The following is a 56,929-nucleotide window of genomic DNA, read 5'->3' as shown; positions in this document are numbered from 1 at the left end:
AAGAATTACGAATTGGTTACTTCTCTCAGCATCAGCTTGAACAACTTCATATGTCCTCTACCGCAATAGAGCACATATTACGGGCTAAACCGACCATGACAGATCTAGAAGCTAGAGGCTACCTTGGCCGCTTTGGTTTCAGTGGCGACCAAGCACTTGCTGTTGTTAACACAATGTCTGGAGGTGAAAAAGCACGTCTTGTACTTGCACTTATTGTGCTTGAAAAGCCGCAATTATTGTTACTTGATGAGCCGACCAACCATTTAGACTTAGAAATGCGTCAAGCGTTGGTATTAGCATTACAAGACTTTAATGGGGCGATTATTCTTATTGCCCATGACCGTTATTTGCTTGAATCTTGTGTCGATGAATTTTATTTAGTTGCTGACGGCAAGGTTACTGAGTTTAATGGCGATATTGATGATTATCAAAAATGGCTAAATGACGAGAAAAAAACCAATACCAAAACAGTAAAAAACGAAGCTACCTTCGATAAAAAGCAACATAGACAACAACAAGCCGAGTTACGAAAAAAAGCTGCTCCACTAAAAAAGCAAGCGCAAAAGCTTGAAAATACGCTTAGTAATACACAAAACCAATTAGACGATGTGGAGGCAATTCTTGCCGAGAGCGATATTTATCAACCTGAAAACAAACAAAAACTTACAAAATTATTAAAAGAACAAAGTCAGTTAAAGGCTAATATTGAAAGCTACGAGATGGAATGGTTAGCTCTTGAAGAAGAAATTGAAAAAATAATGGCTGAACAATAAGTCATCTTAAAAATACATTGCTACACTTACTAGAGTACGTGAGCCTTGCTGTTACATTTTCGCTCATGCTAAACACGCTCTGATTAATAACAAACCAGAAAGGATGTTTTATGAAAAGATTTATGTCATTAGTTACAATTATGATAATTGCTTGTAGCACAAGCTTGAGTGCCAACTCAGCAGATTTAGATAAAGGTATTTTCGAATTGAACCGTGGCGAATTTAAACGCGCAATGGAAGAATTTAAACCATTGGTTGAAACAGGATACGCCCCCGCACAATACCAAATGGCATTAATTTATCAAAACGGTTGGGGGTTACCAAAGAACAAAGAAAAAGCACTTGAATTAATGTCGATGGCTGCAGAGCAAAATTATGCTGACGCACTGTTTTCACTATCAGTGTTGTATTCAGAAGGAGAGGTTGTTGAAAAAGATTTAGAAAAAGCATTTCAACTCATGGAAAAAGCCGCTAAAAAAGAAATCGCAAGCGCGCAATTTAATGTGGGTGTTATGTACGCTAACGGAACCGGCGTTAATAAAGATTTTTATCAAGCGGCTCAATGGTATAAAAAAGCAGCACGACAAAACTTTGTACTCGCCCAATTTAACTTAGCAGGCTTGTACTTTGACGGAAATGGCGTTGAACAAAGCTTAGAGCAATCATACCTTTGGAACTATATAGCAGCTAAAAGTGGTTATGTTCCAGCACAAAAAAGCCGAGACATGGACGAACATAAACTCAGTGTTAAACAAATTCAAGAAACCAGAGAAAAAGCAGAAGCACTATACGCGAACCTAGTAGAGCAGCAAGAACTCAAAGCAAAAGCACGTGCAGCAAGCAACCAACTATTTAACTAATTCATTCATGTTTATGTCACCTACACATTATAAAATATGTAGGTGACACTCGCCCATTTTTTGATCCACGTCATAACATGCTTCTTTCATTAATTTAAAATAGCGTTGAAATCGTTATTTCAGTTAAGGAACAAGTTATGAACTTTTTTACCATGTTATTCAATGACCCTGTTGTCTACATTTCAATTATTGGTTTAAGTGTGGTGCTAGGTATTTGTGGCTTTTATGTCTATTTTTTCATAAAAAACATTGAACAAAATAATTAGATAATTACAAAAAAATTATCACTTTCCGGCAATATTTTCTTTTTTGTGCTGTTATTCAGAATTTCGCATGCCAGTTTATTGTGCGTAAAGTAGGCAATAAAACGCTGCCTTTGCTATACTGAACCAGTATTATTGTGATGAACGAAACACATTCTAGAAAAGGTTATTGTGATGGAGCTATCAGTTAACAATACATCTAATGCGTTGAGTATTATTGAGCGCACACAACAAGATCGTGAAGAAAAAAACGAAAAATTAGCCTCTGGTAAAAGCATAAATAGTGCTGCCGACGATGCCGCTGGCTTACAAATTAGTAGTCGACTGACCTCGCAAGTAAACAACGATCAACAACTCAACGTTAATGCGCAGGATCAGGTTAACCTCAATAATGTGCAAACCGGTCAACTTTCTTCAATTACTGAGAGTTTACAACGTGCGAATGTATTATCAATTCAATCTGGTAATCCTTTATCTGATAATAACGCGATTCAAGGTGAGCTCGATCAGTTAACAGAACAAATTAATACCCTTGCTGATAAAGCATTAGGTAATGGCAATTTTGTCTCCGGTTTAGACGCGAACAACCCGCAAGCGACTCAACAATCAATAGAGTCAGCTTTGTCTACCATTTCTAACAACGCCACAACATTAGGGGCTGAAAATAGTGCGCTAGCTGGGCAAGTAAGCACGTACGAAGCAACACAAGTTAATGTAAGCGCAGCCAGATCTCGTATTGAAGATACCGACTATGGGCAAACGAGTAGTGAGCAACAGCAGGTTAATATCCAACTACAGGCCTCAGTACTCAATAAAAAAGATGAAGAGGCGCGTAAAGGGTTACTTATCAACCAATTGGTTTAAATACCATTCAAAGTGATCATTTATTTAATCACAGTGGTAATAAGACCAATTGCTATGACTATTTGGGTTAAACAGGTCAATTCAGTTACACTACTGTGCCTAGCCATTAATTAACACGTTTATGATCATTCCTTTAGATGCTATCGACTCAGACACACTTAATAATATAATTGAAGCATTCATCTTGCGTGAAGGTACCGATTATGGTGCACAAGAAGCGAGTATGCAGGAAAAAATAGCGATGGTAAAAATGCAGCTTCAACAAGGAAAAGCCGTTTTGGTCTATTCTGAGCTACACCAGAACGTTAACATTTTACCGGCAAAACAGTTTAATCAAGTACCTTCGTCATCCGATGATTATTAAATCGGTAGCAGGGATAAATTATGCACGTCAATATCATCCATAACTAATCCCCGAGTTTGACCTATCGAGTAAAGCTTAAGGTAAACACAACAGGAACCGTATGGCTTATACTTGGTAAGCCTGCTAACTCTTGCAATTTATTGATGCCTTTTACAAGTGCAAAATCTTGCGCTTTTATCAAAATAGGCGCTACGCTTGTGACCACAACTTTATTTTTCGCTAAACGGCTAACATTCACCTGTGCTGTAATTTTTTGTTTATTATCATGTAACGCCATTTCACCTGTTAAGGTTAACGGTTTGATCTCGCCCATTTTCAGCTTCGAGAGAAATTCAGGCGATATTTTGCTAGTGAACGTTGCTTTAGGAAACATTTTCGTCGCAAATAAATGCTCTCCCATACGTTGATCACGAATCGGTATATTTGTATTGACGCTCGCGAGATCGATAGTTAGCTCAACAGCTCCTGTATTTGAAATATTGGCAGTCAATGCGCCAAAATTATGATTTTCAGCAATATGTTCTTTTTTAATCGAAGTGAAAATTAACGATGATTCCTCGGTATTTAGCTGCCAATCAGCCATTGCGGGAAACATCAGTAAACTCGCTAATACGGTAATTATTTTTTTCATATGCATAAATCCTTCTTGGTAAATTATCGGCGTGCTTGATGTGGAATAATCACATCTTGCCATGGAATGTCGTTCGACCCCAATGAGATGAAGTCAGGATTTAACAAGCTATCTCGCCTGTTATAAGTCAAGGGGTTAAATTCACTATCAAGAATAGTACCACCCGCTTGCTCTAAGATACATTGGCTCGCTCCTGTATCCCATTCACCTGTTGGGCCAATTCTTAAGTAACAGTCTGCGCCACCTTCAGCTATTAAACAATTTTTTAATGAGCAACTTCCCAATGCAATATGTTGGTATGAAAAGTTATCGCGTAGGTATTGCCCCATAACATTTAATTTTTGTCGACGGCTTACCGCCACATTGATTTCTCGCTCACCATCGTATCGTGCCACATTAATTTTTTCAGTACCCTTTACCTGTTCTTTATAAGCACCTGCTCCTTTTTGTCCAAAGTAAGTCATTCGGTGATCGGGTGCGTGAATAACACCTATAACAGGTTTACCTTGTTCAATAAGAGCAACATTTACCGCAAAGTCGCCACTTCCGATAATAAACTCACCTGTACCATCAATCGGATCAAGCAACCAATAACGGCTCCAACCTTTACGTTTATCAAAGGGTAATGCGCCAACTTCTTCAGAGATAATAGGAATGTCAGGTGTTAATCTTGATAGTTCAGCCATCAGTACATCATTCGCTGCAATATCGGCACTTGTTACCGGGCTGTTATCTTTTTTCATTTCGGCAGTGAAATCACCTCGAGTATAATGTTTAAGCACTTCTACTCCAGCTTTTTTGCTACTATCAATCGCAATTGCTAATAGTGATTCTAAATTCATCCACCATTCCTTAATTTATCAACTAGTAACATGAGTGCCGCAATACTACGAGCCTCATTGAAATCTTCACGTGCGAGTAAATCAACATAATCGTCAACAGGCCAATGTATTAACTCCATCGGCTCGGGTTCATCACCAGGTAACGTTTGTGGATATAAGTCTTTAGCAATAAATATTTCCATCGTACCGCCGAAGAAAGCCGGTGCCATTGCAACGGTATGCAAAGGTATCAATTGTTTGGCGCCAAATCCCACTTCTTCTTTTAATTCACGATTCGCAGCTTCTATGGCAGTTTCCCCCGGATCAATTAACCCTTTTGGAAAACCAAGTTCATAGCTGTGAGTGCCTGCACAATACTCTTTAACCAATAATAAACCGTTATCTTTAGTCAGTGATACTATCATCACTGAGCCTCGCCCAGAACCTTCCATTCGTTCATAGACTCTTTCTGCACCATTACTAAAGGTCAGTTCTAACTGCTCTATAGAAAAGAGTAAACTTTTGGCGATTGACGTACGCTTATTAATGTTTGGCAGTTGTTTATTTTTTGACATTATCACCAGAGTTGCCGTTATTATTTGGCAATGACCCTACAAGATTCGATATACTCCTATGATAAAGTGTTTTACTAGGAAAAATCTATGATAGATTGGTCAAAAATATCTACTGTGTTGTTAGATATGGACGGGACGATATTAGATCTACACTATGACAACCATTTTTGGTTAACACATTTGCCTAAACGCATCAGTGAACAACAAAATATTAGTGTAGAAGAAGCAACAAATTCGATGCTGGCTCATTACGAAAAAGTATCAGGAACGCTTTCTTGGTATTGTATTGACTATTGGGCAGAGCAAACCAATATGCCAATCAACGAATTAAAACGCGAAGTGCAGCATTTGATTAATCTTCGTGAAGATGCACACGACTTTCTTACGGCACTTAAACAAACGGGTCGAGAAGTTATATTGGTAACGAACGCTCACCCTGATAGCCTTGCCCTTAAAATAGAGCGTACGCAACTAGACCGGTATTTTGATACGCTATATTCAACACATGAGTTTGGTGTCACTAAAGAATCACAATCTTTATGGCAAAAATTACAAGCTAAACAAGATTTTGATGTAAATACCACCTTGTTTGTTGATGACAGTTTACCGATACTCACTTCAGCACAAACATTTGGTATTAAACATATACTTGCGGTTGCAAACCCTGATAGCAAGCTACCCGTCAAAAATATTGTCGAATTTCCCGCCGTCAGTGACTATCGCACCATGCTTAGCGATATTTACGATAATCCGGTAGTTCGCTAACCTTTAAAAGCGCAGAGGAAAACGTCCTTGGCTATCTTGTTTACTGACCATAGGTAAAACTTGCATGATCGCTTTCGGCGTTTTACTCGTGGGCGCTATATACCCATTACCATAAGCATAGCCATTCGCACCAATATTTACCGTAAAGGTTAAACCTATATCGTTATCACCGTTAACATTCAAAACAGCTTCGCCCTGTTGACAACTCAGCTCACCTGTTAAATCACCTAGCGTAACTTTCTGCGCTAACACCGTTACAGCGGCATTTGGCCAAGTCACACTACCGCTTAACTGTTGGCAAACTGGTTTAGCCGCTTGAAATTTTTCTATATTCACGTTGATGTAGCGATGGGCTGACACTGCTACTGGTGTAGGAATATGTTTTGCAATTAATGCCGCAGGTAAATTCATTTCAACATTGGAAATAATCGGTTGTGAGAATAAGTGTGATACAGAAGCAAAGCCATCTATTGGGCTCAAATTAGGATCGCCAAACGTAACATCAATTGTAGGATTAAAACTAAGCAATGATAGAAATCTCACATTAAGGTTAATTTTTTCTATGCGCGTACCATTGACCGTAACACTTCCTATTTTAGGTTGCCAAATAGAGCCTTGTATATCAGTCACTGAAATATGTGGTGGTATTGTCACCCAATTAGCAACAAAAGCTGCTGGTAGTTTTATCAATAAAAAACATAAATAAAGAGCAATGACAACCGCTCCTAACGTTAACCATTTTTTCACTATCACCTTCCTAACTGTAAGCGCTTGACCGCTACACTTCCTGAAACATTATCTTGGCTAATATCTATATTAATCACTTTCACGCCATGCTCTTTCGATAATCTTGATAACCAAGTTAGCAAGTCATTAAAGTTAATGTTATCAACCCATACTAGCACTCCACCGGACTGCGGTTGTAAGCGAGCAATCACTATTTGTTGCTGTTGTGCAGTACGATTAACAATACTGGCTAAACTCGTGTTTTGCGAACTGTTTGGTTGTGCTTTCTGAAACTGTGCTATACGAGCAGTTTCTTCTTCAACCCATGATAACAGGGCTTGTTGTCGCTCAAGCTTTTGTTCAGCTTTACTCACCCCATTTGTTAAGGGTTGCCACACTAATTGATAAAAAACAAAAATACATAAAACAGAGCCTAAGGCTGCAACTAATCGTTGCTCTCTTAGTTGTAAATTCACCCACCACTCTTTCATGAGTTTCCTCCGCTTTTTGCTTTAATGCTAATAGCACCGGTCACGCTTGTTCCCTGATTATTTAATGCTCCTTGTGAAACAGTAAAATTAGGTGCTAACGCTGCATTAAACTTTTCAAAGTCTTGATAGCCTTTTGCCGTTGCTTGCATGCGCAATTCTTTGCGTTTGCCATCATACCTCAAGTTTTCAGGCTTCAAAGTCGGCACTTGTGCAAATACTGGTTGAAGTTGCATCAACAAGGCGAGAAAGTCTCCGTTGTTGTCAACGCCTTGAATAGTGGAAAGTTGTCTGCGCAATTGCGACTTCACTGTGGCAATACGTACCCGTTGTGTTTGCGGGAAAGCGTGTTTGTAACGTTCAATAACACTTGTTTCTACTGCTGCAATTTGCGAGTTTAACTGCATTAAAGTAATCGCTTTACCTGCAACATTTAGCACTAATGCCAACAATGCTATACCCGCTACTAATCCCCATGTTTTAGCCAATGAAGAACGCTCTTTCTTAGCTGCATATTCTCCTTGAAGCATGGTAAAGTTTCGGGTATCCAAATGCTGTGCCATTAATGCTAACGGCAACTCTTCGGGTAGATAATTAATGTCTATATTATCAGCTTGATGTGGTATGGGTGAAAATGCATCAATAGCAATATTCTCATCTGCATTTAACCAAATACTCAGCATGTGCGGCCATAACGGCTCATCAATGGTGCAACCTTGCCATTGCCCCTTTCTGATAATCACTTGATTACCTAATGCAATCGTTTGCCATCTATCATCAGCTGGCGGCATTGCCAAAACTTCAGGAATAACAAAGTCAGCCTGAATAGAAGCGGTAGCTAACTGCGTTAGCCAGTGGGTCATTTTGTATTTTTCAACAAACGCTAATGGACAATTCCCTTCTGCAGAAGAAAAGTTTGCATAAGCAAAAAATAATGAATCAACATCTTGCGCAACATCATCTTCTATCACGAAAGGCGCTGCAAGTTGCATAGCTTTTTTCGATTTCGCCGGCACGTTAAGTTGCTTAAGTGTTACATCGCTACTAGGCAATATCACTACGACTTCTCGATGCACTGCTTTTGTGCTTAATTCACTTAAATGAGAGATTGTTGCAAGTTCGCCGCTTGCAATAATATGTTCTTCAGACTTCGACCAAACCAACCAATGCACTTTGTCGGTATCTTGGCTCGCAAGTCGTATTATTAATTGTTCTGCCATCAATCACGTCCTATCGTGCGACTAATCACCTTAATTTGATTGTCTTCATTTACTTGCATCATTGATTGTAGATAAAAGTAACTTTGGTTAAATGTTGCTACAGTCCTTAGTGTAAAGTATTGGCTGTCAACTACAAACTGTTGTTTCTGTGCTTCGGTTATCTTTAATTTATTCACTTCAGGTAAATTAAAAAAAGCATCGATATTGTCAAAACCGTTAATATCTCTTGCCGATAAAATCTGTTGGGCTTCACTTTTCGAAATATCCAGCAAAGCTTGCAGTAGTTCGGGTTGTTCATCTGATACGGTATTAATATTAATTTGGTGTAAATCAGTATTAGGTAATACACAAACATATGGCTTTAAAGCAGTGATAACATCTTTAGTAAAGTGTTCAATAACACGTAATTCATTCACACTAGCAAGATAATAGTTGGCGGGTAAGTATGGAAATTCTTTTGCCGAATAATCGTTATCTTCTGCACCACCTGCACTAACAATACTGGTATCACTGTCTAACCAGTCTGATAACGCATCTGCCATATACTCCGCGGAAAATACATCAACGCCTTCAATATTCAATGCAATAATCAGCGCTTCAAATGCTGCACGAGCTGGAGTTTTTTCGCGTGTAATGTTTTCTGTTACTCGCAGCGCGTTTAGATTTAAACATGCCTGTAAATCTGAAATTTCTCCAGTGATTTCACCGTAATCAACTGGGTAAGTGCTTTCTTCTTGCGCCCAAATTTGAGCTAGTGTTGTTTTATCTGGTGTCTCTTCAAAGCTGGTTTTTAATACTCTTTTAGCAAAAGCTTCTGCTCCCATTGCATACCAATAAGCTTGTTGATTAAAGCTTACATTTGCCGATTTTTTCACTGCGATCTGCACTTTAGCCAGCATGTGTGTAGCGATAGTTGCAGCGAGTGCTACCACCAACATCACAGTGATAAGGGCAATACCTTTGTTTAGTTTCATTGGCTAACCCTTTGTGGTCCATCAATGATAGCTTGTTCGTTTTCTGTTCCCGTTGTTGTGTTGCTGTTATCGTTAAAAGGCGCGGAAATAATGAGAAACTTACGTGTTAATTCACCTAAATCTTCTGTGTCGATAATAATCGTAATGGCTTCGGGCCATTGATTTTCAGTTAAACTATCTTGCCATTTTTTATCGACAAAAAATTGTACTTTCAAATCCGTTACGTCATGTATTAGCGGCCTAATGATGGGCTCTTCACCAATCACAGGATCAACAAAGTTAAAATGCATACGTTCTAAGGTGTTTTCTCGAATGCGATAAGCAATAGGTTGCATATCTGAGCGGGGTAAGATTAAATTTGGATTACTCCAGCCACCTCGAACAAATGCAATTGCCTGTTCACTTAACATCAGGTCGCCATTATCGACATAAAAAAAGCCTGTTTGTGGCGCTTCACCTTCAACGCGAACTGAACGTCTGGCGACTTGCAATAAATCTCGTTCAATGATGATCCATGCGCGTTGTATTTCATTAAGCCTATTTTGTTTTTGCTCTGCACCTTCTTTTGTACGGATCACGCCATCTAAAATACTAAAACTAGCAATACTAATTACCGCAAATATTGCTGTCGCTAGTAACACTTCAATTAAGGTAAAGCCACCAAGGCCAAGTCGTTTCATTAACGATTTTCCTTAGCAACGAAGGTTGTCAGGCTTGCTAATGCCAATGAAGCTTTTTCATCACTACGTACTTCAATGGTAATGCTGCGCATTTCTTTATCAGTAGTTGCCTCAACCTTTTGTTGCCAATGCCACTGCCTACCTGCTAAATCAACGTTGCCTTTTTTGTTCTTCGGCGGCCATTGCTCATCTAACGTTGCTTCCACCAATTGGTTAGAAGCTACCCACTGAGCAACCATATTATTTTCGATATGATTTAAACTTGAAAAATGGGTATCCGACGTACTCAATAACGCAACACCTGCAAGCGCAAATACTGACAAAGCCAGTAACACTTCAATTAAGGTAAAGCCTGCTACTTTCAGCTTTCTGCGTATCGACAAACTATACGTCATTCGTTGTTTCGCACCTGCGCTTGCTGCTCAAGAGTGACAGGCGCATAAAATTTGCCAATCACATTGATACTGAATGCTTCACTACTTTGTTCTGTTGTCGCAAATGTAGCTTTAAAAGGAGTAATCTCGCCACCTGTTAATAAATACACTTGAGGAATATGAATTTTTTGTTCTTTGTCGAGTGCATCTTCCATTGCTGACAGTTGATCTTCATCAGGAATGAATAATTCACGATCAACAAGGGTGCTTTCCTCAGGCGCTAAGCCATCAAACGATAATGACATAGTAATATTGTCAGCCAAGGTGTAACGTTCGAATGTTTTTTCATTTGGTAGGCTCGTCCACCGAGAACCATCATAACCAAGAAATTGATAGCTGTTATCTTCAACATAAAGCCCTATCTCAATATTATTTAATAGACCAAAATCTGCAGCTAAATTAAAAATGCCGGCAAATCTTGTGGCTTCTTCTGTCACTTGTTGTTCAGATTTATTCGAAAAGAAATTAATTTGTACTGCGGCAACCATAAAACCGATCACCACAATCACCATTAATATTTCAATTAAGGTAAAGCCTTTAATGTGCGAAGAGCGTTGCTGAATTAACATAATATTAAAGGCTTAAATCATTACTGATAGTCAGCAAGGTTCCAATTTCCAATATCATCATCGGTAGCGGCTTCGCCGTCAGGACCCATAGAAAATACATCCATTTTTCCATGCTCACCAGGGTTTAAAAGCTGATAGTCATTGCCCCACGGATCTTGCGGTAAACGTTTAATATAACCACCCTCTTGGAAACGACGAGGAACAGGCTCAATAGTCGTTTGTTCAACCAGCGCTTCTAGGCCTTGTTCTGTTGTTGGATAGTCATAATTTTGTGAACGATAAAGCGCCAATGCTGACTCTAATGAACCAATATCGATAACCGCTTTTTGTGCTCTTGCGGTATCCTGACTTCCCATCAAGTTAGGTACCACCATGCTGGCAATAATACCGATGATCACTAATACAATCATTACTTCTAATAATGTGAAACCTGAAACTTTTTTCATGAGAATTCCTTATTAAATCTTACTAAATGCCAATTAATGTGTTCATTTTCAAAATAGGTTGTAATATTGCCATGACAATAAAAAGAACGATCCCCGCCATAGTTACCATTATTGCAGGCTCAAATGCTTTCAATGATATATTGATCAAGGCTTCAAACTCTCGATCTTGATTGTCAGCTGCGCGTCCAAGCATATGTTCAAGTTGGCCACTTTTTTCACCACTGGCGATCATATGTAGCATCATCGGTGGAAATAACTGCGTTTGTTCTAATGATAAGCGTAAACTGCTACCTTCTCTTACTTTGACTGCTGCTTGCTTCACTTTATCTTTAATATAAACATTGCCAAGCACCTCGCCTGCAATGCTCATACTTTCCAATAAAGGAACTGCACTGGCGGTTAGTATACTAAGTGTTCGTGCAAAGCGCGCGGTATTTACGCCTCGCGCCACCTTACCAATACCAGGAAGGCTGAGCAGCTTTTTATGTACTTTATATTTGATATCAGCTCGTTTCATTAATTGAATAGCGAGTAATATCAAGATAATAAACACCACCAATAAGTAGAAACCAAAGTTTTGCAAAAATTCACTTGTGGCTATTAAAAATTTTGTTGTTTGCGGTAAGTTAGCGCCAACATCGTCAAATTGGCTGACAATTTGCGGTACAACTGACGTCAATAAAACAACAATAACGCCAATAGCAACTACAGTCATTATTGCGGGATAAACCAATGCTTGGATCATTTGTGATCTTAGTTGCTGGCGTTGTTCAGTATAATCCGCTAAACGGTTGAGTACTTTATCTAAATGCCCTGACTTTTCGCCAGCCGCGACCATAGCACGAAAGAGGTAATTAAAAACCTGAGGATATTCCGCCATACTTTCAGCTAAACTATAACCTTCAGTAACTTTAGTACGTACCGCCATCACCATACTTTTAGTGACATCTTTTTCTGATTGTTCGGCGACCGCTAATAACGCTTCTTCTAACGGCAAACCAGACTCAACAAGTGTTGCAAGCTGTCGTGTTAAAATAGCTAATTCACTGGCTGATATTTTCTTACTGCGGCTAAATGAGCTTTTTGTGCTTTGCTGCTTATGTTTTTTTAAGCTTGCGGTTACTTCGGTAGGCATCAAGCCTTGATCTCTTAACAAAGACCTAACATGACGAGCGGTATCCCCCTCGATGATACCTTTTTTAAGTTTACCATTACGGTCTACTGCTTGATATTCAAATGCCGCCATATGCTATTACTAATCTTCCTTTGTCACACGTAACACTTCTTCAAGCGTTGTGATACCTTCCAGTACTTTGTCAAAGCCGTCACGGCGAATACTTGGCGTATGTTGTCGGACAGAGCGTTCAATATCTTGCTCACCTTTACCGTTATGTATGAGTTCACGCACTTTATCATCAACTAAAAGTAACTCATGTATACCTGTTCGGCCTTTATAACCTTTAAAATTACATTCGTTACAACCGGTAGCACGATAAATATGCTGTTGAGTGTTTGCTGATAACCCAAGTAAGTTTAATTCTTCTTCATCAGCTAGATGCGCTTCTTTACAATGAGGACAAAGCGTTCTAACAAGACGTTGTGCAAGTACGCCTAATAAACTAGACGATAGCAAAAATGATTCAACGCCCATATCTTCCATACGAGTGATTGCACCTGCTGCGGTGTTAGTGTGCAACGTTGAAAGCACAAGATGCCCCGTTAAACTTGCTTGTACGCCAATTTGAGCGGTTTCTAGATCTCGAATTTCACCAACCATCACGACGTCAGGATCTTGCCTTAAAATAGCACGTAACCCTCTGGCAAAGGTCATATCAACTTTAGTATTGACCTGTGTTTGACCAATACCTTCGATGGCATATTCGATGGGATCTTCTACGGTAAGTACATTTCGCTCTCTGCTATCAATTTGGCTTAAACCGGCATATAACGTGGTGGATTTACCAGAGCCTGTTGGCCCTGTGACTAAAATAATGCCATGCGGTTTATCAATTAATTGAGAAAATTTGACTCGATTGTTATCGGTCATTCCTAAATCTTGTAAATCTAATCGTGCGGCGTTTTTATCTAACAAACGTAGTACTACACGCTCCCCGTGGCCAGTAGGCATAGTAGATACACGTACGTCTACCGCTCGGCCTGCTATTCTTAGTGAAATACGGCCGTCTTGTGGCACTCGCTTTTCTGCGATATCTAATTTCGCCATCACTTTGATACGTGAAACAAGTAACGAGGCAAGCTTGCGATTAGGTCTTAATACCTCACGTAAAACACCATCAACCCGAAAACGAATTTGTAGCGATTGTTCAAACGTTTCGATATGTATATCAGAGGCACTTTCTTTGATCGCTTCGCTTAACATCGCGTTGATCATTTTGATAATCGGCGCATCATCTTCATTTTCAAGTAAGTCTTCGGTTTCTATCAGCTCATCGGTAATGGAATATAAATCAACTTCATTACCAATATCTTCCATCATTTGTTTCGCTTCAGATGAATCTCGTTGATAAGCATTTGTTAATCGAAGTTCAAATTGCTCTGGAGAGACAAAAATCAATTTAAATGCACGTTGAACCACTCTTCTTACTTCTAATAATACCTGTTCATTAATAGTGTCTAAGCAATATAAAATCACTTCATCGTCTTCTTTACCAACCAAAACGCTATGGCGTTTAGCAAAACCAAAAGGCAATTGTAAAAAACGATTACTGTGTTCTGGTGCTAACTCGAACTGTGGGTCGTTATTTTCCACTAATGATTCCAATGAAGTTTGCGACATGACGGTTATTGCCCACGCTCTTTAATAGCTTCTTTGTCTTGTGACTTTTGCTGATATTCATTAAAGGTTGGCGGTAAAGCCAATTCATCATTCCATTTAGGTAATAATGGTAATTTTTTATCTTTCATCAACGACAAACCTTCTTCACGCTTACGTAGTTCATCTGCACGGATATAATTGTACTTTTCTTTACTGATGTCATTCATCAGTTTTCCATCACGGATAACCGTAGGGCGTAGAAATACCATTAAATTACGCTTACGTTTACTATTGTTAGTTGATTTAAATAAATGGCCAATAATAGGAATATCGCCTAACAGCGGAACCTTTTGCACACTTTCTTGTACATCTTCATCTATAAGCCCGCCTAAAATTACCGTTGCACCATTATCTGCCAGCACAGTCGTTTTAATTTCACGTTTATTAATTGAAATGTCTACACCTGTTGAGCCGCTTACCGACGAGACTTCTTGTTCGATCGTTAGCTGTACACCTGAGCCTTCATTGACTTGTGGCGTCACTTTTAATTTGATACCCACTTCTTGACGATCTACGGTTTGGAAAGGGTTGCTGTTATTATTACCTGTTGTTGAGCCCGTAATAATAGGGACTTCTTGGCCCACTAAAAAGTGCGCTTCTTCGTTATCTAATGTAGTGATACTAGGCGTAGCTAAAATATTAGAGTTAGTGTCAGCACTAACTGCTTGTACAATGGCACCCCAGTCATCTTTTACTAGTCCAAACATCATGCCGTTAACCGAACCTAGTAATTTCGCAAGTAAACTATAGTCGCCATCGGTATCAGGGTTTGTGGTGGTCACTGGATTTCCGTTACCATCAATAGTGGTAACGGTGGTACCTGGTTCTCCCCTTGCCGCGACAGCCGCCGCGCCAACAGAAGTAATTGGTACCGTACCATTGGTAAATTGCGTAGCACCACCATTTTCGTGATACCATTGCACACCTAGATTAACACCATCACTTTCAAATACTTCCACAATAATTGCTTCAACGAGTACTTGCGCTCGGCGCACATCTAACTGTCTGATCACCGCTTCTAATGAGCGAAGCATGTCAGGTTGCGCGGTAATGACCAGCGTATTGGTATCTGAATGTGCTTCAATACTGATATTACGCTTTTGCTTATTACGACTGTTCGTTTGTGTAGAATTTTCTTCCGCTTCAATCGATTCACTAACACCTGTTAACACATCTACTAAATCTTCAGCTTTCGAATATTTAAGGTAGTAAACCCGAGTGTTACCGTTAGTTTCTAATTCACTATCTAATCGAGACACTAATTTTGCAACACGTTCACGCGCTTGCTTTTCACCGCTAACAATGACGCTATTAGTACGTTCATCAGCAACAATTTTAGGAATTAAAAAGCTAGGAGTTCCTGCTTTTCCTTGGCTCGATTTATTAAGTGCTTCAACAATCCGTACCATTTCGCCCGCAGAAGCATGTTCTAGACGAATTATTTGCTCGTATTGATCACCTGCTCGGTCAACACGCTTAATGATATTAGCCAAACGGTTAACGACTGCTGCAGTACCTGTCATGATAAACACATTAGCAGGGTCATAATTAACAACAGTGCCGCCACCCGCTTGATCTGACATTTGTCTTAATAATGGTGATAACTCACGTACAGTCACATTCTTAACTTCTACTACCCGTGTCACCATTTCATCACCAACACCAGGATTGTCATCATCAACCAAAGGCGTTGCTTCAGATTTTGCTTTTTTATTACGAATAATTTTTACAATATTATTGTCCATTTCAATGGCAGCAAAACCATAAACTTCAAGCACGTTTAAGAAAAATTGATAATATTGATCTTCCGTTAATAAATCGTAACTTCGAACATTTACTTTGCCGCGAACATTTGGGTCAACAATCATCGTTTTCTTAAGGTTTTTACCCACAATATTGATAAATTCTGTAAGGTCAGTGCCTTTGAAGTTAGGTGAATATTGCGCAGAGTACGCAGATTGAGCGCTAAACAGTAAGCCATTAAAAAAACAAACAGTTGCTAAGGTCATCAACCATTTTTTTGCCCACGTTTTTGCATGCGATTTGCGCATGGATAATTCCTTATTGTTCATTATTGAATACTAAATAAAATTTCAGTTAACGAGCCGTTACGGTTTACCAATAACGAGATCTCTGTTTCTTCTTTTAGTGCTTGTACCGCTTGAGCAGCTTCACTAGGTAACGTTAAATCATAACCATTCATTTGTACCGCCACATCACCTGACTTTAACCCCGAAGCTCTAAAAAATTCAGGTTCTTTACCTGGCATTAACTGATACCCGATGATGTCACCATTTTGTCGTTTGGGGCTGACTTTCAAGTAATCAAATATTTTCCCTGGGTCAGTGTTGATATCTTGTTGTAACTGCATAGCGGTTTCAGATAAAGCATCATTTTCACGTTGATCCACAGTATTGATATGATTGCTTACTACCTGAATTGGTTCCGTTCTTTTATTTACTGTCGATGTATTTACTTTACTGTATTTAAAACCATCTAACATTAATGTTTCTAATCGCCCTGATTGCTTAATAATCACCCTATCGGTTGCAACAGACTCTAACGTAGCGCGGGTTCCTGATATTTTATCGCCAATGCCATAGGTTTCTTGTTTACCGTTATTTTCGATAATTGCAGCAGCAGTGTTTTGATCGCTACTTGCAACAGTCCCCGTTAATGTAAGACGCAATTGAGTTTCTGGTGCATCTTGTACTTTTACAGGCACTTGCTCAACAGCAGCTTCTTTAGCTCCGAATAAATTCAATTGCTTCAGTGCTGATAAATCTAATAATGCTTTTTGTTGTTGAACATCATTTACATTAGTAACAGCCGTTGAGTTGATATGCTCATTAGATGGTAATAATTGCCAAGTAAACTGTGCTAAAATATAGGCGATATAACAAAGCAATATCGCGCTTATAATAAAGGCGACTTTTTTCTGAGGCACTTGGCGAATAAATTGTTGAAGCGACGATAGTTCTGTCGATATACGCATATTTGAGGTTATCAATCTTTATCTTTTTCTTCGTTGATGATACTTGAGCAATACAGCTAGAACAAGAAAACTGCTTTATTTTTAACTATTATTTACAATTATTCGCAAGATATGGCGTAACAATACAACCTATGCTAACTTGCGCGACATTCTGTTCGGCAAATATGACAAGAAAATGAAACAAAGTAAAAACACTTCTGAATCTACCAATATACGCCTCGACAAGTGGCTTTGGGCGGCACGGTTTTACAAAACAAGAGCCATCGCAAAACAGATGATTGACGGTGGTAAAGTATTTTATAATGGTCAACGTTCTAAGTCGGGCAAATTCGTGTCAACGGGAGATACAGTCAGAATTCGTCAAGGATACGAAGAGAAAGAAGTCACTATTATTGCCCTTGCTGATAAGCGAAGAGATGCGACATTCGCCCAAACACTATATAAAGAAACAGAGCAAAGCATTGAAACAAGAGAAAAAAATGCACTCGCACGTAAGCAAGGACTACTGCTCAACCCAGGGACCGAAAGCAAACCTGATAAAAAACAACGTAGACAAATTAGACAATTGAAAGAAAGGATATAACCGTGACCTTGCCTGCAGATGAATTAAATCGCTACTTATTCGATGATTTACATGTTCGTGGCGAACTTGTGCAATTAAGTACCACTTACCAAAATATTATAAACGGCCATAATTACCCTGAAGGCGTAAAAAAGCTATTAGGCGAACTAATTGCTGTCACTAGTTTACTCACGGCAACATTAAAAATTGAAGGTGAAATTGCCGTACAGTTGCAAGGTGATGGTCCCGCAGACTACTTTGCTGTTAACGCCAATCATAATCAAGAAATAAGAGCGATCGCTAAAGTTAATGAGTCGGCAACAGGCTCAGACTTAAATGATTTGGTCGGTAAAGGAAACATGATTATCACCATTCGCCCAGATGTGGGTGAAGCATACCAAGGTGTCGTTGCACTAGAGCATGATAACCTTGCTGATTGTATTGCACATTACTTTGAAGTTTCAGAGCAAATACCAACAAAAATTTGGTTATTTCACAACCAAGAGACAAACCAAATTGCTGGCTCACTCATTCAGTTATTACCAGACAGTGGTGACAAAGAAGAGCAAATGCATGATTTCGAGCACTTATGCCAAATTACAGCAACCATAAAAGATGAAGAAATTTTTACACTAGACGCAAAAACCCTTTTATATAGGCTTTATCACCAAGAGAAAGTAAGATTATTTGAACCACAAGTAGTCACTAATACTTGTGGTTGTTCAGAAGAAAAGTGCTTAACGGCTATTTCACAGCTTGGCCAACAAGAGGTTGAAAGCATTCTGGCAGAACAAGGTAGTGTTAGCATGACCTGCGATTATTGTTTAACAACCTATGCTTTTTACCACTCACATTTTGTTCAATTATTTAACCAAACAAAGCATTAATTTACCTTTTTTAAGTGCGCTTAAAAAGTATTGTTATAGATTTAATAACATAAAAAAATGCCGAACTAAAAGTTCGGCATTTTTAATATTGAACCTCTAAACTCTATTTTTAGAATCTAGCTTCAAGTCCAATACGTACATAACGTGGCATTTGGAAATTATATGCTGCACCATGCCATTGGTTAGGCACACCTTCACTTTGTTCATAATGCTCATTAAACATTAATGCATCTTGTGTATTCAATAAGTTGAATACATTGATTGAAGCTTTCATATCAATATCAGACACTGTGAAATTATATGCTGCCGATAAATCAACTTTAAACGTCCAAGGAGTACGGCCTGCAGTACCACGAGCATGTCGTGTATACGTACCTGTCAATTCACCATTTTCATCAGTGTCGGCTAGATAAAATAAATCACCCCAACCACCGTTTACATTTGGATCATCTGACGGATAACCTTGACCAAACAAACTTACTGGACGACCACTTGAAAGTGTAGCATTCCAACCAACCATTAAGTCTTCCATTGGTTCCCAACTACCGAAGAACTTAAATACATGACGACGATCGTTTGGCTGATAGCCTTGAGCACCATCCATCAATGCAGCAAAATCAAAATCTTGTGTAATACCAGCATCTGCTTGACCGATATCTGATTTAACAGCACCTTCAAAGTTACCAGTACTACGTGACCATGTATAAGTGAACGTATAACGGAAGTTATCTTGTCTATACTTCACCATACCTTCTAACGCACTATATTCATTATTAGCTTTAGGAAGACCAATAGTTTCAGGACTATAAGTTTGTAGTGAACCTTCATCTGGTACACCATCATTGTTAAATGATGAATCACCCCAACCTGAACCATCCCAATAATAACCATCAGCATACCAGCTAGATGTAGAGCCTGGGTTTATCATTACACAGTAAGGATAAGCATAACGACCACAGTAATCATCTAGTGCTGTAGCTACTTCACGGTAAGTACCTTTAACACCAACAGTGTACTCTTCATTTAAGATCCTCTCGTAACCAATGATATATTCATCTTTCGAGAATGGGTCAGCTTCTTGAGCTTGGAAGATATCTTTTTCAGGAATTGTTGGAACACCACTCACTTGTTGAGAGTCTGATAAACCACCAACACCCAAAGATTCAGCTAATGGTGTTAATCCGGTAGGCGCACCTGTTGATGCATCGATACCTGAGAACGTATAAGCAGTAGTAATATCACTTACACCAGAAGCCGCACGGAAAATCGTGTTGTTCGCAACTGGTAGGAAATAACGACCGTATGTACCATATAGTTTAGATTCACCATCTCCTTGCGGATCCCATGTAAAACCTAAGCGCGGAGCAACATCAGTTTTAAAACTAGTTAATAGTTTACCTGTTGTACCCCAGCTATCGAATTCATCACGACGTAAACCAATATCTAACACTAAATTGTCATTAACTTGCCATTTATCTTCGATATAAAAAGCTGTTAACTCAGAGTTAAACGAACCACCACCATCAAAGATACGATCTTCAACATAATCTAAAGCTGAACCGGTATCATTTTCTAAAGCACCATTATCAGCTTGAAAATCACCACCTGGAGCCAACGTTTTGTAATCAAAACTGTGACCGCCAATTGGGCGGCTAATACGTTGTGAATCACGTTCTTGATAATCCCAACCAGCTACGATTGTATGATCGCCAATAGTGTATTCAAAGTCTAAACGATATTGTTCGTTTGAATCATTGTTTGCACCAAAACTACCACCAGCACCACAACCCTTTACAGGGTTGTTTGTATTACGTGAATCAGTTACTGAAGGACATTCTAAGTTAGTTGATTGTGTTTCATATTCAGTTTCAATTTTACCAACTAAAGCAGTAACAATTAAGTCGTCTGTAATATAACCAGTATAACTTAAACTTGTTGCTTCACCGCCACGTTTCAAAATTGCAGAATCAATGAAGTCACCAACAGTTCCATTACTTCCTGTATTAGGATCGTAATCATAAACTTTACGTTCTGTATCGCTTCGGTTTGAATAACCAAATAAGCTTAAACGATGGTTTTCATTGATATCCCAATCGATTTTACCACCCCAGAACATGTTATCGCCACCTGAAGCTTTAGTAGTTCTGAATTCATCATTTGCACCGTATTCAGTACCACCCCAAGTATATTCAGACTCAACGTTTCTAGGGTTAACTAATGCATAGAAGAATAATGTATCTTCAATGATCGGACCTGACGCTGAAAAAGTAAAGTCAGTACGATCGTTACTATCTCTACGTTCATCACGGAATATCTTACCTGAGCCACCTTTTCCGCGAGAATAAGTACCTTCTTCTTGTAAAGAATCAGGTTCCATGTGAAGAACTGCAGCAAATTCCCACTCGTTTGAACCACCTTTAGTGATTGAGTTCATTGTACCACCAGTCGCTCTACCATATTTAGCAGAGTAACCACCGGTTTTAATTTGGAATTCTTTATAAAATTCAAATGGTACTTCACCACAACCTAAACCTTGGCGAGTATTGGTAACCTCAAGACCATTAATATAACAGGCATTTTCAGCTACAGATGAACCACCGAAAGATGCAGTATTTCCGAACGCAGAATCACCTTTAACTGTACCAGGAGCAAGTAAAGCAACTGATGTGATGTTACGTGCAATCGGCATTCGGTTGATTTCAACATCACCAATAACGAGGCCTGAATCTGACGAAGCTAGGTCAATGGTAGAAACAGAAGAGCCCACTACTTGAATAACTTCTGTATCACTAGTACTTGCAATCTCAAAGTTAGTCACTGTGTTACGACCCAACACAGAACGTGCTTCATCTTCTGCAACTACGGTATTGCCACGCATAACAGTAATTTTATAATTACCTGAAGGTAATTTAGGTAAACGATAGCTACCATCATCATTTAATGAAGCTGAACGTGTTGTACCCGTTGCAACATTAACTGCTTTAACAGTATATGAATCTGTTGAATCTTGGACTGTTACTTTACCAATAATATCATCAGCTGAAGCAACTCCCATTCCTAAAACAGTTGATACGGCAATCGCCGCTACAGACCGTTTGAATGTCTTGTTAAATTCTTTTTTCATGTGTGATTCTCTCTGGACTATATTTAATAGTTATTTTTTGAATTTATTTCTATATGTTACAAACCGTAACATGCCTTATCAATTCTGCATGAATATCAATTATTTTCAAGCCATTTTTAAAACTCATTGAACTTTATCTAAATTCAACAGTCTTTGTGTAACCTATTGAAATTAAGGTACTATATAATAAACCTATATCTATTGTACTGATATGTGTACATAAATTAGACAGGAAGAGCTTTATTATTTTGTTTCATTTGTTTCAATACACCTTCCGATTGTAATATTTTTGTTAATAACAGTTACAACTTTGAAACAATTGTCAGAATCAGTTCACCCTTTTATTCCCTATTACCTTTTTATACTTGATTGTATTAAGTTAAGCAGAGTAAGATGAATTTCAAATAGCATTTATTTACATCATAATGGTTACAGACACAGACGGTTACGTTCATATCATTGAATATTTAACTGAGCACTTATCACTCTTTGAAAACACAGCGAGTGACAAGGGTGGTGCGCTATCCGTTATGGAAGTCATAGAACAAGAACTAACAGAACAAATTATTTTAGTTTGTAGCCAAAACGAAAGCCTTAGCTTTAATCAACGTAATACTATTATTCGAGAGGTCGATAACATCGTTCATGATCTTCAAGAGATACTCTCTGGTGTTATTAACAACCCCGTCACAACACATCAACAAGAGTTTTTAAAAGAATTTGCCCTTCTTATTAAAAACTTATTCGATACAGAAATACATTCAGGTGTCCTTAGTTAAGGTCACTTTAATACAACTTTTTTACGGAGAATTTATGCAAGCTGAAGTTAAATGGATCGGCGAAGAAATGTTTGCTGGTATTTCAGAAAGCGGTCACACGATAGTATTAGATGCGAACAGCGGTACACTTGCACCAAGTCCTTTAGAAAATGTTTTACTTTCTTTAGGTAGTTGTTCTTCTGTCGATGTCGTGAGTATACTCAAAAAAGCCCGTCAGAATATCACTGGCTGTAAAGTACAGTTGTCTGCTACACGCGTAGATACAACCCCTAAATTATTTTCTGACATCCATCTTCATTTTATCATTTCAGGTAGAGATGTTCAGGAGAAACATGTTGAACGTGCCGTCAGCCTTTCAGCAGATAAGTATTGTTCTGTAGCACTCATGTTAAATAAATCTGTCAGCATCACGCATGACTTTTCTATTATTTCAGATTAATTTTATTATCGAGCCTACTTAACACTAGGCTCATAAATCACTCATCCAATCTAACTGCTTATTTGCTTGATGTTTTTTTGCCATAAGCTCTTTAATTAATGGCGTTAAAATAAGCTCCATCGCTAAGCCCATTTTACCCCCTGGCACAACGAGCGTATTGACTCGTGACATGAAAGCACCTTCAATCATCGACAAGTAATATGGAAACTTAACATTGTTTGCTTCTCTAAACCGAATAACTACAAAGCTTTCGTCTAAAGATGGAATAGCTTTGGCACTAAAGGGGTTAGAAGTATCTACAGTTGGAACACGTTGAAAGTTAATGTGTGTTTTTGAAAACTGGGGAGTTATGAAAGAAATATAATCTTCCATACTTCGTACTATGCTTGCTGTTACGGCTTCCCTGCTATGTCCTCTTTGGTTAGTATCACGAATAATCTTTTGGATCCATTCAAGGTTTACTATTGGCACCATGCCAATCAACAGATCAACATATTGGGCAACGTCATTAGTTTCAGTAACAACGCCACCATGAAGACCCTCATAAAACAATAAGTCTGTGCCTTCGCCGAGATCTTCCCATGGGGTAAACGTGCCAGGCATTTGATTATAAGGTACAGCTTGATCAAAGGTATGTAAGTACCTTCTCATTTTACCTTTACCTGTTTCTGAGTAATCTTTAAACAGCTTTTCTAAGGCGTCAAAGTCATTTGCTTCATCACCAAAGTAACTTATTCTCCGTCCTATCTCCTTTGCTTTTCTTTTTTCTAGATCCATTTCTTGTCGAGAATAGCGGTGAAAGCTGTCACCTTCTACTTTGGCAGAAGTTATATCTAGAGAACGAAAAATATGTTCAAAAGATTCAGATGTCGTTGAAGTTCCCGCACCTGATGAGCCTGTTACTGCAATGATCGGATTTCGTGAAGACATAGCGTAAACCGGAAAAAGAATGAGCTAAAAGTTATACGGATAAATTAAGCTAAGATCAACTTTTTAGCCAACAGAAAACAAAAAAGCGAGGCATTGCCTCGCTTTTTCATCTGAAAGCTCAACTAGTTAAGCTTCTGCACTTGCTTCTTCTGTCTCTTCAACTACTTCTTCAGTTGCTGGACGATCAACAAGTTCAACGTAAGCCATAGGAGCTTTATCACCAGTACGGTAACCGCATTTTAAAATACGAGTATATCCACCTGGACGTTCTTGGTAACGAGGACCAAGTTCGCTAAATAATAAACCTACTACTTCTTGATTACGTGTACGAGCAAACGCTAAACGACGATTTGCTACACTGTCGGTTTTGGCCAAAGTAATTAATGGCTCAACAACGCGACGTAATTCTTTAGCTTTAGCAACCGTTGTTTTAATAACACCGTGCTTTACTAAAGAACTTGCCATATTGCGGAACATCGCTTGGCGATGACTGCTATTACGGTTTAACTGGCGACCGCTTTTACGATGGCGCATAAGTTAATCCTTATCTCAAACTAATAAAAATGATGACCGACTTAGTCGTTATCAGCAATGCTTTCTGGTGGCCAGTTTTCTAGGCGCATACCTAGAGATAAGCCACGAGACGCTAACACGTCTTTGATTTCAGTCAGAGACTTCTTACCTAAATTAGGTGTTTTAAGAAGTTCGACTTCTGCACGCTGTACTAAATCACCAATATATTGAATCGCTTCTGCTTTTAAGCAGTTCGCAGAACGAACAGTAAGCTCGAGGTCATCAACTGGACGAAGTAAAATTGGATCGAAAAGAGGTTTTTCTTCTTTCGGTTCAACTTCTGTTACATCTCGTAATTCAACAAATGCATCAAGCTGTTCAGCAAGAATTGTTGAAGCACGACGGATTGCTTCTTCTGGATCTAACGTACCGTTAGTTTCCATATCTATGATTAATTTATCTAAATCTGTGCGTTGTTCAACACGCGCAGAATCGACATCATAAGCAATACGAACAACAGGGCTGAAAGAAGCGTCAACAAGTAAACGACCAATTGCACGATCTTCATCTTCGGCTTCGCGGCGAGTAGAAGCTGGAACGTAACCACGACCCATTTCTACTTTGACGCGCATACTGATAGAACCGTCACCAGTTAAGTGACAAATAACATGTTCAGGGTTTGCAATAGTTACATCACCGTCATGTTGAATATCAGCTGCCGTAACAGGGCCTTCACCTGACTTAGTTAAGGTAAGAACTGCTTCAGTTTTGCCTTCTAAACCTATCGCTAGTCCTTTAAGGTTTAACAGTATTTCGATGATATCCTCTTGAACACCTTCTTTACTACTGTATTCATGTAATACGCCGTCTATCTCAACTTCAGTAACGGCACAACCCGGCATTGAAGATAATAAAATACGACGTAAGGCATTACCTAAAGTGTGACCAAAACCACGTTCAAGTGGTTCTAAAGTAACTTTAGAACGGGTAGCACTAACAGTTTCGATGTCTACCATTCGTGGTCTTAGAAATTCGGTTACAGAACCCTGCATTATGTCCTCTCTTAAAGTTCAGCTTTACTTAGAGTAAAGTTCTACTATCAACTGTTCATTAATTTCAGCAGATAAATCTGAACGATCAGGAACACGTTTAAATACGCCTTCCATTTTCTTATTATCTACTTCAACCCAGACTGGCTTTTCACGTTGCTCAGCTAATTCTAAAGCAGCAATAATACGTGCTTGAGTCTTAGATTTTTCACGAACAGAAACCACGTCTTCAGCTTTAACAGTGAAAGATGGAATATTTACAACTTTACCGTTTACTACGATCGATTTGTGACTTACTAATTGACGCGCTTCAGCACGAGTACTAGCAAAGCCCATACGATATACAACGTTATCTAAACGCTTTTCTAAAAGTTGTAACAAGTTTTCACCTGTATTACCTTTTAAGCGTGCAGCTTCTTTGTAATAGTTACGGAATTGTTTTTCTAATACGCCATAAATACGACGTACTTTTTGCTTCTCACGAAGCTGAACACCATAGTCAGACAAACGACCGCGACGTGCGCCGTGCTGACCTGGGATCATTTCGAATTTACATTTAGTGTCAATTGCTCGAACACCGCTTTTAAGGAATAAATCGGTTCCTTCACGGCGACTAAGCTTTAACTTAGGACCTAAATATCTTGCCATTTTCTTTCTCCAACTATCCTATTAAACGCGACGTTTCTTAGGAGGACGACAACCATTATGAGGAATAGGTGTTACGTCAGTAATGTTGGTGATTTTAAAACCAGCAGCATTTAAGGCACGGATTGCAGATTCACGACCTGGACCTGGACCTTTAACGAACACTTCAATATTCTTCAACCCAAACTCTTGTGCAGCTTTACCCGCACGGTCAGCAGCTACCTGAGCAGCAAACGGAGTAGATTTACGTGAACCACGAAAACCTGAACCACCTGCAGTTGCCCAAGATAATGCATTACCTTGACGGTCTGTAAGAGTTACGATTGTGTTGTTGAAAGAAGCATGGATATGAGCCATGCCATCAGCAACTTGTTTTTTCACGCGTTTGCGTGAACGAACTGGAGTTTTAGCCATTTTCTATCCCCTCGCTACTTCTTTATAGGTTTACGAGGACCTTTACGGGTACGCGCATTTGTTTTCGTGCGCTGACCACGTAGAGGAAGACTACGACGGTGGCGAATACCACGGAAACAGCCTAGGTCCATCAAACGTTTGATGTTCATTGAAACTTCACGGCGTAAGTCACCTTCTACAGTGTACTTATCCACTTCTGCACGAAGCAAATCGATTTGTGCTTCGTCTAATTCACTGATCTTTGTAGATTCTGCGATACCAGTTGACACGCAAATTGCTTTTGCGCGTGTTGCTCCGATACCGTAAATCGCAGTAAGGGCAATTACTGCATGTTTACGATCAGGGATGTTAATGCCAGCGATACGGGCCACTAACACATCTCCTATATTTAATTAATTAATAACCACAGGTTGAAAAGCCCGTTAGGATACTCAACCCGCCCATCTTTTGCAAATTAAAGTGTCATTAATTCGCAAAATCAATGACACTTCAAAAAGATTAACCTTGGCGTTGCTTATGCTTAGGGTCGGTCTTGCAAATTACTCGAACAACACCAGCACGTTTAACAACTTTGCAGTTACGGCAAATCTTTTTTACGGATGCACGAACTTTCATTTTCTACTCCGTTAATTAACGTCAGCAAACTTATCGGCCGTAGCCTTTAAGATTTGCTTTCTTAAGTACGCTGTCATATTGATGAGACATCAAATGCGTTTGTACTTGAGCCATAAAGTCCATAATAACAACAACAATGATCAGTAACGATGTTCCACCGAAGTAAAACTGTACATCCCATGCAATCATCATAAACTCAGGAACCAAACAGATAAAGGTAATGTATAACGCACCAGTTAGGGTTAAGCGTGTCATTACTTTATCTATATACTTTGACGTTTGTTCACCAGGACGAATCCCAGGAATAAACGCTCCGGATTTTTTCAGGTTATCTGCGGTTTCACGCGGATTAAATACCAATGCCGTGTAAAAGAAACAGAAAAATATTATCGCAGCAGCAAGTAGCATAACATACAGCGGTTGACCTGGAGAGATCGCAATGGATAACTCCTGTAGTACGTCCGCTATCATACCTTCACCTTGTCCAAACCAACTCGCAATAGAGCCAGGGAATAACAAGATACTAGAAGCAAATATTGGTGGTATAACACCGGCCATATTCACTTTTAGTGGTAAATGCGTACTTTGTGCAGCAAACACTTTTCTACCTTGTTGGCGCTTAGCGTAGTTAACAACGATACGACGTTGACCACGTTCAACAAATACTACGAAAAATGTTACTGCAAAAACGATTACCGCTATCAACAATAATATTAAAGGGTTAATTTCACCTTGACGCGCCATTTCTGCCGTTTGACCAACAGCTGATGGCATACCTGCAACAATACCAGCAAAAATCAAAATTGAGATACCGTTACCAATACCTCGTTCTGTGATTTGCTCACCTAACCACATTAAGAACATGGTGCCAGTGACTAGCGATACAACAGCGGTAAAGTAAAAACCAAACCCTGCATCCATAACTAAACCAGGCATCATGCCCGGCAAGCTTTTAGCAATCGCTATTGATTGTACCGTTGCAAGTACTAAAGTACCGTAGCGCGTATATTGGCTTATTTTTCTACGCCCTGCTTCACCTTCTTTTTTAAGCTCTGCCATTGTCGGGTGAATCACCGTTAATAGCTGCATAATAATTGAAGCTGAAATGTAAGGCATAATACCTAAAGCCAATACAGAGGCACGCTCAAGTGCACCACCAGAGAACATGTTAAACATTTCTACAATGGTGCCCTTTTGTTGTTCAAACAACTGAGCTAATACAGCGGCGTCAATACCAGGGATTGGCACAAATGATCCTAGTCTAAACACGATAAGTGCTAATAGTACGAACCATAATCTTTGTTTCAATTCAGACAAACCGCCTGAACTTTTGTTATCCATTCCTGGTGTAGCCATAACCTGTATTATTCCTCGATCTTGCCACCAGCAGCTTCAATAGCTGCACGAGCACCTTTAGTAACACCTAAACCACGAATTGTCACAGGTTTTGTGATTTCGCCCGAAAGCATAACCTTAACTGTTTCAATGTTACGTGTGATTAAGTTTGCATTTTTAAGCGCGTAAATATCTACAACATCCGCATCTACATTGTTTAATTCGTGTAAACGAACTTCAGCATGTACTAATGCTTTGCGAGACGTAAAACCGAACTTCGGTAAACGTTGTTTTAATGGCATTTGACCGCCTTCAAAACCTGGACGAACACTACCACCAGAACGTGACTTCTGACCTTTGTGACCGCGACCAGCTGTTTTACCTAAGCCAGAACCAATACCACGACCTACGCGTTTCTTGGCTTTCTTAGCGCCTGGTGCAGGAGATAAAGTATTTAAATGCATTATTAATCCTCCACCTTAATCATGTAATGTACTTGATTGATCATACCACGTACAGATGGAGTATCTTCTAACTCAACTGTATGATTGATACGACGTAAACCAAGACCTTTCAATGTAGCTCTATGTTTCGGTAAACGACCGATAGAACTTTTAACTTGAGTTACTTTAACTGTTTTAGCCATGGTAATTACCCCAAGATCTCTTCAACGCTCTTGCCACGCTTAGCTGCAACAGTTGCTGGCGATTTCATATTCGCTAGCGCTGAAACAGTAGCACGTACTACGTTGATTGGGTTAGTAGAACCGTATGCTTTAGACAATACGTTCTGTACGCCTGCAACTTCTAGTACTGCACGCATCGCGCCACCGGCGATGATACCTGTACCTTCTGACGCAGGTTGCATGTAAACTTTAGAACCAGAATGACGACCCTTAATAGGGTGTTGAAGAGTTGTACCCTTCAAGTCAATTGTTACTAAGTTACGACGAGCCTTTTCCATTGCTTTTTGGATAGCAGCAGGCACTTCACGTGCTTTACCGTAACCAAAACCAACGCGGCCATTACCATCACCAACTACTGTTAGTGCTGTGAAACTGAAAATACGACCACCTTTAACCACTTTTGAAACGCGGTTTACAGCAATCAATTTTTCAGCTAAATCACTTTGTTGTGTGTTTTCTACATTAGCCATCATAAACTCCTAGAACTGAAGGCCAGCTTCACGAGCTGCTTCAGCTAACGCTTTCACGCGACCGTGGTAACGGAAACCTGAACGATCAAATGCTACAGATTCAACACCTTTAGCTTTTGCACGTTCTGCGATTGCTTTGCCAACAGCTTCAGCTGCCGCAACGTTACCTGTTTTTTCAACTTGTGCTTTCACTTCTTTATCTAAAGTTGAAGCAGATGCTAAAACTTCAGAACCAGTTGGAGCGATAAGTTGCGCGTAAATATGGCGAGGAGTACGGTGAACGACTAAACGATTCGCACCCAACTCGCTGATTTTTGCACGTGCACGCTTTGCACGGCGTAAACGAGATGTTTTCTTATCCATCGTATTACCCTACTTCTTCTTAGCTTCTTTACGGCGTACATATTCATCGCTATAACGAATACCTTTACCTTTATAAGGCTCAGGCTTACGGTATGCACGAATGTTCGCTGCAACTTGACCTATCAACTGCTTGTTAGCACTTTTCAGTACGATTTCAGTCTGACTAGGAGTCTCACATGTAACCCCTTCAGGGATTGCATGATCTACTGGATGTGAAAAGCCTAAAGAAAGGTTTAAAACCTTACCAGCAGCTTTTGCACGGTAACCAACACCGTTAAGAATCAATTTCTTTTCGAAACCTTTGCTCACGCCAACAACCATATTGTTGATGTTAGCACGTGCAGTTCCGGCTTGAGTCCATGCTTCTTTACTTTCTGCAGCTACATCAGTTTTGATAGAGTTCTCTTCTTGAGAAACTTTAACAAGACCGTGAATAGTTGTAGATAGTTCTCCAACAGGACCTTTAACTGTGATGTCTTGGCCTGATAACGTAACAGTAACGCCAGCAGGAACTTCGACAAGTGCTTTTGCAACACGAGACATAATTTAGCTCCTTACGCTACTGTACCAAGGATTTCGCCACCTAGACCCGCTTTACGAGCGTCGCGATCCGCCATCAAACCTTTAGAAGTAGAAACGATAGCGATACCCATACCAGCTAGTACTTTAGGAAGCTCAGTAGCTCCTTTATAAACACGTAGGCCAGGACGAGAAACACGTTTAATTGTTTCAATTACTTCTTTACCTTCAAAATATTTCAATTCTACAGTTAATTCTGGTTTAACATCACCAGACACTGAATAATCTGAAATAAAACCTTCTTCTTTAAGCAAGTTAGCAATAGCAACTTTAAGCTTAGAAGATGGCATTGTTACTGCAGCCTTTGCTGCAGATTGACCGTTGCGGATGCGTGTAAACATGTCCGCGATAGGATCAGTCATCATAACCATTTACTCCCGTGAATTACCAACTAGCTTTCTTAAGACCAGGAACTTCACCGCGCATCATGTGCTCACGTAATTGAATACGGCTAAGACCGAACTTACGTAAGTAACCATGTGGACGACCCGTCACGTTACAACGATTACGTTGGCGTGATGAACTTGAGTCACGTGGTAAAGTTTGAAGTTTTAAAACGGCATCCCAACGCTCTTCTTCAGAAGAGTTAACGCTTGAGATGATTTCTTTTAAAGCACGACGCTTTTCAGCGTACTTTGCAACTAGTTTAGTGCGATTTGCTTCACGAGCTTTCATTGACGATTTAGCCATAACTCTACACCTTATTTCTTGAACGGAAAGTTAAAGGCAGTCAGCAAAGCATGACCTTCTTCATTAGATTGCGCAGTAGTAGTGATAGTAATATCCATACCACGAATCTTATCGATTTTATCATAATCGATTTCTGGGAAGATGATTTGCTCTTTCACGCCCATGCTATAATTACCACGACCATCGAACGACTTAGGGTTCAAGCCGCGGAAATCACGAATACGAGGAACTGAGATAGAGATTAAACGCTCTAAAAATTCCCACATTCTTTCGCCGCGTAAAGTTACTTTTGCGCCAATAGGATAGCCTTCACGGATCTTAAAGCCAGCAACAGATTTGCGTGCTTTAGTGATCAGAGGCTTTTGACCTGAGATTGCAGTAAGATCATTTGTGGCAGCTTCTAAAACCTTTTTATCGGCAATTGCTTCACCAACACCCATGTTAAGGGTGATCTTTTCAATCCGAGGGACTTGCATGACACTTTTGTAATCAAACTTCTTTTGAAGTTCAGCTACAACTGTATCTTTGTAAAAATCATGCAGTTTCGCCATCGTTTACTCCAATTAAAATTAAACTAATTCGTTATTAGATTTGAAAAAACGAACTTTTTTGCCGTCTTCAATTCTAAAACCAACACGATCTGCCTTGCCAGTAGCAGGGTTTACGATCGCAACATTAGATACGTTTATAGGTGCTTCTTTTTCTACGATGCCACCAGCTTGCTGTAACTGAGGTACAGGCTTCTGATGTTTCTTAACTAAGTTAACACCTTCTACAAATACTTTGCTGTCTTCAACAAGAACTTTAGTAACTTTACCAGTTTTGCCCTTGTCTTTACCTGCAAGTACGATTACTTCATCATCACGACGAATCTTATTTGCCATTATCGTGACTCCTTATAGTACTTCTGGTGCAAGTGACACGATTTTCATGAACTTTTCAGTTCTTAATTCACGTGTTACCGGCCCGAAAATACGAGTACCAATTGGCTGTAAGTTTGCATTAAGCATTACAGCCGCGTTGCCGTCAAAGCGAATGGCTGAGCCATCCTGGCGACGAACGCCCTTTTTAGTGCGCACCACTACCGCATTTAGTACATCACCTTTTTTTACTTTGCCGCGAGGAATTGCTTCCTTCACTGCAACTTTGATGACGTCACCTATGCGTGCATAGCGACGGTGCGAGCCACCAAGGACCTTAATACATTGCACGCGTCGAGCGCCACTGTTATCAGCAACGTCTAGCTGTGTTTGCATTTGGATCATTTTATGTGCTCCGCTGTTATAAAATTCAAGGCCAGAAATTTGACCCGTCACTGCCTTTAAAACCCATCCGTTATTCGGAGGGCGCGAGATTATAACACCACTTATTTCAAATTGGTACTTTAAATAAACAATTTTCTTTACTGTCGCTGAGAAAATTTAAGGTGTGTTTTTTGAAAGCTATTTCTATGTCATTTATAGCGCAGGAATGACACGGTTTACTTTCCGTAAAAATAATTAAATTAACGTTTACTATATTCATCAACTGTATGAACTTGCACCAGTTTAACGCCCTCAACACTGACAGGTATTATGGTAATTTTATGAATACTCATCAAAGAGATAGTGGTGATTCATCTTAGTTTCAACCCCATAGTCATTCGTCTCGTTTTATTTTTCTTTATGAAGTGAATAATTCACTTAATAAAGATTATAGTAATTGAAGGGTCCGGTACTTTAATGGTTCAAGAAAATTAAACAAGAATAAATAGTTACGGGATAGCTTTTAATAATAATTAGTGAATAAAAAGGCAAGGTTTGCTAATTAGTAATAAAAAAGGCTCTACTATCGCTAGCAGAGCCTTTTATATTGTACTTATTGTGATGTTAAGTCAGCAATTACGCTTTTTCAACAACGTCTACTAAAGTCCAAGATTTACTCTTAGAAATAGGAGCACATTCACGAATAGTTACAACATCACCCGTATTACACACGTTTGATTCATCATGCGCTTTCAACTTAGTTGAACGCGAAATGAATTTACCGTAGATAGGATGCTTAACACGACGCTCGATCAGGACAGTGATAGACTTATCCATTTTGTCACTGATTACACGACCTTGTAGTGTACGAATTTTATCGCTCATTACTTACCAGCCTTCTCAGTTATGATAGTCTTAACACGCGCAATATTGCGACGTACCGTTTTTAGCAAGTGAGTTTGTGCTAACTGACCTGTGCTTGCTTGCATGCGATAGTTAAACTGTTCGCGCATAAGCTCAAGTAATTCAGCATTCAACTCTTCAATGCTTTTATCTTTTAATTCGCTAGCTTTCATTACATCACCGTTCTAGTTACGAAGGTTGTTTTGAACGGAAGTTTAGCTGCTGCTAAAGCAAATGCTTCACGCGCTAACTCTTCTGATACACCTTCCATTTCATAAAGAACACGACCTGGTAGAATTTGACATACCCAATATTCCACAGAACCTTTACCTTTACCCATACGAACCTCAAGAGGTTTCTTGGTAATTGGTTTGTCTGGGAATACGCGGATCCAGATTTTACCTTGACGCTTAACGTGACGTGTCATTGCACGACGTGCCGCTTCAATCTGGCGAGCAGTCATACGACCACGCTCAACAGATTTAAGGCCGTAAGTACCGAAGCTTACAGTGCTACCAGTGTTCGCAAGACCACGGTTACGCAATTTAAATTGCTTACGGAATTTAGTACGTTTTGGTTGTAACATTACTTATCCCCTACTTGCTCTTGCGGTTGTTTCTTTTCTTAGGTTTAGCTGGGGCTTCTACCTGTGCAGGCATACCACCAATTACTTCACCTTTAAAGATCCAAACTTTAATACCGATTACACCATAAGTAGTGTCAGCACGTGCAATTGAATAATCAATATCTGCACGTAAAGTGTGAAGAGGTACACGACCTTCACGATACCACTCTGAACGAGCAATATCTGCGCCGCCTAAACGACCGCTAACTTCTACTTTGATACCCTTAGCACCTAAACGCATAGCGTTTTGAACAGCACGCTTCATTGCACGACGGAACATAACACGACGCTCTAATTGGCTCGCGATGCTGTCAGCAACTAATTGTGAATCCATTTCTGGCTTACGTACTTCTGCAATATTAATTTGTGCAGGTACACCAGCGATTTTAGATACTTTTACACGTAATTTTTCTACGTCTTCGCCTTTCTTACCGATAACAACACCAGGGCGAGCCGTGTGAATTGTTACGCGGATAGATTTAGCTGGACGCTCAATCACGATTTTTGATAATGATGCACGCTTAAGTTTTTCAGATAAATATGCACGAACTAAATGATCGCCGTGTAAGTTATCTGCAAACTCTTTGCTACTTGCAAACCAAGTAGACGCGAAAGGTTTAGTGATACCTAAGCGAATACCATTTGGATGGACTTTTTGACCCATTCTAATATCTCCTAGCTATCAGCAACAATCACAGTAATGTGACTTGTACGCTTAAGGATACGATCCGCGCGACCTTTCGCACGAGGCTTAATACGCTTCATTGTAGGACCATCGTCAACCATAATGGTTTTAACGAATAAATCATCAATGTCTGCACCTTCGTTATGCTCTGCGTTAGCAATCGCTGAGTTAAGTACTTTCTTTACTAATACAGCAGCACCTTTGTTGCTGTACTCTAAGATTTCCAAAGCTTTCTCAACGTGTAAGCCGCGGATTTGATCCACAACTAAACGTGCTTTTTGAGCAGAACCACGGGCAAATTTATGTTTAGCAATAGCTTCCATTTAACTTCCCCTTACTTCTTCTTCGCTTTCTTATCAGCAGCGTGGCCGCGATAAGTACGTGTTGGTGCAAATTCACCTAATTTGTGACCGATCATTTCTTCGGTTACAAATACAGGAACGTGTTGACGACCATTATGGACAGCGATAGTCAATCCGATCATATTAGGTATGATCATTGAGCGACGGGACCAAGTTTTGATTGGCTTTTTATTCCCGCTTTCCACCGCTTTCTCTACCTTCGTCAACAAGTGTAGGTCAATAAAAGGACCTTTCTTGAGAGAACGTGGCATGGTGATTCCTCTTTAATTAATTAAGCACTAATTACTTAGTACGACGACGTACGATAAATTTATCTGTACGCTTGTTCTTACGAGTCTTATAACCCTTAGTTGGTACACCCCAAGGAGATACCGGATGACGACCGCCTGAAGTTTTACCTTCACCACCACCGTGAGGGTGATCAACTGGGTTCATGGCTACACCACGAACAGTTGGGCGAACACCACGCCAACGATTAGCACCTGCTTTACCCAAAGAGCGAAGCATGTGTTCAGCATTGCCGATTTCACCTAGAGTTGCACGACAATCTGCTTCTACTTTGCGCATTTCGCCAGAGCGAAGGCGTAAAGTTACATAAGCACCGTCTTTTGCAACTAACTGAGCGTAAGTACCCGCCGCACGAGCGATTTGAGCACCTTTGCCAGGCTTAAGTTCAATTGCGTGTACAACACTACCTAATGGTGCGTTGCGCAATGGTAATGTATTACCTGCTTTAATCGGTGCATCTGCACCAGACTGTACTGCATCACCAGCTTTTAGGCCTTTTGGCGCTAAAATGTAACGACGCTCACCGTCTGCATATAATACTAATGCAATATTAGCTGAACGGTTTGGATCATATTCCACACGTTCTACTTTTGCAGGGATACCATCTTTAGTACGCTTAAAGTCGATTACGCGATAGTGATGCTTATGACCACCACCAACGTGACGAACAGTAATACGGCCCGTGTTATTACGACCACCAGACTTAGAGTTTTTCTCTAAAAGAGGTGCGTAAGGCTTACCTTTATATAGGTCCGGGTTAGTCACTTTTATTACGTGGCGACGACCCGGAGAAGTTGGTTTACATTTAACAACTGCCATTTTGCTTCTCCTATGCTTCTGCGCCAACGAAGTCGATGTCACTACCTTCAGCAAGAGTTACATAAGCTTTCTTCCAGTCACTACGACGGCCCATACGAGCTCCCGTGCGCTTAGCTTTACCCTTAACATTTAAAGTACGAACACCGTCAACTTTTACGTCGAAAAGTTTCTCTACTGCCGCTTTGATTTCAGCTTTCTTAGCATCAGTGGCTACTTTGAAAACAATCGTGTTGTTTGCTTCTGCAGTCAATGTTGCTTTTTCAGAAATGTTTGGTGCTAAAAGCACTTTTAACAAACGTTCTTCGCTTATCATGCTAACATCTCCTCGATTTGCTTAACCGCGTCAGCAGTCATTAATACTTTTTCGAAACCAACTAAAGAAACAGGGTCAATCGCTTGTACGTCAACAACGTCAACTTTGTATAAGTTACGAGCAGAAAGGAATAAATTCTCATCTACTTCTGGTGTAACAATTAATACATCTTTAAGCTCTAAACCTTTTAACTTAGACACTAAGTCTTTCGTTTTAGGTGTATCTACTGAGAAGTCATTTACAATCACTAAACGTTCTTGACGAACTAACTCAGATAAGATGCTTTTGATCGCACCACGATACATTTTACGGTTTACTTTTTGGCTGTGATCTTGAGGACGAGCAGCAAATGTAACGCCACCTGTTCTCCAAATTGGACCACGAGTTGTACCAGCACGCGCTCGACCAGTACCCTTTTGACGCCATGGCTTCTTGCCACCACCGCTAACTTCAGAACGGTTCTTCTGCTTAACAGTACCTTGACGAGCACCTGCTGCATATGCAACAACTACTTGGTGTACTAAAGCTTCGTTGAACTCACGTCCAAAAGTTGCTTCTGAAACTTCAAGAGCGCCTGACGCGTCTTTTAATGCTAATTCCATCAAAATTCTCCTCAGACGTTAGGCTTTTACAGCTGGCTTGATGATTATGTCAGCGTTAACGTGACCCGGAACTGCACCTTTAATAAGAAGCAAGTTACGTTCAGCATCTACGCGAACTAATTCAAGGTTCTGAGTAGTAACTTTCTCAGCACCCATGTGACCAGACATTTTTTTGCCTTTAAATACGCGACCTGGTGTTTGACATTGACCGATTGAACCGTTTGAACGGTGAGACAATGAATTACCATGAGTCATATCTTGAGTACGGAAATTCCAACGCTTAATACCGCCTTGGAAACCTTTACCCTTTGATGTGCCTGTCACGTCAACTAAATTTGTGTCGTTGAAAATCTCAACTGTGATTTCACTACCAGCAGCTAAATCAGCACCTTCACCGTTGTTTAAACGGAATTCCCACAAACCACGACCAGCTTCGATACCTGCTTTCGCAAAGTGACCTGCTGTAGGTTTGTTAACACGGTTGGCTTTTTTAGTACCCGTAGTAACTTGAATCGCTGAATAACCGTCGTTGTCTACAGTTTTTACCTGAGCAACTCGGTTGGCTTCAACTTCTAGGACTGTAACTGGAGTAGATGCGCCATCTTCAGTGAAGATACGAGTCATACCAACTTTACGTCCGACTAGACCGATAGTCATGTCTAAAACCCCCTATTAACCCAAGCTAATTTGAACGTCGACACCAGCTGCTAAGTCTAAACGCATTAATGCATCAACAGTCTTATCAGTAGGTTCTACGATATCAATTAAACGCTTGTGAGTACGGATTTCGTACTGATCACGCGCATCTTTGTTAACGTGTGGAGAAATCAAAATAGTGAAACGCTCTTTGCGCGTAGGTAATGGAATTGGACCACGAACCTGTGCACCAGTACGTTTAGCAGTATCAACGATTTCTGCTGTAGATTGATCAATCAAACGATGATCAAACGCTTTCAAACGAATGCGAATTCTTTGATTTGACATTTATCAAATCCCCTAATAAAAGAACGAACAAAGTACAGCCCATCTCCTTTCTTATTGAGAAAGGGGGGAGTACCGATTAAATCATTCAACTCCAAATCGGAGTTGCTGTAGAGCTATAAACCTAAAGGCTTCTAGCTAAACCCTGCAGGCAAAGCCAAAACAAGAGGGCGTATTATACATAAGCATAAAAAAAGAGCAACGGTTAATTTACATTACCTTATTTGTTCATTGTTAACAGTATTTTCCTATGTGTTAAATTGTCAATTACCGCTTTATTCCTTATTGCCTAGCTGGTTTTGGCATTGAGTTTTCAAGGTAAGTGATTTAAATTGATAGGGCTTTAAATAAGAACCTAATTATAAGTTCCCTGTTCAATTGACGCCAAAATCTCGGTCCTAATTTCGCTTAACATTTGTAAATCGATATTTAATGTAAAGCTAGGTAATCGAACGGCTGGCCCGTCAATTAACAACACCTTTTTCTTATTATTTCTCATTACGACTATCTTAACGGGCTTTCTAAATCGAGGTTTAAAAACCGGTTTGCTATTAACCAAATATTTCTACTCTTCGACTTTCCCTTTTATTTTTGTGATGAGTCGTTCTTTGGAAGAACCAACCTGAGAAGATGGTGTCAAAGAACGCTGAATTTTAAAAAAATCACTTCTATTTCACTCTTCAATTTGACGTTGATGTATACCTGGTTCAAAATAATACGTTTTTCCTTTCTTAATTACTCCTAGCAATCTTGATCCTTCTATTCGAGATTTAGTAAGCATTCCATTGTGGCCAGATATGAAAGAAACCTTTCGTTCTCCATCAACATTAAAAGGAGATAATATTAACGAGTCGCACTGCTTTGCATAGGCTCATTCGAGCAAAAAACGAACGACACAAACATAAACGCATTAAATATATATTTCATTATTATTTCCTTGTTGACTTACTATATTTTCGATTAAAAGCCGACGCTTTTTTAGTAGCTCAATTTACTCTTTCAATGAGTTCGCTTTCAAAAGCTGACCTTCTATTTCTTGCACTTGTGAAACTAACCTAGCTTGACTAAAGCTTGGGTGAACATTTTGTTTTAATTGTAATTCCAATAACTGATTTGCTAATAACAATTCATCAAGTTTCATTTCAAGCCGCTGGTTTGAAATGAAAAGCCAACCTAAAGCCAGAAAACAAAAAGCTACCGCAAGTGTTGCAGATGTTTGCCATAGCATGATCTTTTTCTGTTGAGACGCCTTTTTCTTTTTTGATGTTGCCTGTGCATTATATATATTCGGCCACATGCCCACTGGCGGGGATTTTAACTCCATCACTTTAACGTTTGCTCTTACCTTCGCAAACAATGCAAAATCAGCTTGGCAACTTTCGCAGCTATTTAAATGACTAATTTCAATATCGGCCAACTTCTCTCCGAATCTACTGTTACATATATGCATATTGTTGCTTTCCATGTTGAGCTCTTAGTTTCTTTAAACTTCTTGCTACTATTAATTTTGAATAACTTGCTGAACGGCCAATTCATCATGACTATATTGTTCAACAATAAATAACCAAATTATTAATCGTTCATGACTTGAAACATTACAAAACAGGTAATCAAGCAAATTCTCTTGATCATAAGGTTGCTCCTGATTTACTTCGTTAAAAATCAATAACGTTAACTTTCCGTAGGTTTTAAGTTCGGTTTGTTAAATGCGATGCGTTTAAGCCATGCAATAAAGGTGAAAGTTGGTGTGTAGCTTAGAATATTTTCAAATGCACTAACGAACGTAACTTGCATTATGTCGTCTGCAGTCTCTTGAACATTACAAATCTTACATATCGCCGTGTAAATATGAGAAGACCAATACTGATAACATTCCTCGAACGCTTTTTCATCACCTTGTTTCATTTTATCAAATATATTTCATCCCACTCAATCAAATCATTTCCCTTTCGCATAACTGTATATAAATAAACAATACATGTTACATATTCGTCGCAAAGAACTTCATAAATTGTTAATCCATCGCATAAACACCACTACCTTACCTTTATAATCTAAAGATCTATTTAACTTTTTATAACTCCCCGTACTACAAAGAATGTACTTTCCATTTGACTTATAATTAAAACTTTTTATATTGAAAACAAAATTATCTGAATGTGTTCTTTATACAAGTTTAAGCACCATAAAAGTTAAATTTATGCTTACAGAGCTGAACTTTTGTAATTAACATCGTACTTCTACAGACGCCTTAATCTTTACCTAACGCAAAAATTAAGATTACAATTTTATACCGATAGTTATTTTTGTTTAACGTAACTTCTGGTATACTCGCGCGGTTTTTATTCACTAACCCTTTAGAGCAAAGCAATGTCAGATTTAAGCAAATACAGAAATATTGGTATTTTCGCTCACGTTGATGCTGGTAAAACCACAACAACTGAACGAATTTTGAAACTTACAGGTAAAATCCATAAACTTGGTGAAGTTCACGATGGTGAATCTACTACAGACTTCATGGAACAAGAAGCTGAGCGCGGTATTACTATCCAATCAGCTGCAGTAACATGTGAGTGGAAAAAGCACCGTTTTAACGTAATTGACACTCCTGGTCACGTTGATTTCACCGTTGAAGTATATCGTTCATTAAAAGTGCTTGATGGTGGTATTGGTGTATTCTGTGGTTCTGGTGGTGTTGAACCGCAATCAGAAACTAACTGGCGCTATGCTAACGAATCAAAAGTAGCTCGTTTAATATTTGTAAACAAGCTTGACCGTTTAGGTGCAGATTTCTACCGTGTTAAAGACCAAGTAAAAAATGTACTTGGCGCTCGCCCACTTGTCATGACTTTACCAATTGGTGAAGAAGATGACTTCGTTGGTGTTGTCGATGTTTTATCTCAAAAAGCGTACATTTGGGATGATTCAGGCCAACCAGAAAACTACGAAGTTCAAGATATTCCTGCCGATATGGTAGACGACGCTGCAATGTATCGTGAAGAATTAATCGAAACTGCTCTAGAAGCAGATGAAGATTTATTAATGGAATACTTAGAGGGTGAAGTTACCCCTACTGAAGAACAAATCAAAGCATGTATTCGTAAGGGTACAAATGAGCTAATGTTCTTCCCAACATACTGTGGTTCTGCATTTAAGAACAAAGGTATGCAACTTCTTCTTGATGCTGTTGTTGACTACTTACCAGCACCAACAGAAGTTCCACCACAGCCGTTAACGGATGAAGAAGGTGAACCAACAGGCGAATTCGCTATTGTTGATGCTGATAAAGAACCGTTCCGTGCGTTAGCGTTTAAAATTATGGATGATCGTTTTGGTGCCCTTACGTTCGTACGTATCTATTCTGGTCGTATCAAGAAAGGTGACACTGTACTTAACTCATTCACAGGCAAAACAGAACGTATCGGCCGTATGGTTGAGATGCAAGCTGATGACCGTACCGAGTTAACAGAAGCACAAGCTGGCGATATTTTAGCTATTGTGGGTATGAAGAACGTTCAAACAGGTCACACATTATGTGATACTAAGAACCCTTGTACACTTGAAGCGATGGTATTCCCAGAACCAGTAATCTCAATTGCTGTTGCGCCAAAAGATAAAGGTTCAACTGAAAAAATGGGTATTGCAATTGGTAAAATGGTTGCAGAAGATCCTTCTTTCCAAGTTGAAACTGACGAAGATTCAGGTGAGACCATCCTTAAAGGTATGGGTGAACTTCACTTAGACATCAAAGTAGATATCTTGAAGCGTACTTACGGTGTTGAACTTGAAGTTGGTAAACCACAAGTAGCATACCGTGAAACAATTACTCAAGAAATTGAAGATTCTTACACGCATAAGAAACAATCTGGTGGTTCTGGTCAATTCGGTAAGATTGATTACCGCATCAAGCCAGGCGAGCAAAACTCAGGTTTTGTTTTCAAATCAACTGTTGTTGGTGGTAACGTTCCTAAAGAATTCTTCCCTGCTATTGAAAAAGGCTTCAAGGGCATGATGGATGAAGGTGTTCTTGCTGGTTTCCCTGTATTAGATGTTGAAGTTGAACTATTCGACGGTGGTTTCCACGCGGTGGATTCATCTGCTGTTGCATTCGAAATCGCAGCTAAAGGCGCTTTCCGTCAATCAATTCCAAAAGCAGGTGCACAATTACTTGAACCAGTGATGAAAGTTGATGTGTACACGCCGGAAGACAATGTAGGTGACGTAATTGGTGACCTTAACCGTCGTCGTGGTATGATCAAAGACCAAGAAGCTGGCACTACAGGTGTTCGCATTAAAGGTGACGTACCACTTTCTGAGATGTTTGGTTACATTGGACACTTACGTACAATCACTTCAGGTCGTGGTCAATTCTCTATGGAATTCAGCCACTACTCAGCTTGTCCAAGCAACGTAGCTGAAGAAGTAATTGCTGAAGCAAAAGCACGTAAAGAAGCTAAATAATTTAGTTTAAATACGTCGTAATTAAAGCCTCGCAAATGCGGGGCTTTTTTATGTTCTTTGCTTTTTTCTACAGTATGCATAGCACCTTAATTTCTCATATAAAGTTAAATAACCTCGCACAATATATTCACAACATTAATACAACCTCTGATTATTTTCATAGAAATCAATAAAATAAAAACAAATACACTTTTTCTTAAGTTAACCTCTCTTGCTCAATACACATGAGATGTCTACCTTAATTTGACAGCAGATATGACCGAGATCTGCAATGACCAAATTTAGCAATTAAGGAAGATAGGTGTCACAACTATTTAGAAAACAAGCAGTAGACGCACAAGGACAACGCCTCGTTGGCTCAGTTACCTTAGCACAACCAATGCCGCTTAAACTAACCGTGTTTGTTATTTCGGTAACGGTATTAATTGCTTTAATTTTTCTGTTCAATGCCGAATACACAAGAAAAGAAACTGTTGTAGGTTTTTTAAGGCCGAATAAAGGACTCATCAAAAGCTTCTCAGAGAAAACCGGCACAATCAAAGAAGTGCTAGTATCGGCTGGACAGTTAGTAGAAAAAGGAACCCCTTTAGTATCTATCGTCAGTAACAGAGCCTTAGAAAATGGTGAAGATGTTAATCAACAATTGATTAAAGACGTTGAACTACAAATAAGCCTTCAAAGCCAAGAACTCTCTGAGTTACCTCTGTTAGAAAAACGTGCTACTGACGAGTTAAATCAGCAAATAGTATTAGCACATCAATCGTTAGTGGCATTACAAGCACAGAAAGCGTTAATAGATGAAAAATTAGCATTACTAGAAAAGCAAACACTTCAGCTAACGTCACTACATCAAAAAGGTTATATTTCAACTCTCGATATACAACAACAACGCGAACGGCATTTAACAGTCAAACAAGAATCAGAACAGCTAGTGACTGCACAAGTTAGCTTACATCAAAAGATTAGCCAATTAGAAAACCAGCAACTTTCGCAACCATTTGAATACGCTTCTAAACGCAGAGTATTACAGCAACGTATTTCTAGCTTTAATAGTCAACTAACTAACATCAAGAATAACTTTAGTCATGTGGTTAAGGCGACGCATAGCGGTATTGTCACTGATATCCATATTTTACCCGGCGAAACACTAAATAAAATCAGACCTCTTTTGACTATATTGCCACACAATTCCTCATTAATCGCAGAACTTATGCTCCCTACGCGTTCTGCAGGCTTTATTGGAGAAGGTGATATAACTTATCTGCGATTTGATGCTTTTCCACATCAACGCTTTGGCTTTATTACTGGAAAAGTTACTCGAGTAGATAATGCCTTAATCACCCAACAAGATGTCAATTTTCCAATCAGCATTACCGAACCAGTATACCGCCTTCAGGCAGAGTTAAATAAACAGTTCATTGATGTTTACGATAAAAAGCTACCGTTAAAAAGTGGCATGATGTTTCAAGCAGATATTGTTCTTGATAAACGGTCTTTATTTGAATGGGTTATTGATCCAATTCTCAGCGTCAAAGGGAAATTAAGGTAAGCATATGTTGGCAAAATATTCATGTATGGCGTACGCCTTATTAAAATTAAAAACACTGATTGTTGATACCCCTTTAAAATTTTCATTACTTACTGGTCAATTTTTCATTGCATGTATATTTTTATGCCATGGGAATAATCCTTTACTAGTGCTGTCAGCTAGCCTGTTGGTGATCAGTAACATTTTAATCATATATTCAATAAAACGAGATTCCCCATTATTTTTTTCATTAAGCGAAGCCGCAACATGCTGTACCTTTGTTTTATTCTTTACTGCTGTCTCTGATTTAATGCTGCATGGATTTTGGCTTTTCTACAGCGTGTTATTAGTACTTTATATGTATTTTATTCAGCTGATAAAAGTAATAGAAGAGGATCAATAATCATGATGAATTTCAGCGTGATCTATCGTGTAAATCATCTATTTAACAGCCTATTTCTATTGCTTGCTGTAAGCCTGCTATCTCCTGAAAATAGTTTGTACTTTATTTTTATTGGTGTTTGGTTAACGCTCTGCTTACTTGATGTATTTCTAATCTATCGAAATGCCAATATATTATTATTTTCACGCATGAGTACGGACGAATTTATTATTCACCATCGCACAGGGAAGATGACCTACTTGCCAAAGGCAAGTCTGCATGTTCAACGATATCTATGTTTTTACCGAATATATTTAGTCAACGAACAATTAACTAAAAGGTTTTATTTTTTTTCATGTCCAAATTTCAAAATTGATTTCGCACCAATTAACTATAACAGCCTGAAAGATCTGCTTATTGCAGGCGAACAGCAATAACACATAAGTAAGAACATAGGTTCACACATTAATATGGGGTTTAATTAAATGGATTTAGCTGCTAATACAACACAGTTACTTGAGTTTTCAACAAAAAAAAGAGTGCCATTAATATTACAAGCAGAAGTAGCTGAATGTGGTTTAGCTGCAATCGCAATGGTGGCATCATATTTTGGTCACCAACTAGATATGCAAGCGATGCGAAGTCGCTTTTCAGCAAATCTAAAAGGAATGAACTTACAGCAACTTATTGAGTTGTCTGACAGCTTAGGTTTAGCAAGTAGACCATTGCAATGCCCATTACAAGATATTCACAAGCTTAATTTACCTTGTATTTTACATTGGGATATGAACCACTTTGTTGTATTAACCAAAATAGCTAAAAATAAATTTTATATAAATGATCCTGCACTTGGTAAACGTGTTTACTCTAAAGAAGAGTTTAGTCAGCATTTTACCGGTATAGCACTAGAACTTTCTCCAACCTCAAAGTTTGAAGCTCGCATTGAACATCAAAAAATGCGAATTTCACAGTTGTGGAGTAATATCACTGGGCTGAAATCAGCCTTGTTGAAGCTATTATGTCTCTCATTGTTTTTACAAATTTTTGCACTCATGACTCCCTATTATATGCAATGGGTAGTTGATGAAGTACTCATTAGTTACGATAAATCATTATTGGTTGTACTTGCTTTCGGGTTTGCACTATTAGCGATCGTAACTGTAGTGACAAATACCATTAGAAGTTGGTTAATTTTACGTTTATCTAGCATGCTTAATATGCAAATGGGCGTTAACTTACTTCGCCATTTATTGCGCTTACCAATGAATTACTTTGAGTCGAGACATATCGGTGATGTTGTTTCTCGCTTTGGTTCCCTTAATCAAGTGCGAGAAAGAATGACCACTGGCATCGTAGAAACAACGGTTGATGGGCTAATGTCAGTCATCGTGCTTGTTATGATGCTAATGTATTCTATTAAGCTCACCTTAATCGTGCTTGCTGCAATAGCGCTGTATATTATTTTCCGGGTATCTTTATATCAACCCCTACATCGAGCAACTGAAGATTCCATTCAAAATTCAGCAAAAGAACAAAGTAATTTTTTAGAAAATATAAGGGGCATACAAACTATTAAGCTATTCGGCAACGAAGCTCAGCGTCAAGGTATCTGGCAAAATCGATTTGCCGAAGTTATTAATGCCGATATTCACCTTGGAAAGTTAAAAATTGGTTTTGAAAACTTCAACAAAGCGTTGTTCGGTTTAGAAAATGTATTAGTCATTTATTTTGCTGCAACAGCAGTTATGGGCAATGAGTTATCTATCGGAATGGTACTAGCCTTCATTGCATATAAAGGACAGTTAACGCAAAGCATCACAAACCTTATTGAACAATTGATTCAATTCAAAATGATGCGTTTACACTTAGATAGAATTGCTGATATTGCCCTATCAGAAACAGAACAACACCGAGAGTCTTCATTTCCGATAAAACAAGGAATGCAAGAACACGCTGGAGAGCTTCGTTTAGAGAATGTTTCCTTTTGTTATAGTGACGATGAGCCACCTATTATTAACAATTTAACTTTTACGATAAATACGGGTGATTGCATCGCCATTACGGGTGCGTCTGGCTCTGGTAAATCTACTTTGGTTAAGCTGATGTTAGGCTTGCTTTCCCCAACTTCTGGGAAAATATTTTTTAATAATCAAGACATCACACAAATAGGACTTAAGAATTATCGTAAAATTATTGCCGCGGTTATGCAAAATGACACGCTATTAGCAGGCTCTATTGCTGATAACATTTCCTTTTTTGACCCTGAACCAAACTATTTGAAAGTTGAACAATGCGCGCAATTAGCCGCCATTCATCAAGACATTTGTCAGATGACCATGGGTTACAATGCACTCGTTGGTGATATGGGTGCTTGCTTATCAGGCGGTCAGCAACAGCGAATATTACTCGCTAGAGCATTATACAAGAAACCCAGTATTCTTTTCTTAGATGAAGCAACGAGCCATTTAGATAACGAAAACGAAATTAAAATATGTGAAAAAATTCAAGATTTATCGATGACTAGGATCATGATTGCTCACCGGCCAGACACCATTAAGCATGCAAATAAGGTATTAACATTAACCAATGGACAACTCATAGATATATCACAACAGCATTTGCAAAGCTGTTAAATAACGGTTTTGCATTTACACCCGGTAAGGCATCAACCTTATCAATTTAATTAACCGAATAATCGAAAATAAAAGGAGTTATATAATGAAAACGTTAAGTAAAAAAGATTTTCATGACGTTACTGGAGGTAATATACATACCAGCCTTAATAAGGATATCGGTGTGAGAATTCAATCTTTACACATATATAGAGTAAATTATCGAATCAGTGGCTATGTTAAGCCTCATGCTAAATTACGCTACTAGATAACACGTTACATACCTAACCAAATAATTTTATAAGGATTTTAAAATGACTAATATAGATAAATCACAATGGACAATGATTATCGGCGGTAATAATACTGATCAGCCGCATCACCCAGGCTTTGCCGCAATGCAAGAGCTACCAAGCCCTGCACTTCGACTCCCTGAAGACTACGATCCGAAAACCCCCATTAACGGCAATATTTTATTAGCCTTTAAACGTTGATTTTATCAGTGTTGAGTTGGTGAATGAATCAACATAAAGTCAGCGGATGATAATAATCTCTTGTTTGCTGACTTTACACACACCAAACCACACATACTAGAGTGTTTATTTAGAAGTTTTAAATAATACAACCACTATTAATATTCAATTGGTTCTAGTTTTTACTTTTATGACAAAAAAACAAAACCCATCAGTATACCAATTTGTAACCAAAACAATGGGCGTATCATTAATGATACTCGGCCTCTTTATACACATTCGTTATAGCTTACTGCTACTGGCTATAAATTGTACAATTTTAGGATTTTATTTACTCACCGCTAAACAAGTAGTGTCAAAAATTTACCATGTGCTCATAACTAGCTTTGCCCTACTACTTATACTCACTACACGAATTACATGGCTTACTATTTTTTACGCATTGCTGATGGTATTCATACTAAGTTTATTTTATTACAAGTGTATAAAACCCTATTTTTAACTCATTCCTATTCTTAGCCGATAAGTATCGCCTTGCATTTCCACCCCTGAAATGTTTTGATACAAAATGACCAAATAACATTTATTTATATAAATCAATAAGATTGAACATTTGTATAATTTTTGTAGTTCGACGGGCATCAAGGGAAGAGAGTGCTGAGCTGTGGAAAAACATCATTTAATTAAAATAAAAAATTGGATTTTTGATCCAAGTAATAAAACCTTAACGTTTCAAGAAAGTGAAAATAATAAGCAAGCTAAAATCGAAACGTTAGAATCAAAACATGTAGCTTTATTAAGCTGTCTTATTGAACATCAAGGTTCAATAGTCTCTCGAGAGCAACTTGTTAAGATTGTATGGAAAGATAGGTATGTAGATGATCGAACGATTAACGCTACGATCTCTAGATTACGAAAAATTTTAGGTGGTGAGACCCAAGAGTTTATTAAAACACACCCGAAGTCAGGCTACAGTCTACACTGCGTAACCTCTACTATTTTAATCAAGAAAGTTGATCAAAATCTTCCTAATAAACCTTCCAGTATTCCATTACAGAAAAAATTCACGCTAACGCTTATTATATTTTTAAGTTTACTCACGGTTTTGTATGCAATTGATCAGTCGCAAAAACCTTTAGAAACGCAGACAGAAACGAATTTAGAAATTATTCCCTTAACGTATGAAGAAGGTTGGGAGTTTGAACCATCTTTAAACGCAGATGGTAATTTACTACTGTATACAGCACTCGATGAAAAAAAAGATGTCTATATTATAAAAATACAAGACTTAAGTAGTAGGAAAACATTCAGCATACAAGAGAGTTATGATGCTAAAAGCCCTATTTGGAGAGATAAAAATACAATTTACTACATTACTTACGAAAGGAATCAGTGCGATATATTTTCAATAAAACTTAATCAAGATTTAACGTTTTCACATAAGCAATACATCACATCTTGTGGGAAGGTAAACTATTATACTGCATTAGCATTTAGCGCGAGAGATAACTCCCTTTATTTTACTTACAAAGAGTCTAATGAGACGAGCACCTACATAAAGAAAATTAACTTATCTACTAACTTTGAACAGAGAATTACCACCCCACTTTCGACGTTTAAGGGCGATAGTTACGTAAGACTAAACAATAACAATAGTAAACTAGCTTTTATTAGACATAATGATGATAACTCTAGTTCAATAAATATATTAGACTTAATCAGTGGAGAACTACATAAAATCAATTCCTTAAGCTCAAATATATATGCAATCACGTGGGCTCATAATTCAGATATATTGTATTACATCGACGAAATGCATAGGTTAATGGAATATAAATTATCTTCGAAACAATCAGTTCAGATATTTAAGCATAGAGAAACAATAACCGATCCCTCTAGTGTAAGTGATGCTCATTTAATATTGTCTATTGGTGATATTTATGACGCAAACATATTAAAATTTGACACATTAACTCCAAACCCTAAATTAAAAAAAGTCATCTCTTCTTCTTTTAAAGATCACACTGCTGACAGCCATACAGTCGGAGGACACAGTAAAATAATATTTGTTTCTAATCGTTCTGGTAAATACCAGCTTTGGGAAAGCTCACAAAATGGATTAAAACAATTATCACACTTTAAAAGCAAAGAAACGTATATAGAAAACATTTTAATAGCGCCTAACGGTCAAAATTTAATACTAAAAAAAGATAATAGTTATGCAATTTTTAACATTGAAAAAAATTCAATTTCGCAAATAAAAATTAATAACTTTAATTTTTCAAGCGCTATTTGGAGTTGCGATAAAGCGTCCAATAGTATTTTTATAGTAGGTACATCAAACAACAACTGGCAATTAATAGAATATAATTTAAATTCAAAAAAACATAAAATGCTAACTCACGGTATTACTTCGATAAAAGCAAATTGCAAATCTAGAATTTACGCATTTTCGCGCCAAAATCAGAGAGGTTTTTTTATTAGCACCGGACAGCTAAACCCAAAAAGCACACATCATTATTTTAAAAACTATAGCTTTCACGATCAAAGCAGTTGGACTATCGCAGATGAAAAGGCGTATTTATTGTCTACAGAAAGCGATATTGTGCTTGAACTAAATTATTTAGATCAAACAGAAAGCAACTTACACGTTACAGGAGCAAATATTCACTCCGTGCATTTTAAAGACAACACACTTTTTTTCAATAACTTAAAACCAAGAAATAATTATATAGGGAAAGTTGTATTACCAAATAATAAAAATACAACAAATCCACAATAACAGTTCACTTTTTTATTCATATTCTAATTATTGATTTTAACAATGAATTATTAAGGAAGAACAATGCTTTTAATGGAACTAATATGTAGTTTAATTTTAAATCCACAAAATATAGATATAAATAACAGTATAGATTTATCAAACACTGTGAAGCCTGCTAGTTATGAAAAAAAACTGACCGACAACTATACACAGAGTAACAAAAAAGGCCGAGATACAGTTAGAATAAACAAAGAATATATAAAAAAGAAAATTAAATAAGGTTATGTAACTGCTTTGTTGAGTCTTAATCAAAGCAGTTACTATTATCTTTTATACTTCATGTGCATTCTTTGCTAACTTACGGTAGTCTTTTCGATCTAATAACATAAACGCAATAACTTCACATGGCTGTATCTTCAAAATTTCATAACCCGTTAGTATACGCACTTGCCTTTTCTTCAGGCTTTTCCATCATGGGCATTGAGCTCTTAGGTGGTAGAATTCTTGCCCCATATTTTGGTAGTAGTGTGCATATTTGGGGTAGTATTATTACCGTTTTTATGTTGAGTTTAAGCTTAGGTTATTTACTCGGGGGGAAACTATCTACACGTAATGCATCGTTAAAGCGCTACGGCATAATTTTTTTGACAGCAGGGATCACCGTGCTGCCAATTGCTTTATGGGCACCAAATATTATGGAAGGTATTTTTATAAATATAGAAGACACTCGCTATGGTTCATTATTGGCCTCAATGGCATTGTTTTTTATACCAACCGTTATTTTGGGCATGATATCGCCATATTCTGTACGTTTATTAGTAATTGATAAAGAACGTAGTGGGCAAGTCGCAGGTGTGCTTTATTTTGTATCAACCCTAGGCAGCGCTCTTGGTACTATTATGACGTCGTTCTATTTTGTTCTATGGTTTGAAGTAAACAATATAATTTTTGCCTATAGCTCTTTACTGGTTTTGCTGGGTTTACTTGCTATTACTTTTTATTTTCAGGAAAGATCTCGTCATGCGTAATTTAATTTATATCTTGTTTCTATTCATTATAAGTGAGCACACCAAGGCTGAAGTTGTGCACCAGGAACGTTCGTTATATCGAAATATCCTAGTCGAAGATAATTATGATTTGCGTTGTTTAAAGTTTAATGTAAAAACCAGTAAAACTAATCAAAGTTGCCTTTATAAAAGTGAACCTAATAAATTAGTTTTTAATTATACTAAATTACTATTTTCTAGTTTACTTATGTTAGAAGATTCGCCGAAAAGTGTGCTTATTATAGGTCTTGGTGGCGGAACAATGTCTAATATATTACATCAATTGTATCCTGATGCTCGAATAAAAAATGTTGAAATAGATCCGGCAGTTATTAAAGTCGCACGCGAGTACTTTGACTTTTACGAAAATGAACATGTCACCTCAAAGGTGCAAGATGGGCGTATTTTCATCAAACGCGCAGGCCTTAAAAAAGAACAGTATGACTGGATTATATTAGACGCTTTTAATGGAGATTACATACCAGAGCATTTATTAACCAAAGAGTTTCTTGAAGAAACAAAAAAATTACTGTCACCTAAGGGTGTATTAGCTGCAAATACCTTTTCGATAAGTAAATTGTATGAACATGAATCTGCAACCTATCATGCTGTATTTGGAGATTTTTTTAATGTTCGTAATCGAAACAACAGTAACCGAATTATCCTAACAACGAAAATGGAGTTACCGAACGGATCTACACTCGCGACCAGAGCAAAAGCACTTCGACAACAGCTCAAGCCATTTGATGTCGACATCATCGATATCACAACTTACATCACATCAACAGCCGATGATAAAGATTGGCCAGGTGACACAAAAATACTAACTGACCAGTTCTCTCCTGCTAATTTACTCAATTATTAAGTTATGCAGTACCTAACCCTACTTGCCATTGAATCATCAAGGCAAGTAATGCTTGGCTATCTAATGTGCCAGTTTCTGAAAGGCCGTTAGTGACTCCTTTTTGATCCTCGTCACTTCTATGCTGGCCTAGTTTGGCTTTAGCATCAATGTGATCAATTGTCATAGAAAAACCAACAATGCCTTTTAAAAGCTTTTCTTGGTATTCAGGCGTCACCACATCGCGTTCTTCCAGTAATGAAGGTTCGTACTTTTCCATCAATTTATCCAACGCTATTACGGTGTTTACATCATCAAGCAATGTTACTTTGCCTTTAACATGCACACTCGCATAGTTCCACGTTGGTACATTGGGAGGTTTGTTGTACCAAGTAGGTGATATGTATTCATGTGGTCCATCAAAAATTGCTAAGCACGGTCCTTGTGCTACTTCTTTCCAATGTGGGTTCGCACGCGAAAAGTGGCCAATCAATCGCTGCTTTTCTTGATCATAATAAAGGGGTAATCGCGTTGCTTGTAATGAAGGAGAAACTAACGTGACAAAACTATATTTATGCAGAAAGTTGTCAATTAAAGACGGAGCAGGAAATTGCATTCGTGACGGTACATACATTGAGAAGCCCTTTTACACCTAAAAACTATTATTAAATACAGTAACAGCTTATCTATTTTTAATCTTACTTCAAAATATTAGTTAGAACACCAACGCGTTAATAAAAATACTTTTGCTGATAGATTCACAACAATTGATAATGTAACGCCATTGTTAACTGTATTTCACGCATTTAAAACTTTCTCATTTATGCTAACCTACAAATCAAGCGTTTCAATTATTAGCACTTGCGCTTTGAGTTCTTAACAAATATGATTGAAACTATTAGAATTATATCAATGATTAAATTGAAGTAATTCCGTAAGTTAAAAATGTTTTATTACATGATTAATTTATGGCTTAACATTCGAAATCGTTCAGGAAAAATAAACATGCGCTTGGCTTTACTCGCACTAACGGTTGGCTGTATTTCAGTTGGCTCACAGACATTAGCTTTTGAATCAGTGTCTTCGGGCTACAACTCGGTAGAAAGTTTAGAACTTCAATTGAGTGACAAAGAAGCTGAATATTCTGCTTTCATTAATACATTAAACTCGTTGAATGAACAGTTTAATGCAGAAACAGAAAAATTAGCCCTACTTCGAAGTAGGGGAGACGAACTAAAGAAAGCACGTGCTTTAGCATTATTAAATATGAACGAGCAATACGAAGCTCTCGTTGATAATCCTGAGCAAGATATAGCACAAGCCCAATCAGCCTATCGTCAAGCCATTCAGAATCAGAAACAAAATAAAGATGACATTAAAAGCACTGTTTCTTCAATTACAAGCTTAAGGAAGCAACTCGCTGATGCAAACTTGCAACGATTTACATTAGCAAATGCTCGTGAAGCATTAGTAGAAGAAATTAGAATTTCACGTGTTAAGCGTCTACAAAAAGAGTTTGATAAGCAAGACCAAATTCAAACATCACAATCTGTCGCTTGTGATGCGCAAGAAACATTAAAACAATGTATTACTCGTAGCAATCAATTAGCAAAACAAAAAGCCTCAAAACAGTTTGTAGACGGTTTATTTGCTGGTGCAACTGAATCAAATAAAATTAGTCAAAATAAAGACAATTCCGCAGCTCAAGTTCGTTTAATAAACCATAAAGTAGAATCAGGTGAATTTAGTGGTCAAGGTAATTATTCAACAACAGTTACAGTAGAGCTGCAAGGTTCATTGCCTAATGCTGAAGCATGCAAATTACTTGACTTATCTACACGTTACTGCACTTATGATAAAGAGCATGCACAAATAGCCCCTGTTAATGTAGATGCAGGTAACACCATTACGCTCAATGATGAGGGCGTAATGTACGAGCTCACTATTCGCTCTGATCAATATGACGATGAAGTGTTTATTGACGGTGTAAGCTATGGTTCAACAAAGTTATCGGTCATGCTTTCAGCTGGTTTACATGACATAGTGATCACTAAACCAGGCTATATGGACCACCAAGAACAAGTACGTTTAAACAAAAACAAAACAGTAAAAGCGGAACTTGTAAAATCGGCTATAAATTTTGCTAATGGCGAGCCTGTTCAAGATATTTTACCTGGAGATGAGTTAGGTCCTGAGCTTATTGGTGTTCCAGCTGGACGCTTTCAAATGGGTGATTTAAAAGGTGCAGGCTTAAGTAATGAAAAACCAGCAAGAGGTGAAGAAATATTACGTTCCTTCGCAATTGCACAACATCAGATTACAGTTGGTGATTTCAAGCGGTTTGTAAAAGCGACTAATTATGTTACCGAAGCTGAAAGTGAAAATGGTTGTGCCGCTTTTATCGATGGGAAACCTGCATATAACAGCGTGTTAAATTGGCGTAATCCGGGCTTCAAGCAAGATGATGAACATCCTGTTGTTTGCGTTAGCGACAACGATGCGAAAGCCTATTTAGCATGGTTAACTAAACAAACCGATCGTACCTATCGCTTACCTACTGAAAAAGAATGGGAATACGTAGCACGCGCTGGTAGCGTTGATAACTACTGGTGGGGTAGTGACATTGGTAATGGGCGTGCAAATTGCGCGTATTGTGGCAGTAAATGGTCTAATGTAAGCACATCACCGATAAAATCATTTAGACCGAATAGACTCGGCCTTTACGATACCGTAGGCAATGTATGGGAACTTACTAATGGTGAAAAAGTAGTTGCTCGAGGTGGCTCGTGGAATTTTGCCCCTAAACTTGCAAGAACGTCTGTTAGATTAGAATTAGCACCCGGCTTTCGTTCGAACTATGTTGGCTTTAGAGTACTTCGTGAAAATTAATTATAGACAACTTTACTGAACTTATATGAAGGAGCGATTAACGCTCCTTTTTTGTTTTTAATGACAAAGTACTTTTCTTTGCTGGTTTAGGTTTAACATTAACAGTGATTTTTTCTTGAGTTTTTTGTTTATGTGTAACCGTACATGAATCTGTATTACCTGCTGTTTTAGTCGATCCTTTTAACGCGTTATTGATCGTTGCCATTTCTTCTTTAGTTAAATTTCGCCACTGCCCTGGCTTCAAATGACCAAGTTTGACGCTCATTATTCGATTTCGTCTTAACTTCGTTACTTCGTAACCTAAATACTCACACATACGACGAATTTGTCTGTTAAGTCCTTGTGTTAATATAATTTTGAAGACAAATTTACTTTGTGGTGTGACTTTACAAGGTTTAGTTATCGTCCCTAAAATCGGCACACCTCGTGACATTCTTTCAATAAAGCGTTCACTGATTGGCGTATCAACTGTTACAACATATTCTTTATCATGAGCGTTTTCAGCGCGTAGAATCTTATTAACGATATCCCCATCGCTTGTTAGGAAAATAAGCCCCTCAGATGGCTTATCTAAGCGCCCTATTGGAAAGATGCGTTCACGATGACCGATAGCATCAATAATATTTCCTCTAACATGTCGCTCAGTAGTACAAGTGATCCCTACCGGCTTGTTATAAGCAATGTACACACGATCTGATTTATTTGACGGCATCGAACCAACACGTTTTCCATCCACTTTAACCTCATCGTCGGGTAATACTTTTGTCCCCAACTCTGGAACCTTTCCGTTGATTGTTACTCTATTTGCTTCAATCAATTTGTCAGCTTCTCTACGAGAACAATAACCAGATTCGCTAATGTATTTATTAAGTCGCTTTCCTATTACAGTCACTGTTTTTCCATGAAATGAGTTTATCGTTAATTGTATCTCAAAACGCAAAAAACCCGTAGCTTTCGCGATGGGTTTCTTTTAATAGAAGCCTGACTCAGGCTCATGATTTGGCATTTTGCACTTGGTGGATAATAGCGTTTCTTAACTCAAGAGCCACGCGACCATCGCGCTATTGCATTGACTATTGGGCTTACGGCCTGGGTATTTGCCCATAGTTTCAAGGATATTTATCCTGACTTAATATTTTCATCCCTAATGCAAAAAACCCGTAGCTTTGGCTACGGGTTTCTCTAAATAGAAGTTTGATTCAGGCCCGCGAATTCGCAGAGCTCATTCGGTTAAAATGGGCCAACATGAAACGGTTCATCTTGTCTGTTAACCATTTCAACCCTACTCTCGTGAGAGTACTCCATGTATTTTGTCCATAAAAAAAAGCTTGATGATGTCCTACTCTCATATGGGCGTTACTTATCACATGAGTCACACTACCATCGGCGCTATTGCATTGACTATTGGGCTTACGGCCTGGGTATTTGCCCATAGTTTCAAGGATATTTATCCTGACTTAATATTTTTATCCCAAATGCAAAAAACCCGCAGCTTTCGCTACGGGTTTCTCTAAATAGAAGCTTGATGATGTCCTACTCTCACATGGGAACTCCCACACTACCATCGGCGCTATTGCATTTCACTACTGAGTTCGGCATGGGGTCAGGTGGTTCTACAATGCTATTGTCATCAAGCATAAACTTTTTCGTTTACTTACGTAAACACAATCTTGGAATTCTGATATCTATCGTTATTCTAATTCAAGGCACAGTACGTGACTTTCTATCAAACATACCTAAAACATTTA

At 38.5% G+C, this 56,929-nt stretch carries 69 protein-coding genes and 1 rRNA gene (1 of these 70 cut by a window edge); 19 read left to right on the top strand and 51 right to left on the bottom strand.

Annotated elements, in window-relative coordinates; genetic code table 11:
* From Q4489_RS01790 to Q4489_RS01770, 5 genes are all read left to right on the top strand, one after another.
* A protein-coding gene (locus Q4489_RS01790) for an ATP-binding cassette domain-containing protein (protein WP_303476273.1) crosses the window boundary here: on the top strand, window positions 1-773 show its final stretch. It extends 1,120 nt beyond the left edge of the window; 773 of the gene's 1,893 nt are visible here — the last part of the coding sequence; its start codon lies off the left edge, out of view; it ends in the stop codon at window positions 771-773.
* 110 nt (window positions 774-883) lie between these two features.
* Window positions 884-1,633: a tetratricopeptide repeat protein gene (locus Q4489_RS01785; RefSeq protein ID WP_303476270.1), complete on the top strand. Its 750-nt coding sequence runs from the start codon at window positions 884-886 to the stop codon at window positions 1,631-1,633.
* Window positions 1,634-1,770: 137 nt separating this feature from the next.
* On the top strand, window positions 1,771-1,899 hold the full coding sequence (locus tag Q4489_RS01780; RefSeq protein WP_303476267.1) for a hypothetical protein: 129 nt from the start codon (window positions 1,771-1,773) through the stop codon (window positions 1,897-1,899).
* A 171-nt stretch (window positions 1,900-2,070) separates the two neighbouring features.
* Entirely contained in the window at window positions 2,071-2,760 is a 690-nt protein-coding gene (locus tag Q4489_RS01775) for a flagellin (protein WP_303476264.1), read from the top strand.
* Window positions 2,761-2,881: 121 nt separating this feature from the next.
* Window positions 2,882-3,124, top strand: coding sequence for a YheU family protein (locus tag Q4489_RS01770; protein ID WP_303476261.1), 243 nt, complete (start codon window positions 2,882-2,884; stop codon window positions 3,122-3,124).
* 61 nt (window positions 3,125-3,185) lie between these two features.
* On the opposite strand, the gene Q4489_RS01765 is transcribed toward Q4489_RS01770, so the two are convergent.
* Genes Q4489_RS01765 through nudE form a run of 3 tightly spaced genes read right to left on the bottom strand, consistent with a single transcriptional unit; the run spans window position 3,186 to window position 5,151 of the window.
* A complete protein-coding gene (locus Q4489_RS01765) occupies window positions 3,186-3,755 on the bottom strand; it encodes a YceI family protein (RefSeq protein WP_303476258.1) in 570 nt (189 codons plus the stop codon).
* Between the two features lie 23 nt (window positions 3,756-3,778).
* Complete coding sequence (gene cysQ / locus Q4489_RS01760) at window positions 3,779-4,597, bottom strand: 3'(2'),5'-bisphosphate nucleotidase CysQ (RefSeq protein ID WP_303476255.1); 819 nt, start codon at window positions 4,595-4,597, stop codon at window positions 3,779-3,781.
* Window positions 4,594-5,151, bottom strand: a complete 558-nt coding sequence (gene nudE / locus Q4489_RS01755; protein ID WP_303476253.1) for an ADP compounds hydrolase NudE — start codon at window positions 5,149-5,151, stop codon at window positions 4,594-4,596. The genes cysQ and nudE overlap by 4 nt, the downstream gene beginning before the upstream one ends.
* An 87-nt stretch (window positions 5,152-5,238) precedes the next feature.
* On the opposite strand from nudE, the gene yrfG reads away from it, so the two are divergent.
* Window positions 5,239-5,916 (top strand): GMP/IMP nucleotidase, encoded by a 678-nt coding sequence (yrfG, locus tag Q4489_RS01750; protein ID WP_303476250.1) that lies wholly within the window; start codon window positions 5,239-5,241, stop codon window positions 5,914-5,916.
* Between the two features lie 3 nt (window positions 5,917-5,919).
* Here yrfG and Q4489_RS01745 read toward each other — a convergent pair whose 3' ends face one another.
* From Q4489_RS01745 to gspC, 12 genes are all read right to left on the bottom strand, one after another.
* Window positions 5,920-6,663 (bottom strand): type II secretion system protein N, encoded by a 744-nt coding sequence (locus Q4489_RS01745; protein WP_303476247.1) that lies wholly within the window; start codon window positions 6,661-6,663, stop codon window positions 5,920-5,922.
* A 2-nt stretch (window positions 6,664-6,665) separates the two neighbouring features.
* A complete protein-coding gene (locus Q4489_RS01740; protein ID WP_303476244.1) occupies window positions 6,666-7,133 on the bottom strand; it encodes a type II secretion system protein M in 468 nt (155 codons plus the stop codon).
* The gene (gspL, locus tag Q4489_RS01735) at window positions 7,130-8,350 is read right to left on the bottom strand and encodes a type II secretion system protein GspL (RefSeq protein ID WP_303476242.1); all 1,221 of its coding nucleotides are present in this window, start codon (window positions 8,348-8,350) and stop codon (window positions 7,130-7,132) included. The genes Q4489_RS01740 and gspL overlap by 4 nt, the downstream gene beginning before the upstream one ends.
* Complete coding sequence (gene gspK / locus Q4489_RS01730; protein ID WP_303476239.1) at window positions 8,350-9,324, bottom strand: type II secretion system minor pseudopilin GspK; 975 nt, start codon at window positions 9,322-9,324, stop codon at window positions 8,350-8,352. Before gspK ends, gspL begins: the two co-directional genes overlap by 1 nt.
* A complete protein-coding gene (gene gspJ / locus Q4489_RS01725) occupies window positions 9,321-10,004 on the bottom strand; it encodes a type II secretion system minor pseudopilin GspJ (RefSeq protein WP_303476236.1) in 684 nt (227 codons plus the stop codon). Before gspJ ends, gspK begins: the two co-directional genes overlap by 4 nt.
* Window positions 10,004-10,399, bottom strand: coding sequence for a type II secretion system minor pseudopilin GspI (gene gspI, locus Q4489_RS01720; RefSeq protein WP_303476233.1), 396 nt, complete (start codon window positions 10,397-10,399; stop codon window positions 10,004-10,006). The genes gspJ and gspI overlap by 1 nt, the downstream gene beginning before the upstream one ends.
* A complete protein-coding gene (gene gspH / locus Q4489_RS01715) occupies window positions 10,396-11,007 on the bottom strand; it encodes a type II secretion system minor pseudopilin GspH (RefSeq protein ID WP_303476231.1) in 612 nt (203 codons plus the stop codon). Before gspH ends, gspI begins: the two co-directional genes overlap by 4 nt.
* A gap of 20 nt (window positions 11,008-11,027) precedes the next feature.
* Window positions 11,028-11,453, bottom strand: coding sequence for a type II secretion system major pseudopilin GspG (gene gspG / locus Q4489_RS01710; protein ID WP_303476228.1), 426 nt, complete (start codon window positions 11,451-11,453; stop codon window positions 11,028-11,030).
* Between the two features lie 22 nt (window positions 11,454-11,475).
* Window positions 11,476-12,699, bottom strand: coding sequence for a type II secretion system inner membrane protein GspF (gspF, locus tag Q4489_RS01705; RefSeq protein WP_303476226.1), 1,224 nt, complete (start codon window positions 12,697-12,699; stop codon window positions 11,476-11,478).
* Between the two features lie 9 nt (window positions 12,700-12,708).
* On the bottom strand, window positions 12,709-14,250 hold the full coding sequence (gspE, locus tag Q4489_RS01700; protein WP_303476223.1) for a type II secretion system ATPase GspE: 1,542 nt from the start codon (window positions 14,248-14,250) through the stop codon (window positions 12,709-12,711).
* A 5-nt stretch (window positions 14,251-14,255) separates the two neighbouring features.
* Complete coding sequence (gene gspD / locus Q4489_RS01695) at window positions 14,256-16,298, bottom strand: type II secretion system secretin GspD (RefSeq protein ID WP_303476795.1); 2,043 nt, start codon at window positions 16,296-16,298, stop codon at window positions 14,256-14,258.
* A gap of 62 nt (window positions 16,299-16,360) precedes the next feature.
* Complete coding sequence (gene gspC, locus Q4489_RS01690) at window positions 16,361-17,284, bottom strand: type II secretion system protein GspC (protein WP_303476220.1); 924 nt, start codon at window positions 17,282-17,284, stop codon at window positions 16,361-16,363.
* Between the two features lie 175 nt (window positions 17,285-17,459).
* On the opposite strand from gspC, the gene hslR reads away from it, so the two are divergent.
* Together hslR and hslO are read left to right on the top strand one after the other, a co-directional pair.
* Window positions 17,460-17,867, top strand: a complete 408-nt coding sequence (hslR, locus tag Q4489_RS01685) for a ribosome-associated heat shock protein Hsp15 (RefSeq protein ID WP_303476218.1) — start codon at window positions 17,460-17,462, stop codon at window positions 17,865-17,867.
* Between the two features lie 8 nt (window positions 17,868-17,875).
* The gene (hslO, locus tag Q4489_RS01680) at window positions 17,876-18,733 is read left to right on the top strand and encodes an Hsp33 family molecular chaperone HslO (RefSeq protein WP_303476791.1); all 858 of its coding nucleotides are present in this window, start codon (window positions 17,876-17,878) and stop codon (window positions 18,731-18,733) included.
* Between the two features lie 109 nt (window positions 18,734-18,842).
* Here the strand turns inward: hslO and Q4489_RS01675 are convergent, their stop codons facing one another.
* A complete protein-coding gene (locus tag Q4489_RS01675; protein WP_303476215.1) occupies window positions 18,843-21,857 on the bottom strand; it encodes a TonB-dependent receptor in 3,015 nt (1,004 codons plus the stop codon).
* Between the two features lie 425 nt (window positions 21,858-22,282).
* Between Q4489_RS01675 and Q4489_RS01670 the strand changes: the two genes are divergently transcribed.
* Window positions 22,283-22,636 carry a DUF3802 family protein gene (locus Q4489_RS01670; protein WP_303476213.1) on the top strand — a complete coding sequence of 118 codons (354 nt, stop codon included), beginning with the start codon at window positions 22,283-22,285 and terminating at the stop codon, window positions 22,634-22,636.
* 34 nt (window positions 22,637-22,670) lie between these two features.
* The gene (locus Q4489_RS01665) at window positions 22,671-23,075 is read left to right on the top strand and encodes an OsmC family protein (RefSeq protein WP_303476211.1); all 405 of its coding nucleotides are present in this window, start codon (window positions 22,671-22,673) and stop codon (window positions 23,073-23,075) included.
* A gap of 30 nt (window positions 23,076-23,105) precedes the next feature.
* Here Q4489_RS01665 and Q4489_RS01660 read toward each other — a convergent pair whose 3' ends face one another.
* From Q4489_RS01660 to Q4489_RS18270, 32 genes are all read right to left on the bottom strand, one after another.
* A complete protein-coding gene (locus Q4489_RS01660; RefSeq protein WP_303476209.1) occupies window positions 23,106-24,005 on the bottom strand; it encodes a phosphoribulokinase in 900 nt (299 codons plus the stop codon).
* Window positions 24,006-24,131: 126 nt separating this feature from the next.
* Window positions 24,132-24,539: a 50S ribosomal protein L17 gene (gene rplQ / locus Q4489_RS01655; protein ID WP_074496175.1), complete on the bottom strand. Its 408-nt coding sequence runs from the start codon at window positions 24,537-24,539 to the stop codon at window positions 24,132-24,134.
* A gap of 41 nt (window positions 24,540-24,580) precedes the next feature.
* Window positions 24,581-25,570, bottom strand: a complete 990-nt coding sequence (gene rpoA, locus Q4489_RS01650; protein ID WP_074496176.1) for a DNA-directed RNA polymerase subunit alpha — start codon at window positions 25,568-25,570, stop codon at window positions 24,581-24,583.
* 24 nt (window positions 25,571-25,594) lie between these two features.
* Entirely contained in the window at window positions 25,595-26,215 is a 621-nt protein-coding gene (gene rpsD / locus Q4489_RS01645; protein ID WP_074496177.1) for a 30S ribosomal protein S4, read from the bottom strand.
* Window positions 26,216-26,236: 21 nt separating this feature from the next.
* Window positions 26,237-26,626 carry a 30S ribosomal protein S11 gene (gene rpsK, locus Q4489_RS01640; protein WP_074496178.1) on the bottom strand — a complete coding sequence of 130 codons (390 nt, stop codon included), beginning with the start codon at window positions 26,624-26,626 and terminating at the stop codon, window positions 26,237-26,239.
* 14 nt (window positions 26,627-26,640) lie between these two features.
* On the bottom strand, window positions 26,641-26,997 hold the full coding sequence (rpsM, locus tag Q4489_RS01635) for a 30S ribosomal protein S13 (RefSeq protein ID WP_074496179.1): 357 nt from the start codon (window positions 26,995-26,997) through the stop codon (window positions 26,641-26,643).
* Between the two features lie 127 nt (window positions 26,998-27,124).
* Window positions 27,125-27,241: a 50S ribosomal protein L36 gene (rpmJ, locus tag Q4489_RS01630; protein ID WP_074496180.1), complete on the bottom strand. Its 117-nt coding sequence runs from the start codon at window positions 27,239-27,241 to the stop codon at window positions 27,125-27,127.
* Window positions 27,242-27,271: 30 nt separating this feature from the next.
* Window positions 27,272-28,597, bottom strand: a complete 1,326-nt coding sequence (secY, locus tag Q4489_RS01625) for a preprotein translocase subunit SecY (RefSeq protein ID WP_303476196.1) — start codon at window positions 28,595-28,597, stop codon at window positions 27,272-27,274.
* Window positions 28,598-28,605: 8 nt separating this feature from the next.
* Window positions 28,606-29,040: a 50S ribosomal protein L15 gene (gene rplO, locus Q4489_RS01620; RefSeq protein WP_074496182.1), complete on the bottom strand. Its 435-nt coding sequence runs from the start codon at window positions 29,038-29,040 to the stop codon at window positions 28,606-28,608.
* A 2-nt stretch (window positions 29,041-29,042) separates the two neighbouring features.
* Window positions 29,043-29,222: a 50S ribosomal protein L30 gene (rpmD, locus tag Q4489_RS01615; RefSeq protein WP_074496183.1), complete on the bottom strand. Its 180-nt coding sequence runs from the start codon at window positions 29,220-29,222 to the stop codon at window positions 29,043-29,045.
* Between the two features lie 5 nt (window positions 29,223-29,227).
* Window positions 29,228-29,731: a 30S ribosomal protein S5 gene (gene rpsE / locus Q4489_RS01610; RefSeq protein WP_074496184.1), complete on the bottom strand. Its 504-nt coding sequence runs from the start codon at window positions 29,729-29,731 to the stop codon at window positions 29,228-29,230.
* 9 nt (window positions 29,732-29,740) lie between these two features.
* Window positions 29,741-30,094, bottom strand: coding sequence for a 50S ribosomal protein L18 (gene rplR, locus Q4489_RS01605; protein WP_303476194.1), 354 nt, complete (start codon window positions 30,092-30,094; stop codon window positions 29,741-29,743).
* 9 nt (window positions 30,095-30,103) lie between these two features.
* Window positions 30,104-30,637 (bottom strand): 50S ribosomal protein L6, encoded by a 534-nt coding sequence (gene rplF / locus Q4489_RS01600; RefSeq protein WP_303476192.1) that lies wholly within the window; start codon window positions 30,635-30,637, stop codon window positions 30,104-30,106.
* 11 nt (window positions 30,638-30,648) lie between these two features.
* Complete coding sequence (rpsH, locus tag Q4489_RS01595; protein WP_175573066.1) at window positions 30,649-31,044, bottom strand: 30S ribosomal protein S8; 396 nt, start codon at window positions 31,042-31,044, stop codon at window positions 30,649-30,651.
* A 13-nt stretch (window positions 31,045-31,057) separates the two neighbouring features.
* Window positions 31,058-31,363: a 30S ribosomal protein S14 gene (gene rpsN / locus Q4489_RS01590; RefSeq protein ID WP_074496187.1), complete on the bottom strand. Its 306-nt coding sequence runs from the start codon at window positions 31,361-31,363 to the stop codon at window positions 31,058-31,060.
* An 11-nt stretch (window positions 31,364-31,374) separates the two neighbouring features.
* Window positions 31,375-31,914, bottom strand: coding sequence for a 50S ribosomal protein L5 (rplE, locus tag Q4489_RS01585; RefSeq protein ID WP_074496188.1), 540 nt, complete (start codon window positions 31,912-31,914; stop codon window positions 31,375-31,377).
* Between the two features lie 18 nt (window positions 31,915-31,932).
* Window positions 31,933-32,247 (bottom strand): 50S ribosomal protein L24, encoded by a 315-nt coding sequence (gene rplX / locus Q4489_RS01580; protein ID WP_074496189.1) that lies wholly within the window; start codon window positions 32,245-32,247, stop codon window positions 31,933-31,935.
* A 12-nt stretch (window positions 32,248-32,259) separates the two neighbouring features.
* Entirely contained in the window at window positions 32,260-32,628 is a 369-nt protein-coding gene (rplN, locus tag Q4489_RS01575) for a 50S ribosomal protein L14 (RefSeq protein ID WP_074496222.1), read from the bottom strand.
* Window positions 32,629-33,243: 615 nt separating this feature from the next.
* Window positions 33,244-33,492 carry a 30S ribosomal protein S17 gene (gene rpsQ, locus Q4489_RS01570; protein ID WP_303476187.1) on the bottom strand — a complete coding sequence of 83 codons (249 nt, stop codon included), beginning with the start codon at window positions 33,490-33,492 and terminating at the stop codon, window positions 33,244-33,246.
* A complete protein-coding gene (gene rpmC, locus Q4489_RS01565; RefSeq protein ID WP_074496191.1) occupies window positions 33,492-33,683 on the bottom strand; it encodes a 50S ribosomal protein L29 in 192 nt (63 codons plus the stop codon). The genes rpsQ and rpmC overlap by 1 nt, the downstream gene beginning before the upstream one ends.
* Window positions 33,683-34,096, bottom strand: a complete 414-nt coding sequence (rplP, locus tag Q4489_RS01560; protein WP_074496192.1) for a 50S ribosomal protein L16 — start codon at window positions 34,094-34,096, stop codon at window positions 33,683-33,685. Before rplP ends, rpmC begins: the two co-directional genes overlap by 1 nt.
* Window positions 34,097-34,106: 10 nt before the next feature.
* The gene (rpsC, locus tag Q4489_RS01555) at window positions 34,107-34,799 is read right to left on the bottom strand and encodes a 30S ribosomal protein S3 (protein WP_074496193.1); all 693 of its coding nucleotides are present in this window, start codon (window positions 34,797-34,799) and stop codon (window positions 34,107-34,109) included.
* A gap of 11 nt (window positions 34,800-34,810) precedes the next feature.
* Window positions 34,811-35,143, bottom strand: coding sequence for a 50S ribosomal protein L22 (gene rplV, locus Q4489_RS01550; protein WP_074496194.1), 333 nt, complete (start codon window positions 35,141-35,143; stop codon window positions 34,811-34,813).
* 11 nt (window positions 35,144-35,154) lie between these two features.
* Window positions 35,155-35,433: a 30S ribosomal protein S19 gene (gene rpsS, locus Q4489_RS01545; protein WP_074496195.1), complete on the bottom strand. Its 279-nt coding sequence runs from the start codon at window positions 35,431-35,433 to the stop codon at window positions 35,155-35,157.
* Window positions 35,434-35,464: 31 nt separating this feature from the next.
* The gene (gene rplB, locus Q4489_RS01540) at window positions 35,465-36,289 is read right to left on the bottom strand and encodes a 50S ribosomal protein L2 (RefSeq protein WP_074496196.1); all 825 of its coding nucleotides are present in this window, start codon (window positions 36,287-36,289) and stop codon (window positions 35,465-35,467) included.
* A 10-nt stretch (window positions 36,290-36,299) separates the two neighbouring features.
* Window positions 36,300-36,602 (bottom strand): 50S ribosomal protein L23, encoded by a 303-nt coding sequence (gene rplW / locus Q4489_RS01535; RefSeq protein WP_074496197.1) that lies wholly within the window; start codon window positions 36,600-36,602, stop codon window positions 36,300-36,302.
* A complete protein-coding gene (rplD, locus tag Q4489_RS01530) occupies window positions 36,599-37,204 on the bottom strand; it encodes a 50S ribosomal protein L4 (RefSeq protein WP_074496198.1) in 606 nt (201 codons plus the stop codon). The genes rplW and rplD overlap by 4 nt, the downstream gene beginning before the upstream one ends.
* A gap of 18 nt (window positions 37,205-37,222) precedes the next feature.
* A complete protein-coding gene (gene rplC / locus Q4489_RS01525; RefSeq protein ID WP_074496199.1) occupies window positions 37,223-37,861 on the bottom strand; it encodes a 50S ribosomal protein L3 in 639 nt (212 codons plus the stop codon).
* A gap of 15 nt (window positions 37,862-37,876) precedes the next feature.
* Window positions 37,877-38,188, bottom strand: a complete 312-nt coding sequence (rpsJ, locus tag Q4489_RS01520) for a 30S ribosomal protein S10 (RefSeq protein ID WP_074496200.1) — start codon at window positions 38,186-38,188, stop codon at window positions 37,877-37,879.
* Between the two features lie 988 nt (window positions 38,189-39,176).
* A complete protein-coding gene (locus Q4489_RS01515; RefSeq protein WP_303476177.1) occupies window positions 39,177-39,650 on the bottom strand; it encodes a hypothetical protein in 474 nt (157 codons plus the stop codon).
* 36 nt (window positions 39,651-39,686) lie between these two features.
* The gene (locus Q4489_RS01510) at window positions 39,687-39,851 is read right to left on the bottom strand and encodes a hypothetical protein (RefSeq protein ID WP_303476175.1); all 165 of its coding nucleotides are present in this window, start codon (window positions 39,849-39,851) and stop codon (window positions 39,687-39,689) included.
* A gap of 5 nt (window positions 39,852-39,856) precedes the next feature.
* Window positions 39,857-40,090 carry an RNA polymerase sigma factor gene (locus Q4489_RS18270; RefSeq protein ID WP_368389579.1) on the bottom strand — a complete coding sequence of 78 codons (234 nt, stop codon included), beginning with the start codon at window positions 40,088-40,090 and terminating at the stop codon, window positions 39,857-39,859.
* Between the two features lie 465 nt (window positions 40,091-40,555).
* Here Q4489_RS18270 and fusA point away from each other — a divergent pair, with 465 nt between their 5' ends.
* The 8 genes from fusA (at window position 40,556) to Q4489_RS01470 (ending at window position 52,316) form a co-directional block, all read left to right on the top strand.
* Complete coding sequence (fusA, locus tag Q4489_RS01505) at window positions 40,556-42,646, top strand: elongation factor G (RefSeq protein ID WP_303476173.1); 2,091 nt, start codon at window positions 40,556-40,558, stop codon at window positions 42,644-42,646.
* A 301-nt stretch (window positions 42,647-42,947) separates the two neighbouring features.
* Complete coding sequence (locus Q4489_RS01500; protein WP_303476171.1) at window positions 42,948-44,195, top strand: HlyD family secretion protein; 1,248 nt, start codon at window positions 42,948-42,950, stop codon at window positions 44,193-44,195.
* Between the two features lie 384 nt (window positions 44,196-44,579).
* Window positions 44,580-44,993 carry a hypothetical protein gene (locus tag Q4489_RS01495; protein WP_303476168.1) on the top strand — a complete coding sequence of 138 codons (414 nt, stop codon included), beginning with the start codon at window positions 44,580-44,582 and terminating at the stop codon, window positions 44,991-44,993.
* A gap of 48 nt (window positions 44,994-45,041) precedes the next feature.
* On the top strand, window positions 45,042-47,189 hold the full coding sequence (locus tag Q4489_RS01490; protein WP_303476165.1) for a peptidase domain-containing ABC transporter: 2,148 nt from the start codon (window positions 45,042-45,044) through the stop codon (window positions 47,187-47,189).
* A gap of 293 nt (window positions 47,190-47,482) precedes the next feature.
* A complete protein-coding gene (locus tag Q4489_RS01485; RefSeq protein ID WP_303476162.1) occupies window positions 47,483-47,662 on the top strand; it encodes a hypothetical protein in 180 nt (59 codons plus the stop codon).
* A gap of 643 nt (window positions 47,663-48,305) precedes the next feature.
* On the top strand, window positions 48,306-50,423 hold the full coding sequence (locus Q4489_RS01480) for a winged helix-turn-helix domain-containing protein (RefSeq protein ID WP_303476161.1): 2,118 nt from the start codon (window positions 48,306-48,308) through the stop codon (window positions 50,421-50,423).
* A gap of 386 nt (window positions 50,424-50,809) precedes the next feature.
* Complete coding sequence (locus Q4489_RS01475) at window positions 50,810-51,433, top strand: fused MFS/spermidine synthase (protein ID WP_303476160.1); 624 nt, start codon at window positions 50,810-50,812, stop codon at window positions 51,431-51,433.
* A complete protein-coding gene (locus Q4489_RS01470) occupies window positions 51,426-52,316 on the top strand; it encodes a spermidine synthase (protein WP_303476157.1) in 891 nt (296 codons plus the stop codon). Before Q4489_RS01475 ends, Q4489_RS01470 begins: the two co-directional genes overlap by 8 nt.
* A gap of 1 nt (window position 52,317) precedes the next feature.
* Here the strand turns inward: Q4489_RS01470 and Q4489_RS01465 are convergent, their stop codons facing one another.
* Window positions 52,318-52,926, bottom strand: coding sequence for an FMN-binding negative transcriptional regulator (locus Q4489_RS01465; RefSeq protein WP_303476155.1), 609 nt, complete (start codon window positions 52,924-52,926; stop codon window positions 52,318-52,320).
* Between the two features lie 371 nt (window positions 52,927-53,297).
* Here Q4489_RS01465 and Q4489_RS01460 point away from each other — a divergent pair, with 371 nt between their 5' ends.
* Complete coding sequence (locus tag Q4489_RS01460; RefSeq protein ID WP_303476152.1) at window positions 53,298-55,181, top strand: SUMF1/EgtB/PvdO family nonheme iron enzyme; 1,884 nt, start codon at window positions 53,298-53,300, stop codon at window positions 55,179-55,181.
* 37 nt (window positions 55,182-55,218) lie between these two features.
* Here Q4489_RS01460 and rluF read toward each other — a convergent pair whose 3' ends face one another.
* Together rluF and rrf are read right to left on the bottom strand one after the other, a co-directional pair.
* Window positions 55,219-56,073: a 23S rRNA pseudouridine(2604) synthase RluF gene (rluF, locus tag Q4489_RS01455; RefSeq protein WP_303476151.1), complete on the bottom strand. Its 855-nt coding sequence runs from the start codon at window positions 56,071-56,073 to the stop codon at window positions 55,219-55,221.
* Window positions 56,074-56,701: 628 nt separating this feature from the next.
* Window positions 56,702-56,816: ribosomal RNA gene (rrf, locus tag Q4489_RS01450) — 5S ribosomal RNA — on the bottom strand.
* Window positions 56,817-56,929 lie beyond the last annotated feature (113 nt).

The sequence above is a fragment of the Thalassotalea sp. 1_MG-2023 genome, assembly GCF_030546745.1.
GTDB lineage: Bacteria > Pseudomonadota > Gammaproteobacteria > Enterobacterales > Alteromonadaceae > Thalassotalea_C.
This window is presented reverse-complemented; position numbering and strand designations above follow the sequence as displayed.

Coding starts and splice junctions, on each gene's coding strand:
- gspH (WP_303476231.1), bottom strand. CDS start 11,007: ATGTTAATTCAGCAACGCTCTTCGCACATTAAAGGCTTTACCTTAATT.
- rpsD (WP_074496177.1), bottom strand. CDS start 26,215: ATGGCAAGATATTTAGGTCCTAAGTTAAAGCTTAGTCGCCGTGAAGGA.
- secY (WP_303476196.1), bottom strand. CDS start 28,597: ATGGCTACACCAGGAATGGATAACAAAAGTTCAGGCGGTTTGTCTGAA.
- rplN (WP_074496222.1), bottom strand. CDS start 32,628: ATGATCCAAATGCAAACACAGCTAGACGTTGCTGATAACAGTGGCGCT.
- gspD (WP_303476795.1), bottom strand. CDS start 16,298: ATGACCTTAGCAACTGTTTGTTTTTTTAATGGCTTACTGTTTAGCGCT.
- Q4489_RS01665 (WP_303476211.1), top strand. CDS start 22,671: ATGCAAGCTGAAGTTAAATGGATCGGCGAAGAAATGTTTGCTGGTATT.
- Q4489_RS01775 (WP_303476264.1), top strand. CDS start 2,071: ATGGAGCTATCAGTTAACAATACATCTAATGCGTTGAGTATTATTGAG.
- Q4489_RS01470 (WP_303476157.1), top strand. CDS start 51,426: ATGCGTAATTTAATTTATATCTTGTTTCTATTCATTATAAGTGAGCAC.
- gspJ (WP_303476236.1), bottom strand. CDS start 10,004: ATGAAACGACTTGGCCTTGGTGGCTTTACCTTAATTGAAGTGTTACTA.
- Q4489_RS01495 (WP_303476168.1), top strand. CDS start 44,580: ATGATGAATTTCAGCGTGATCTATCGTGTAAATCATCTATTTAACAGC.
- nudE (WP_303476253.1), bottom strand. CDS start 5,151: ATGTCAAAAAATAAACAACTGCCAAACATTAATAAGCGTACGTCAATC.
- rpsC (WP_074496193.1), bottom strand. CDS start 34,799: ATGGGTCAAAAAGTCCATCCAAATGGTATTCGCTTAGGTATCACTAAA.
- gspC (WP_303476220.1), bottom strand. CDS start 17,284: ATGCGTATATCGACAGAACTATCGTCGCTTCAACAATTTATTCGCCAA.
- Q4489_RS01765 (WP_303476258.1), bottom strand. CDS start 3,755: ATGAAAAAAATAATTACCGTATTAGCGAGTTTACTGATGTTTCCCGCA.
- rplQ (WP_074496175.1), bottom strand. CDS start 24,539: ATGCGCCATCGTAAAAGCGGTCGCCAGTTAAACCGTAATAGCAGTCAT.
- rplD (WP_074496198.1), bottom strand. CDS start 37,204: ATGGAATTAGCATTAAAAGACGCGTCAGGCGCTCTTGAAGTTTCAGAA.
- Q4489_RS01485 (WP_303476162.1), top strand. CDS start 47,483: ATGACTAATATAGATAAATCACAATGGACAATGATTATCGGCGGTAAT.
- rplE (WP_074496188.1), bottom strand. CDS start 31,914: ATGGCGAAACTGCATGATTTTTACAAAGATACAGTTGTAGCTGAACTT.
- rplW (WP_074496197.1), bottom strand. CDS start 36,602: ATGATAAGCGAAGAACGTTTGTTAAAAGTGCTTTTAGCACCAAACATT.
- rpsS (WP_074496195.1), bottom strand. CDS start 35,433: ATGCCACGTTCTCTCAAGAAAGGTCCTTTTATTGACCTACACTTGTTG.
- rplP (WP_074496192.1), bottom strand. CDS start 34,096: ATGTTACAACCAAAACGTACTAAATTCCGTAAGCAATTTAAATTGCGT.
- gspK (WP_303476239.1), bottom strand. CDS start 9,324: ATGAAACTAAACAAAGGTATTGCCCTTATCACTGTGATGTTGGTGGTA.
- Q4489_RS01465 (WP_303476155.1), bottom strand. CDS start 52,926: ATGTATGTACCGTCACGAATGCAATTTCCTGCTCCGTCTTTAATTGAC.
- rplC (WP_074496199.1), bottom strand. CDS start 37,861: ATGACTATCGGTCTAGTCGGACGTAAAGTTGGTATGACTCGTATCTTC.
- rpsH (WP_175573066.1), bottom strand. CDS start 31,044: ATGGTTATGATGACTGATCCTATCGCGGACATGTTTACACGCATCCGC.
- rplF (WP_303476192.1), bottom strand. CDS start 30,637: ATGTCTCGTGTTGCAAAAGCACTTGTCGAAGTTCCTGCTGGCGTTACT.
- Q4489_RS01770 (WP_303476261.1), top strand. CDS start 2,882: ATGATCATTCCTTTAGATGCTATCGACTCAGACACACTTAATAATATA.
- rpmJ (WP_074496180.1), bottom strand. CDS start 27,241: ATGAAAGTTCGTGCATCCGTAAAAAAGATTTGCCGTAACTGCAAAGTT.
- Q4489_RS01670 (WP_303476213.1), top strand. CDS start 22,283: ATGGTTACAGACACAGACGGTTACGTTCATATCATTGAATATTTAACT.
- rpoA (WP_074496176.1), bottom strand. CDS start 25,570: ATGCAGGGTTCTGTAACCGAATTTCTAAGACCACGAATGGTAGACATC.
- rpmC (WP_074496191.1), bottom strand. CDS start 33,683: ATGAAAGCTAGCGAATTAAAAGATAAAAGCATTGAAGAGTTGAATGCT.
- Q4489_RS01785 (WP_303476270.1), top strand. CDS start 884: ATGAAAAGATTTATGTCATTAGTTACAATTATGATAATTGCTTGTAGC.
- gspF (WP_303476226.1), bottom strand. CDS start 12,699: ATGGCGGCATTTGAATATCAAGCAGTAGACCGTAATGGTAAACTTAAA.
- hslR (WP_303476218.1), top strand. CDS start 17,460: ATGAAACAAAGTAAAAACACTTCTGAATCTACCAATATACGCCTCGAC.
- rplO (WP_074496182.1), bottom strand. CDS start 29,040: ATGCATTTAAATACTTTATCTCCTGCACCAGGCGCTAAGAAAGCCAAG.
- rplV (WP_074496194.1), bottom strand. CDS start 35,143: ATGGAAGCTATTGCTAAACATAAATTTGCCCGTGGTTCTGCTCAAAAA.
- Q4489_RS01740 (WP_303476244.1), bottom strand. CDS start 7,133: ATGAAAGAGTGGTGGGTGAATTTACAACTAAGAGAGCAACGATTAGTT.
- rpmD (WP_074496183.1), bottom strand. CDS start 29,222: ATGGCTAAAACAGTTAAAGTAACTCAAGTTAAAAGTTCTATCGGTCGT.
- fusA (WP_303476173.1), top strand. CDS start 40,556: ATGTCAGATTTAAGCAAATACAGAAATATTGGTATTTTCGCTCACGTT.
- Q4489_RS01515 (WP_303476177.1), bottom strand. CDS start 39,650: ATGGAAAGCAACAATATGCATATATGTAACAGTAGATTCGGAGAGAAG.
- rpsN (WP_074496187.1), bottom strand. CDS start 31,363: ATGGCTAAATCGTCAATGAAAGCTCGTGAAGCAAATCGCACTAAACTA.
- gspI (WP_303476233.1), bottom strand. CDS start 10,399: ATGACGTATAGTTTGTCGATACGCAGAAAGCTGAAAGTAGCAGGCTTT.
- rplR (WP_303476194.1), bottom strand. CDS start 30,094: ATGGATAAGAAAACATCTCGTTTACGCCGTGCAAAGCGTGCACGTGCA.
- Q4489_RS01780 (WP_303476267.1), top strand. CDS start 1,771: ATGAACTTTTTTACCATGTTATTCAATGACCCTGTTGTCTACATTTCA.
- Q4489_RS01460 (WP_303476152.1), top strand. CDS start 53,298: ATGCGCTTGGCTTTACTCGCACTAACGGTTGGCTGTATTTCAGTTGGC.
- rpsK (WP_074496178.1), bottom strand. CDS start 26,626: ATGGCTAAAACTCCAGTTCGTTCACGCAAACGCGTGAAAAAACAAGTT.
- cysQ (WP_303476255.1), bottom strand. CDS start 4,597: ATGAATTTAGAATCACTATTAGCAATTGCGATTGATAGTAGCAAAAAA.
- Q4489_RS01675 (WP_303476215.1), bottom strand. CDS start 21,857: ATGAAAAAAGAATTTAACAAGACATTCAAACGGTCTGTAGCGGCGATT.
- rplX (WP_074496189.1), bottom strand. CDS start 32,247: ATGGCAAATAAGATTCGTCGTGATGATGAAGTAATCGTACTTGCAGGT.
- rpsQ (WP_303476187.1), bottom strand. CDS start 33,492: ATGAGCGATAAAATTCGTACACTACAAGGTCGTGTAATCAGTGACAAA.
- Q4489_RS01490 (WP_303476165.1), top strand. CDS start 45,042: ATGGATTTAGCTGCTAATACAACACAGTTACTTGAGTTTTCAACAAAA.
- Q4489_RS01475 (WP_303476160.1), top strand. CDS start 50,810: ATGGCTGTATCTTCAAAATTTCATAACCCGTTAGTATACGCACTTGCC.
- rpsE (WP_074496184.1), bottom strand. CDS start 29,731: ATGGCTAATGTAGAAAACACACAACAAAGTGATTTAGCTGAAAAATTG.
- yrfG (WP_303476250.1), top strand. CDS start 5,239: ATGATAGATTGGTCAAAAATATCTACTGTGTTGTTAGATATGGACGGG.
- gspL (WP_303476242.1), bottom strand. CDS start 8,350: ATGGCAGAACAATTAATAATACGACTTGCGAGCCAAGATACCGACAAA.
- Q4489_RS18270 (WP_368389579.1), bottom strand. CDS start 40,090: ATGAAACAAGGTGATGAAAAAGCGTTCGAGGAATGTTATCAGTATTGG.
- gspE (WP_303476223.1), bottom strand. CDS start 14,250: ATGTCGCAAACTTCATTGGAATCATTAGTGGAAAATAACGACCCACAG.
- Q4489_RS01660 (WP_303476209.1), bottom strand. CDS start 24,005: ATGTCTTCACGAAATCCGATCATTGCAGTAACAGGCTCATCAGGTGCG.
- gspG (WP_303476228.1), bottom strand. CDS start 11,453: ATGAAAAAAGTTTCAGGTTTCACATTATTAGAAGTAATGATTGTATTA.
- rpsJ (WP_074496200.1), bottom strand. CDS start 38,188: ATGTCAAATCAAAGAATTCGCATTCGTTTGAAAGCGTTTGATCATCGT.
- rplB (WP_074496196.1), bottom strand. CDS start 36,289: ATGGCAGTTGTTAAATGTAAACCAACTTCTCCGGGTCGTCGCCACGTA.